Here is a 53,521-nt window from a genome sequence, read left to right as displayed (position 1 = left end):
GTGATCATGTTTTTGATGTAGTCGGCGTGGCCCGGGCAGTCTACGTGGGCGTAGTGCCGGTTGGCGGTTTCGTATTCAACGTGCGCGGTGTTGATGGTGATCCCACGCGCTTTTTCTTCCGGCGCCGCGTCAATCTGGTCGTAGCCTTTGGCTTCCCCACCAAATTTCTTGGACAATACGGTCGCTATCGCCGCCGTCAGGGTGGTCTTGCCATGGTCCACGTGACCAATTGTTCCTACGTTTACGTGCGGCTTCGTCCGCTCATACTTGCTCTTTGCCATTTTCAACTCCTAACCAATGAAGAGAATACCAAGACCACGCCATTTATGCGCTGCACACCCACTTTTCGAAAATCACAATCTCTGGTGCCCTTGACGTGGATTGAACACGTGGCCTCTCCCTTACCAAGGGAGTGCTCTACCACTGAGCTACAAGGGCAACTAAAACTTAAGCAAACCGAAGATGGAGCGGGCGAAGGGAATCGAACCCTCGTCTTAAGCTTGGAAGGCTTCGGCTCTACCATTGAGCTACACCCGCACTCGCTTGACCTTCATTTTGCATAACCTTGGTGGAGAGGGCTGGATTCGAACCAGCGTACTCGTAAGAGGGCAGATTTACAGTCTGCTGCCATTAACCACTCGGCCACCTCTCCGCAGAAACTTCAAATTATGTCAGAAACATCCAGACAAGTCAATGGAAAAATTCCTGACAAACAACATGCATGCCATTGAATTAACCGGTGATTATACGCCAGAAATTCCTGAAAAGTCATTTAACAGAAGCAGTTACCTCAAACAAACGCATCAATAGGCAAAAAAACGACAACTCTTCAATACGCTTTACGGCCACCCTTCCGGCTACACCCTGTCTCCGATTCCTCGTTTATTCTGCATGGAACCGGACTTCAACGATGGCGTCGATAAGGGTGTCTGTTTCCCCGGTACCTTGGTTTATGCCAATAATGCGAGGTATGCCGCACTACTACTGCCTTCGTTGCGTGAGGATAAACAACGACCGGCGCCGAATGCACAACAGCGGTTACCGGAATGGCCGGGTTTGCATAAACCACGACAGGCGGCGGAGCCGCTACCACAGGAACGCCGACATTGACTGACCAATACGTATTTCCGGCGTTAGCCGCCATAGTCACCAGAAACAAGCCTGCCGCCATGAAAACTGGTCCCAACCGTAAAAACCACTTTGTATTCCCCATTTGAATCACCTCTTTCGACAATCGACGATTTTATGAGAAACATTAAAACTGAATGTGTGCGTGCGGCCTAGATTGAAACTGTAAGAGTTGTAACATTTTATTTCGCCAATTCCGGTAACAAGGGGCAAATCGCAAAAAAACAGGAAAGGCTACCGTTAAATGACCGGAACAGGGATAATAGCAGGTTGTACGTTCGGCTTTTTCCTACCAAACTGAAAACTATGGCGCAAGAACAAAAACCCAAAAAAACCGGCTGGATGACCACCTTTTTAAGAGGACTGGCGATCTTTTTTCTCCTCATGGCCGTCTATTACTTTACCAAAGCCTGGCTTTTCTGAAGATGCCGGCGCATGTCAGCCATTCTCATAAGCCCAGCTTAACAACCGGTTCAATACTTGCCGTCCCGCCTTGGCATTGGGATGATTGATCATGCAAACGATCAGATACCGGCGGCCGCTTTTTGCAAGCACATAGCCCGCTATCGCCCTGACATCGTTTATCGCACCTGTCTTGATGTGGGCTTTTCCGGCAATCGGATCGTCTCTTAACCGTTTCGACATAGTACCGTCACGACCGGCAATCGGGAGCGACGAAACCAGTTCGGGCATCACCGGCGACATGAATGCAGCATTGAGAATTTCAGCCATCGTCAAGGGACTTATTCTTTCTTCACGCGAAAGTCCCGAACCGTTTTCCACAACCAGTCCATTTGCGCTGATTCCTTTTTGGGTCAGCCAGTTCCCGATCACTGCAATACCTTGTTCGATTGTGGCGCCTGTTCCATAAAATTTCTCCCCCAGCGTCAGCAATAACTGGCGTGCCATAACGTTGTTACTGTATTTGTTCACCGCGGAAACAACCAGACCGAGCTCTTGAGACGTCCACTCGGCTTTCAGAACGGCATCAGCCGGAAGCAATCCTTCTTCAACTTGCCCCTTAAACACTCCTCCCGACTCACGCCACAATTTCACAAAAACACTTTCGAAATAACGTCTGTCACTCATCTGGTAAGGATGTATTGCCCAGGTTCTTATCCCGCACGCCAAAGGATATTCCCCTTCAAAATAAGCGATTTTGTCATCAAAATGGACAGTTATTCCATTTTTCCAGTCACCACAAGCCGAACTGGCCGCAACAGGCGGAACAATCGTGATTCCCTCCATGCGTGGCTCCAGTACTACTTCAACTTCATCCTTGTCTCCATGTGGCGCAAAATACACATCAATTCTTTTTTCATTCAGAAGCAGTCCGTCCGGCCCCGCGTTATAAGGTTTTAAAGGCGCGTCGTCAAAAACGGAGGCATCGAAATTTATTCTCCCGAATACACTTCTGTCGAGCACGACCTTTCCGCGAATTTCCCGGATACCGGAATCCTGAATTTTCCGGATGAAAAGCCAGAGATCTTTTTGTGAAAACGAAGGATCGCCGCTTCCCCTGATAATCAAATCGCCATACAGAATGCCATGCCTGACCTCCCCGGTAATGTAAGCACCGGTCTGCCAAGTGAAGGAAGGGCCAAGTAATTCAAGCGCAGCGTAAGTGGTTAGCACTTTCATGGTTGACGCCGGATGAAAAACCGTTCCAGCATTATGCAAAACTTTTGGCTCCGACAAGCCAATCGGCTGTATCACGATCCCGACGGCTTCTTCCGGAATACCTGCCCGCTGAAATTCGCTCGCTATCTCTACAGGCAGTTCCTGGGCACAAACAGCCATTCCGAAAGAAAAAATGCCTAAAATTCCCCAAAAAAATGCCCTTATTTTTTTCAGATTTTGTTCACTTTTCTTTGTCATGAAAATCTCAAACCATGAATTCCAACAATGTTTTCCCCCGACCGTCCCGCCATTCATTTCCCGTTCAACCCATATGCTACGAAGTCCGGAATATTCTCTCATTTTCCAGCAAAAGACGAGCTTACTTGATATAGGTATATAAAACAGAGCGATCTACAGTTGTTTTTTTTGGCAGAAACGTTTATATTGAGAATCATTATCATTCATGAATAATTTTATTTCTCATTCTTATCGGTAAGTTTCGTTTAAATGTCCCAACCACCTTCAACATTTTTGAAAACGGCTGCCATCAGCAATCTGGCACAATTGAGAAAAGGCGATTCGGCCACAGTCATCGGTCTGGCAGATGATGAGGGATCAGCCGCCACTTTCATGAAAAACCGGTTGCAAGAGCTCGGATTCACACCGGGAGAACGCATTCATGTTCATGCCGAAGCCTTTCCTTGCAAAGACCCGATGGCAATCAGAGTAGGAAATTCCATTTTCGCTCTTCGTCGCCGAGAGGCAGCCAGAATATACATCGCTCAAAACGATAATGAATCCGACTGATCGCGAAATCGGCCTCCTAAAAAAATCCGCATCATTTCGTTCAATTGCTCTGGTTGGAAATCCAAACAGTGGCAAAACCGCTCTTTTCAACCGTCTGACAGGATCGCATCAAAAAGTCGCCAACTACGCAGGCGTCACCGTCGAACGCAAAGAAGGCGATATGAAAACGGACAATGGCCAGCGATTCCACATCATTGACTTGCCCGGCATATACAGCCTGACTCCACTGACGCAGGATGAAGAAATCACCCGGAAAGCACTGTTGGAAAAAACGGACGATACACCGATCGACCTGATCGTTTATGTCGCCGATGCCACCAACCTGAAAAGAAGCCTGAAACTGATTCTTGACGTCATTGCATTAGGTTATCCGACGATTCTGGCGTTGAACATGATCGATCTTGCCCGAAAAAGAGGGCAAATCATCGATCTGGAATTATTGCAAGACGAACTCGGCATACCTGTTGTCGAAACCGTTGCCGTTGAACCAGGAGGGATCGAAGCGCTTATCGACCTTTTAGAAAAAGGTGACGTCTTTGTTAACCTAACCCCAGCGCCAGGAACGAAAAAACCTCTGCTTGAAAATCGTTCGTCCTCTTTCGAATCCCGAAGAATTCTGGAAGCCGTCATAAAAAGAAATGCCGACACTTACCCCCTGAATCAAAAAATCGATTCCATCGTTTTGCATCCCGTTTTTGGTTTTCCGATTCTGATCGCCATTTTGTTTTTCATGTTCCAGGCCGTTTTCAGTTGGGCGGAAATGCCGATGGAATGGATCGAAACGGGCATCGATACAGTCGGTTCCCTGTTCACTTTGTGGCTACCGGAAGGCGTTTTGCGCAGCCTGATTGTCGACGGGATTATTGCCGGTGTAGGCAGCATTATTGTCTTTCTTCCGCAAATTCTGATTCTGTTCTTTTTCATTCTCATCCTGGAAGAGTCCGGATATCTGCCGCGCGCCGCTTTTATGCTGGATAAACTGATGAGCAAAATCGGCCTGTCCGGTCACGCTTTCATACCGCTTCTTTCCAGTTTTGCCTGCGCTGTTCCCGGAATTATGGCAACGCGAACCATAAAAAACCGCAAGGACAAAATCATCACTATTCTGATTGCGCCGTTGATGACCTGTTCGGCACGCCTGCCCGTTTATTCACTGATTATTGCCGCATTCATACCCGACAAGACAGTAGGCATTTTCAACTTCCAAGGACTGGTACTGTTCGGGTTGTACATCAGCGGCATCCTTGCCGCTGTTCTAATCGCCTGGATACTTAGCCGTCTGCTGGGAAAAAACGATTACCAGCCTCTTCTGATGGAATTGCCGTCTTATCATTTGCCCCGAATCCGCAACATCGCTATCGGTTTGTGGGAGAGAGCCCGCATTTTTCTTGTACGTGTCAGTACCGTCATATTCGCCACATCCGTTCTGCTATGGGTACTTTCCACTTATCCCACACCTCCTGAAGGAGCTGCCGGTGCCGCCATTGAATACAGTTTCGCAGGACAGCTGGGACACTGGCTGGAATACATCGTCCGGCCTATCGGTTTCAACTGGCAAATAGCAGTTTCCCTGATTCCTGGCATGGCCGCAAGAGAAATCGCCGTCAGTGCATTAGGTACCGTTTATGCCCTTTCAGCAAGCGGCGACGACCTTTCTGTTGCGCTGACTTCGCTCATCTCGTCAAGCTGGAGTCTGCCGACAGCCCTATCTCTTCTGGCCTGGTTTGTTTTCGCGCCACAGTGTTTCGCCACCCTGGGCGTCATCCGGCGTGAAACCAATTCCTGGTGGACAATGTCATTTGCAGCAGCGTATCTTTTTGGACTCGCCTATCTGGCTTCCTTGGCCACTTATCACATCAGCCGTTTTTTATTGGGATGTTGAGATGCAGGAACTCATCGTTCTTTTTATTGTCACACTCTCCTGCTGTATTCTGTACAAATACAGCTTCCCCTGCCTTTGGAAATACCGGATACGTCTCGGCTTGTCCCGATTGAGCGCCTATCTGCATGCCGACACGCTGGCCGGAAAAATCCATCCGGGAGACAAACCGAAAGGATCGGTCTACAGTTGCCACGGCTGCCGCAACTGTCACACACTGCAAAAAACAAGTACCCGACCCATCAGAATTTTCCGAAAAAAAGAATCGGGCGATTAATTTTTTCCTTTCAGAGGTTTTCTGTCCCGATCTGCAGGATTTGTGTTTTCGCACAAAGTAAAAAAAATTCTTTCCTTTATCTTGAAATCTTCAAAGGCCGCCCCTATACTTAGCACTCGTTACAAGAGAGTGCTAATAAACTCACTTGAATTCCGGATTTCGGGAGACAAAGGTTTAAGGTGGCCTGATACAGGTTCAGGCTTTTATCTCACAAACACAATAAATTGATTTATAAGGAATTGTTATGAAACTTCGTCCTTTGCAAGACCGCATTATCGTCAAACGTGTCGATCAGGAAAAAACTACCGCATCCGGTATCGTCATTCCTGACGCAGCAGCGGAAAAACCGGACCAAGGCGAAGTCATCGCCGTTGGCAATGGCAAGGTTCTGGAAGATGGCAAAGTTTTGCCGCTTGACGTAAAAGTCGGCGACATGGTTCTTTTCGGAAAATATTCCGGACAGACCGTCAAAGTCGACGGTGAAGAGCTGCTCGTCATGCACGAATCCGATGTAATGGCGATCATCCAGCAATGATTGCATACACAGTCTTTAAGGACTTGGTAAAGCGTACAAATTTATATTAGGAGAATTTCATGTCATCTAAAGAAGTCGTATTCGGCGATAGCGGCCGCAATAAAATGGTTGAAGGCGTCAACATTCTGGCCGACGCCGTCAAAGTAACACTCGGCCCCAAAGGTAGAAATGTCGTTCTAGAACGTACCTGGGGCGCACCGACCATTACCAAAGACGGCGTTTCTGTCGCCAAGGAAATTGAGCTGAAAGACAAGCTCATGAATATGGGCGCACAAATGGTCAAGGAAGTCGCTTCCAAAACCAGTGACAACGCCGGTGACGGCACCACGACTGCCACTGTCCTGGCGCAAGCTATCGTTCGCGAAGGGATGAAATATGTGGCTGCGGGCATGAACCCGATGGATCTGAAACGCGGTATCGACAAAGCGGTGGAAGCTACCATTGAAGAACTGAAAAAAATCGCGAAACCCTGTACCACCAGCAAGGAAATCGCACAGGTCGGTTCCATTTCCGCCAACAGCGATCACTCCATTGGCGAACGTATTGCCGAAGCTATGGAAAAAGTCGGCAAGGAAGGCGTCATCACGATTGAAGACGGCAAGTCTTTGAACGATGAACTGGATATTGTTGAAGGTATGCAGTTCGACCGTGGTTATCTCTCCCCCTACTTCATCAATAACGCCGACAAACAGGTTGTTGCACTCGACAATCCCTACATTCTGTTGTGTGAAAAGAAAATCTCCAATATCCGCGATCTGCTGCCGGTACTGGAACAGGTTGCCAAAGCGAGCCGTCCGCTTCTGATCATTGCCGAAGATGTGGAAGGCGAAGCGCTGGCTACGCTCGTTGTCAACAATATCCGGGGCATTCTGAAAACCTGTGCTGTCAAGGCTCCGGGCTTTGGCGACCGCCGAAAAGCCATGCTGGAAGACATCGCTATCCTGACAGGCGGCCAGGTCATTGCCGAAGAAGTCGGCCTGACGCTGGAAAACGCTTCCTTAGAACAGCTGGGTCAAGCCAAACGTGTCGAAGTCAACAAGGAAAACACGACCATCATCGACGGTGCTGGCAAAGCTGACGCCATCGAAGCGCGTGTCAAACAGGTTCGGGTCCAGATGGAAGAAGCCACTTCCGACTACGACAAGGAAAAACTGCAGGAACGTATCGCGAAACTGGCAGGCGGTGTAGCCGTTATCAAGGTCGGCGCTGCTACCGAAGTGGAAATGAAAGAAAAGAAAGCACGTGTTGAAGATGCACTGCATGCAACCCGTGCCGCTGTTGAAGAAGGCATCGTTCCCGGCGGTGGCGTTGCTCTGTTGCGTGCCCGCGCCAACGTCAACGTCAAGGGCGATAATGCGGATCAGGAAGCCGGAGTGCATATCGTCATGCGCGCTCTGGAAGAACCTCTGCGCATGATCGTTCACAATGCCGGTGAAGAAGCTTCCGTCGTGGTCAACAAGGTTATCGAAGGTTCGGGAAACTTCGGTTATAACGCAGCCAATGACACCTATGGCGACATGGTCGAAATGGGTGTTGTCGATCCTGCAAAAGTAACCCGTTCCGCCTTGCAAAACGCTGCATCAATCTCCGCACTGATGCTGACGACCGATTGCATGGTCTTTGACATTCCGGAAGAAAAACCGGCTCCTGACATGGGTGGAATGGGCGGTATGGGTGGAATGGGAGGCATGGGCGGAATGATGTAATTCCCTCTTTCCAGAAACCCTTGTTCCATTCAAAAGCCTGCAAGTATCACGCTTGCAGGCTTTTTACATCGTAAACGGCAAAGGCTGCAACGCAAACTCTTCATCCACCTGTGAAATACTTTCGAGCAGAACGTCCAGCGTTTCACCCAGCCGCCTCAAATCTTCAGGCTCCATTTGAGACAGGGCTTCCGGCAACAAACCTCTCGTCAGTTCTGGTGCTTTCAATAACAAAGCCTCCCCCTGTTGCGTCAGGGACAGATTTACAATTCGCTGGTCCGTCGGCCAACGTGTTTTACAGACCATATTTTTTTTCTCCAGTACATCCAGCAAATTACTGGCCGTCGTTTGGTGGATAGCCAGCAACCGGGCAATTTCTCCTACCCGCAATCCCGGCTTTCTATCAATTTCTTTCATAATCCACAATTGCGCGCCTGAAACTCCCAGTATTTTTTCGACTTTTTGGGAATATTTCTGTGCCGAACGAACGATGACTCTGAACTTCTGAAGAATGTCCAGATACTGCGTCCCACCTGCAACAGCGATTGAAGACAACCTGTCTTTCATCGGATTGTTCTCCCGAAGAGTAATAAGAACTTGAAATATATTTGCTCGAATATAATAATGCTAAGAACCTGCGAAATAGAACAAATCATGTTATTTCCTCATTTCGACCCGCCTCATCTGACCAAACGTGTCATCGTACAAAAAACGGCACGATACTGGAGACGTACCTGTGCGTGGATTCTGGCTCCTATTCTGATTGGTCTGGCCGGTGTCGGCATGGCGGAAGCCAGCGATTATGCCTTTGAACTCAATACCTGGATTGTTACGCATGTTCCCTGGGCTTCGATTATCTACATGCCGGTTGGCTTCGCCCTTATCGTCTATATCGCCAGACGCTTTTTTCCGGGTACCCAGGGCAGCGGAATCCCCCAAACCATCGCCGTCATAGATGACCCGGACCACAAGAAAAAAAGCGACCTGCTTTCCCTGAAAATCCTGTTTGGAAAAATCGCCATGCTTTTGGGTGGATTGACGCTCGGTGCCTCAATCGGGCGAGAAGGGCCAACCGTTCAGGTCGGCGCTTCCATCATGCATGCCTTCTATGGCTACGGAACACTCAAGACAGCGGAACAGAGACGAATGCTGGCACTGTCGGGCGGGGCTGCCGGGATCGCTGCCGCTTTCAATACACCGATGGCCGGCATCATGTTCGCCATGGAAGAATTGACCAAAAAATATATCTTCAATGCACACAGCCCTACTCTGCTGACCGTCATCCTGTCCGGACTTATTTCCATAGCCCTTGTCGGAAATTATACTTATTTCGGCTATACCAACGAATCCCTCGCTTTGCTGACAAACATTCCCGCCATTCTCGTTTGCGGAATTGCCGGTGGCGTTATCGGTGGACTGTTCAGCCTGATCGTCCAGAAAATTTCAGTCACACCACCGCAAAGAATCAAAAAAGTCATTCAGGAACATCCTCTTGCTTTCGCCGCAGCCTGCGGTCTGATTGTTGCCATTTTAGGATTGCTGACTGACGGAACAGTTTATGGCACTGGCTATCAACCGACCCGGCTGACCTTGGAGAGCGACACCACTTTTCTGGTCTGGTATTACGGCGCTGCCAAATTCATCGCCACTCTCGTTTCAACCTTAAGCGGCATTCCCGGCGGCCTGTTTGCGCCGACTTTGTCGGTCGGCGCCGGCATCGGCGACAACGTATATGCCCTTTTCCCCGGCCTTGCGCCCCACGGCGCCATCATTATTCTTGTCATGGCCGCCTATCTTTCCGGCGTAACCCGATCACCGTTGACTTCTTTCATTATTACGATGGAGATGACAGGAAGCCACCAGATGCTGCTGTCTCTGATGGCCGTTTCCCTCCTGGCCAGCCTGGTTTCGAAATATGTCAGCCCGGAACCGCTTTACCACGCCCTGGCCAAGAAGTTCGAATATGTTCCTGAAGCAAAAGAAGTACCGGCCAAGGCATCCTGAAACGCCCAGAAATAATAAAAAGCCGTGAAACTCACGGCTTTTTCATGTCCATCCTCCTGCCCTATTTTTGTCGGCATTTAATGCAGCGTCCATAAATCGCCAGAGTATGATCGACAATGTCAAAACCCTTTTCGGCCGCAATGTCATGTTGCCTTTTTTCGATTTCGTCATCGTGAAATTCCTCAACCCTTCCACAATCGACACAAACAATATGGTCGTGGTGGGTACCTTCATTCAGTTCGAAAACCGCCTTGCCGGTTTCGAAATAATTCCGTGATAATATCCCGGCCTGTTCGAACTGCGTCAATACGCGATAAACTGTCGCCAGTCCGATTTCCAGATTGTCGGACAAAAGCAGCCGGTAAACGTCTTCGGCACTTAAATGACGCTCGGCATTCTTTTGAAAAATGTTGAGAATTTTCAATCGGGGAAGTGTGGCTTTAAGACCCGTTGCTTTCAAGTCGGCAGGATTATTACTCATCATTTTGAGAAGTTTATAAATTCAAAATTGGTTCTGTACTATTCTAGTATCTGCTTTATCATATAGTGTTTGTTAAATCTGCTCAATAAATTGCTCTTGGGATTCAACTTCGTGATGCATAAAAAAATGGCCAGCTTGTGGCGATATCTTCGCGCACCGGTACTGCTAACATCGGCAACTGTTCTGGTAATCGGTTGCGCCTCCAAAAATCCTTTGATTGACGAAAGTGATCCTATCGAAAACACCAAGCCTGTCTCTGTCGAGACAGAAAAAAAGCCGGTTGCGAACATCCCCGGCCAACGAAGCCCCTCAGAAAATGAAATATCAGAATCAGTTGTCAGTAAACAACCTGAAAAGGTAACAACTGAAGCTGAAAATGAACTGAATACAAAACCGACAGGCATGAAAAAATGGCTGAGCATGCTGACGCCCTACAAAGTCAATGTCCAGCAGGGAAATTTCATTTCCGCCGAAATGCTGGCCAAAGTGCAGCCAGGCATGACCAAGGAACAGGTCCGTTTTGTGTTGGGAACCCCTCTTTTAACCGATATGTTTCACGCCAATCGCTGGGATTACCTGTTCCGCCTTCAAAAACCCAACGGAGCCATAACGACTAACAGGTTAGTGATTTTCTTTACCGACAATCTCGTTGAACGCATGACAAGCGACCATTTGCCGGATGAAGCGGCCTATCTGTCCCATATCACCTCCGACGATGAACCCTCAGAAAACGACAAAAAGGAAGCCAGGATCGAAAAAAACGGACAGGAAGTAAAAACATCTTCGGAAACGACAGGGTCAAACAGCAATATAGCGCCTGTCAATGTACCGGAATCATCTCCTGTTTCCAAGCCGGTCAGCGCTCCTGAACCCGTCAGCGCTCCTGAACCCGTCAGCGCTCCTGAACCGGTCAGCGCCCCCGAACCGGTCAGCGCCCCCGAACCGGTCAGCGCTCCTGAACCCGTCAGCGCTCCTGAACCCGTCAGCGCCCCCGAACCGGTCAGCGCTCCTGAACCGGTCAGCGCTCCCGAACCGGTCAGCGCTCCCGAACCGGTCAGCGCCCCCGAACCGGTCAGCGCTCCCGAACCCATCAGCGCTCCTGAACCCGTCAGCGCTCCCGAACCCGTCAGCGTTCCTGAACCCGTCAGCGCTTCTGTGACGAATACGGTTTCCGGGCGGCCAAACCGGATAAAACGCCCTGTTAGCAGAAGTTCGACTCAGGAGTCGAGACAAAACGATACGGAAGAAACCGGTAATGACTCCTCGGAAAATATCGGAACTTTCGAACCTATCAGCACGCCGAGCCGGATAGGCAGGATGCTGCCGCCATCGCCGAATGACCAATTGATCGGAAATATCCAATGAATAAAATGAAAATCGCCATTGCAGGGGCAAATGGCCGCATGGGCCACATGTTGATCGAAGCCGTTCTGAAAGCGGAAGATGCCATACTGACCGGTGCGCTCGACGCATCGAATTCTCCTGGCCTCGGCAATGATGCCGGCATGTTTCTGGGCGAGAAAACAGGCGTGCCGATCGTATCCGACATGAATAAAGCATTCAGGGACGCCGAATATGTTATCGATTTCACCCGCCCTGCCGGTACACTCGAACATCTCGCTTATTGTGCTGCCCATCAAATCAAAATGATCATTGGCACAACCGGTTTCGATGAAAACGGGAAAAAAGCCATCGCAGCAGCCTCGACATCAATTCCTGTCGTATTCGCCCCGAACATGAGCGTAGGTGTGAACGTCACCATGAAATTACTGGAAATCGCGGCAAAGAATTTTGCCGAAGGATACGACATTGAAGTGATAGAAGCGCATCACAGGCATAAAGTGGATGCCCCTTCGGGAACCGCACTGAAAATGGGCGAAGTGATTGCCAAAGCTATCGGTCGCGACCTCGGGGAATGCGCCATTTATGCCCGGGAAGGCATTACTGGAGAACGCGATCCATCAACAATCGGTTTTTCGACAATAAGGGGCGGCGATATCGTAGGCGATCACACGGTTCTTTTTGCCGGAACCGGCGAACGTATCGAAATAACCCACAAATCGGCCAGCCGCGCCACTTATGCACAAGGCAGCCTGCGTGCAGCCCGTTTTCTCACTGACAAAACGAGCGGCCTCTTCGATATGCAAGACGTTCTCCACTTGAAATAAACAGAAAAAATGCTGCCGGGCAGAAACAGTTTTGTCCTGCCCGGCAACCTCAAATGCGCAGCACATCCGATCCTCGTATTATCATAATGGTTTCCATCCGGAACCGAACAACCCTTATTTACTGTAGTTCATCATGCAAGACAAATATAGCCATGCAGAAGTAGAAAAAACTGCACAGGATCAATGGGAATCCATAAAAGCCTATAAAACCGTTGAAAACGATCCGCGCTTTCCGAAAGGAAAATTTTACGCCTGCTCCATGTTGCCATACCCTTCCGGAAGGCTGCATATGGGACATGTGCGCAACTATACAATCAACGACGTTATGTATCGTTATTTGCGCATGAACGGTTATAACGTGCTGATGCCAATGGGATGGGACGCCTTCGGCATGCCGGCCGAAAATGCCGCGATGGCACACGGCATACCGCCAGCCGAATGGACATACTCCAACATCGCCCACATGAAAAGCCAGATGGCATCCATGGGACTGGCTATCGACTGGACCCGTGAAATGACGGCCTGCAAACCGGAATATTACAAGTGGAACCAGTGGATGTTCCTCAAAATGCTGGAAAAAGGCATTATTTATCAGAAAACCGGAACAGTGAACTGGGATCCGGTCGATCAGACAGTACTGGCAAATGAACAAGTCATTGATGGACGTGGATGGCGTTCCGGCGCACTGATCGAAAAACGTGAAATACCGATGTATTACGCACGCATCACCGATTACGCGGAAGAGTTGCTGGATTACGTCACCCATAAATTGCCGGGATGGCCTGAACGGGTGCGCACCATGCAGATCAACTGGATTGGCAAATCGGAAGGCGTCCGTTTTGCTTTCTTGCACGACATTCAGGACACAGACGGCAAACTGATCGGCGACGGCAAACTCTGGGTTTTCACAACGCGCGCTGACACCATCAAAGGCGTGACTTTCTGTACCGTCGCTCCCGAACACGATCTCGCCCGTTTTGCAGCAAAAAGCAATCCGGAACTGGCCGAATTTATCGAGGAATGCAAAAGAGGCAGCGTTATCGAAGCCGACATGGCAACGATGGAAAAGAAAGGTATGCCGACAGGCCTTTTCGTCCGCCATCCCCTGACCAATCAGCTGGTTGAAGTCTGGGTCGGCAACTACGTCCTGATGAGCTATGGCGATGGCGCCGTCATGGCGGTTCCGGCCCACGATGAACGGGATTTCGAATTCGCCCACAAATACGGTCTGCCGATCAGACAGGTCATTGATGTCGAAGGCAAAACCTTCATGGAAGAAGTCTGGCACGACTGGTATGCAGACAAGGAACACGGGAAATGCATCAATTCGGGCCGTTTTGACGGACTGAATCATCAGGAAGCGGTCGATGCCATTGCTGCCGTGCTGGCGGAAAAGGGGCTCGGCGAGAAGAAAGTGACCTACCGCTTGCGTGATTGGGGCATTTCCCGCCAACGTTACTGGGGTACGCCTATCCCCATCGTTCACTGTCCGGATTGCGGAGCCGTGCCCGTTCCCGAAGAGGATCTTCCTGTTTTGCTGCCTGAAGACTGTATTCCTGACGGATCGGGCAATCCTCTTGCAAAAGACGAAAAATTCATCAATACAACCTGTCCACATTGCGGGAAACCGGCAAGACGTGAAACGGATACCATGGATACCTTCGTCGATTCCTGCTGGTATTTCATGCGTTACTGCTCCCCGGGTTCGGACAAATCCATGGTTGACGAAAGAAACGATTACTGGATGCCGATGGACCAGTACATCGGCGGCATCGAACATGCCGTCATGCATTTGCTATACGCCCGTTTCTGGACCAAAGTCATGCGCGATCTCGGACTGGTGAAATTCGATGAACCTTTTGTCAGGTTGCTGACGCAGGGTATGGTTCTTAATGAAACCTACTATCGCGAAGACGCTGCCGGTAAAAAAACCTGGTTCAACCCGGAAGAAATCGAACTGCAACTGGATGAAAAAGGACGGCCGGTTTCTGCAAGACTCATATCCGATGGCCAGCCTGTCAGTATTGGGGGCATTGAAAAAATGTCCAAATCGAAAAACAACGGCATTGATCCCCAAACCCAAATCGACCAGTATGGCGCCGACACCGCCCGACTGTTCACCATGTTTGCCTCTCCTCCGGAACAGACTCTCGAATGGTCTGGATCGGGCGTGGAAGGAGCCAGCCGTTTCCTGCGGCGTGTCTGGGCATTCGCTTACCGCAACAGGGATATCGTCGTGACAGCCAATCCATCTCTTCCGGCAAGACTTCCGGATTCGTTGAAAGAATTGAGACGCGATATCCATCAGGTTCTGCAACAGGCCAACCAGGACTATGCCCGTATTCAATACAACACTGTCGTTTCGGCATGCATGAAGATGCTGAATACGCTTGAAGCGGCAAAACCCGACAGCTCGCCTGAATTTGCAAGCGTCTTGCGGGAAACCCTGTCCATCTTCCTGAAAGTACTTTATCCGGTCGTTCCGCATATTACGTATGTCATCTGGAAAGAACTGGGATACGCAGACAAGGAAGGCGATCTTCTTGATACGGATTGGCCACAAGTCGACCCGGCAGCACTGGAACAAGATGAAATTGGAATGGTTGTACAGGTGAACGGCAAATTGCGCGGCAATATCCGGGTGCCCAAGTCGGCAGATAAATCCCTCATTGAAAAGATCGCACTGGAAAATGAAAGCGTTGCAAAATTTGTTACAGGAATTCCGAAACGGATCATTGTCGTGCCGAACAAGCTGGTCAATATCGTTGTCTGATACCGTATCGAAAACTGTTAATGGAAATTAAAATGAAATCGAATCGTTTATATCACTGGGCGGCTGTTTTTATAATAGCTGCCTTACTGGCTTCATGTGGTTTCCATTTACGCGGCAACTATGATTTTACATTTTCTACACTGTACATTGATTTTCCCCAAAACTCGCATACTGCCCGTCTTCTCAAACGATTGATCAGGGGTATGGATCTGACAAAAATCGTCAACAATCCCAAGGAGGCCGAGGTCATTCTGTCTGCCATCTCCGAATCTACCCAGAAAGAGGTCCTTTCCTATAACTCCCAAGGTCGTGCCCGTGAATATTCCCTCTATTACAATCTTGAATTCACGGCCAGAACAGCACAGGGAAAAATCTTGATAGAACCGACAAAAATTTCCCTTCGCAGGACGATGACATACGACGATTCGCAAGCGCTTTCCAAGGAAAACGAAGAAATCATGCTTTACAAAGATATGCAATCTGACATGGCACAGCAAATACTGCGGCGGCTGGCTTTCATAAAATTGACGGAAGAAGACAAACATGCCGCTTCAGCTCCAGCAGCCGAGACAGAACCGGCCATCCCATCCACTCCATAAGACATCTGAATCCGCGCCCCGATTGTATGTTTCTCAAATATGAAACACTGGAATCTCACCTGAACAAAGAGCTTGCCTCTTTATACGTCCTGACGGGTGACGAGCATCTTCTGTTGCTGGAAGCGGCAGACATGATCCGCAAGGCAGCCCGTGACAGGCACTTCGGCGAGCGGGAAATCCTCACTGTCGAACGGGGTTTCAAATGGGGCCAGCTTCATGCTGCCAACAATGCCATGTCCCTTTTCGGAGGCCGAAAACTCATTGAACTGCGCATACCGGGAGGCAAACCCGGAAAAGAAGGCAGCCAGACTTTGCAGGAATACGCAGCCGAACTGAATCCGGACAATGTCACGCTGATCACGCTTCCCAAACTGGATTGGGCATCGCAGAAAACGGCCTGGGTCAGCGCGTTGCAAAAGAACGGCATTTACATTGAAATTCCCTCCATCGAATTGTCCAGGCTGGGTAACTGGATATCGGAACGGCTGAAAAAACAGAACCAGACGGCCAACAAACAAGGCATCGATTTTCTGGTGGAACGCGTCGAAGGCAACCTGCTGGCTGCCCATCAGGAAATTCAGAAACTCGGCTTGCTTTATCCCGAAGGCGAACTCGGTTTCGAACAAATCTGCAACTCCGTCCTGAACGTGGCCCGCTACGACATATTCAAACTTAACGAAGCCATGCTGGGAGGAAACCGCGCCCGTTTTATCCGGATGATGGAGGGACTGAAAGGAGAAGGCGAACCGCTTCCGCTCATTCTCTGGACATTTACCGAAGAAATCCGGACTCTTCTGAAATGCAAGACCGCTCTTGAAAGCGGGCAGACTTTCCCGGCCACGGCAAAAACTCTTCGTTTAAGAGGACAGCGGGAAAAACTCATCCAGATGGCGGTGAACAGGCTTGAAAAAAAAGATTTGCAAATCGCCCTGCAACAAACAGCCCAAATCGATAAAATCATCAAGGGGCTGCGATCCGATTCGTGGATGGATGACGCCTGGGACGCCCTGATGCAGCTTGGCCTGTTCATTGCCCGTACTTGAACGAATATCAATGGAATGGTAACGTTAATTTTTTCCCGCTAACGACTGAGACATGCCGATGGAAATCAAAAGCTACATGGCCCGGATCGGGCAACAGGCGCGCGAAGCTTCCGCCCGGATGGCAAAAGCCGATACCGCTACCAAAAACAGGGCGCTCATGTTCATCGCCGAAGCCATCCGCCGCGACGTCGCCTTGTTGCGTACGGCAAACCGGAAAGATCTCGACATAGCCCAAGACAACGGCCTGGAACCGTCCCTTCTGGACCGCTTGACACTGTCGGACAAGGCCATTGAGACGATGGCAACCGGTCTCGAACAAATCGCTTCTCTCTCCGATCCGATCGGCGAGATTACGAACCTCAGATTACGTCCGTCCGGCATTCAGGTCGGCCAGATGCGTGTCCCGCTTGGTGTTATCGGGATTATTTACGAAGCACGCCCCAACGTAACGGTCGATGCGGCTGGATTGTGTATCAAAAGCGGCAATGCCACCATATTGCGTGGCGGTTCGGAAGCGATCAACTGCAATCAGGTCCTGGCCAGTCTCGTAAAAGAAGGGCTGAAAAAAGCGGGGCTTCCCGAACAGGCGGTACAAGTCGTCGAGACAACAGACCGTGCCGCGGTAGGTGAGCTCATCACCATGTCCGAATATGTCGATGTCATTGTTCCTCGTGGCGGCAAGGGACTGATTGAAAGATTGATGCGCGAATCGACAATCCCGATGATCAAACATCTGGACGGCATATGCCACGTTTACATAGATGATTGCGCCGATCTGGAGAAAGCAGTTGAAATCGCCTTCAATGCAAAATGCCAGCGTTACGGCACCTGCAACACCATGGAAACCCTTCTGGTTTCCAAAAACGTCGCCCTGGAAGCCCTTTCCCTGCTGGCCAGACGTTACCATGACGAAGAAGTCGAACTAAGATGCGATGAAAAAGCGTATCAGATCCTTTTCGAATATCCCTATCTGGCCCGGGCGACCGAAGCAGACTGGGAAACGGAGTACCTTGCGCCGATTCTGGCTGTCCGCGTTGTCAACAATCTGGACGAAGCCATCACTCATATCAATCGCTATTCCTCCAAACATACCGATGCCATCATCACCGAAAATTACAGCCATGCTCTTCGTTTTCTTCGGGAAGTGGATTCATCTTCCGTCATGGTCAATGCGTCAACCCGTTTCGCCGATGGTTTCGAATATGGCCTGGGAGCGGAAATCGGCATTTCAAACGACAAGCTCCATGCAAGGGGTCCTGTGGGACTTGAGGGACTGACTTCTCTGAAATACGTCGTCCTGGGACACGGTGAAATCCGGAAATAAACCAATCAATCACGGTCAAAAATAACTTCCTATGTCAGCAAACCATTCCTATTTTTGCCCATGTCCGCGAGGCATGGAAACCGTTTTGGCCGATGAATTGAGAGAAATCGCAGAAAACAGCCAAACCCTGAAGGTGCATCAATCCGTTCCGGGGGGCGTCCATTGTTCCGGCAAACTGCAGGACGGATGGCTGCTCAACCTTCATTCGCGTATCGCTTCACGGGTATTGCTCAGAATCGCCCAATCCAGCTATCGTCATGAAGAAGACATCTACCGTCTGGCGGTAAAACAGGCTTGGGAAAAATGGTTTGGCGTCGAAAATACCTTGCGTATTGACCTAACGACCATCAAATCGCCCCTGAAAAGCCTGAACTTCACAACGCTTCGTATCAAGGACGGCGTGGTTGACCGTTTCCGCAGCGAAACCGGTTCCCGTCCTTCCATCAACACGCATGCGCCGGATATCCGTATCGCCGGTTTTCTGGATGCCCACAACGTCACGCTATACCTCGACACTTCCGGAGAAGCGCTGTTCAAACGGGGCTGGCGTCATGAAACAGGTGATGCCCCCTTGCGCGAAAATCTGGCGGCTGGCCTGTTGAGAACAAGCGGCTGGAAACCGGGGATGCCACTTCTCGATCCCATGTGCGGATCGGGGACCATCCTGATCGAGGCTGCGCAGATGGTGCAGGGAATTCCGCCCGGTTTCAAACGGACTTTTTCGTTTGAAAAATTCCGCCATTTCGATCAGGCCGAGTGGCAAGCCCTGAAAGACGCCGTCCATATCACTCCGCCACCCGCAGAACCGCTGATTTTCGGCAGCGATATCTCGGGGGACATGCTGAACATGACTCGCCACAATCTTGAAAAAGCCGGCGTAACTTTCAGTATACCGCTTCACCAGATCGAGGCACAGGAAATCAAACCGCCCGTCGATCGGCCCGGCATCATTCTGACCAATCCGCCTTATGGAGAACGGATCGGCGTGCGCGGCAATCGTCACCTCCAGACCGACGAGCTGGCTTCACAATTTTATCAGGCACTGGGCGCCACCCTGAAACGGCGCTTTCCGGAATGGTCTGTTTTCGTGTTCACAGCCGACCTTGCCGTTCCGAAACTGCTTCGCCTGAAAGAATCGCGCAAAACGCCTTTTTATAACGGGCCAATCGAATGCCGGCTTTTCCGGTTCGATATGGTTGCGGGTTCGAACCGCACACGCCAGCCCCGCACCTTCCAGAATCGCCAACAATAATTCCGGCAGGAGAAACGTGAAATTGATTAGAACGTTGCTGATCGATAATTACGATTCTTTCACTTATAATCTCTACCATCTGATCGCAGCCGTTAACGGCTGCGCTCCCGTGGTCATCAAAAACGACGATCCCCGCTGGCAACCGGACATGAGCCGGTATTTCGACAATATTGTTATTTCTCCGGGTCCGGGACGGCCGGACCGGACAGCAGACTTCGGCATCTGCGGCGATATTATCCGGCAAACCGACCTTCCTGTTCTCGGCATTTGTCTGGGCCATCAGGGAATTTGTCATTTCCATGGCGGGAAAATTGGCCCGGCAACGGAAGCGCAACACGGCAGACTGTCATTCATTACCCATAATGGCACAGACCTGTTCGAACACGTTCCGTCTCCTTTTGCCGTCGTCCGGTATCATTCGCTTGCCGCTTACGATATACCGGACTCACTGCTTGTCACTGCAAAAACTGCAGACGGAACAATTATGGGCATCCGCCACCGGACGTTACCCCAATGGGGCGTGCAATTCCATCCGGAATCCATCTGTACCGAATACGGGCGACAAATACTGGAAAATTTCAAAAAGCTGACGCGCCACTGGCAAAACCGGCACAAAAGAATTGCCCGGGAACTTCCGCTCTCTTTTACGCAAGCAAAACCGTTTTCCGGGAAAACAGCCTTTCCCGAACATACCGTTCTCCTCCACAGACAAATGTCGTGTTCTCTCAACAGCGAGCAACTGTTCGATCTATTCTTCCGGAAAAATGAATATGCTATCTGGCTCGACAGCAGCCGGCAGGATTACGGCTCCGGACGCTTTTCCTATCTTTGCAAGGCAGATGGACCGCTCGGGCGGGTCGCCACTGCCGATGTAAGTACCCACTCTATCCGAATCGAAACGAATGACCGGATCCATGTCGTCCATTCGAATTTTTTCGACTGGCTGGAAAACGATCTGGAAAAATACCAAATTCATTCACTGGAAACCCCCTTTGAATTTTCCCTGGGATGGGTTGGTTATATCGGATACGAGATGAAAGCGGATTGTGAATCCCCTCATATTCACCATTCATCATATCCGGATGCCATTCTTCTGTTCTGCGACCGCAGTATCGTCATCGATCATCAGGAAAAACAGGTTTATTTGCTGGCGCTGGCCGGAAAAAATTCAACGGGAGAAGCCGAAAAATGGCTTGAAGAGACGGAAAACCGGATTCAATCTCATGAAAATGACGTTACAGGTTTTCCGGAAAATCTGCCCGATCACCTGGAACTGAAAACCGCTTTCAGCCTCCGGCATGACAAACAGAAATACATCGAACTCATCAGGAAAAGCCAAAACTGTATCAAACAGGGTGAGACCTACGAAGTATGCCTGACCAATACAGCCACAAGCCATACGGATGCCGATCCATGGATCGCATACCGTATGCTGCGTCGTGCAAATCCGGCTCCTTACGCGGCCTACCTCCAGCTGAAAGATATCTGTGTGTTGAGTTGCTCCCCGGAATGCTTCCTGAAAATATCGCGACAGCGTGTCGCTGAATCGAAACCGATAAAAGGCACTCGCAGCCGCTCGGATAATCCAGCAAAAGACAGGGAACTCTATGAAGAGCTGGCCAACAGCGAAAAGGAAAATGCCGAAAATCTGATGATAGTCGATCTGGTCCGTCACGACCTCGGCAGAACCGCCGAACTGAACACGGTCAACGTACCGAAACTGTTTGCCATTGAATCGTACCAGACCGTTCACCAGATGGTCAGCACCATCACCTCCAGGATCAGAGCCGACGCTTCTCCGCTCCGATGTATTCGGGACGCCTTTCCGGGCGGTTCGATGACGGGAGCGCCCAAATTGCGCACCATGCAAATACTTGACGAACTCGAAGAAGGCGCACGCGGCATTTATTCGGGCGTTTTGGGCTATTTTTCCCTGTGCGGAGCAGTCGATCTGAGCATCGTGATCCGCACCCTTGTGATGTCGCACGGAACAGTTACTTTCGGTGTCGGCGGCGCGATCACATCACTTTCCGACCCGGAAGAAGAATTCGACGAAATCCGCACCAAAGCCAAGGCCTTTCTCGATTTGTTCAATACGAATTTTCCCGACAATTCCTCCCGACCTTAACACCGTGCAAAAAACAGAGTCCGTTTTTCAATACCTTACCGGAAAAACGCTTGTTCCTACCGACATGGCGGAAACGAATCTTCTGGTTGCAGATTCATGGCTCGTAAAACAAGGCCGTGTTCGCGCTTTAAAACTTCACCGGAAGCGCTTTCTGTCGAGCTGTAGCCAACTGGCCGGATTCCAGGAAAAGGAAATCGCGCCGTTTTGGGAAGCGGTCCTTGAACGGATTCCTCAAACGGGATGCTGGTTTCCGCGCATTGAAATGGCCGGTTCTCTCAGGCAGCCGGCATTCCAGCTTCGCCTCCGGAAAGCGCCGCCTATCCACGAGACTATCCGTCTGTCCGATTGCAAGATAGCCGATTTTCGAAAGACACCCAGGCATAAGGGGCCGGATCTGACAAAAATGCTGGAAATACGCAAAAAGATAAGAGAAACGGGCGCCGACGAAGGAATACTGACGACTCCAAAGGGCTTTCTGCTTGAAGGCCTGACCACTACCCTCATATGGTGGGAGGGTAAAACACTTTGTACCGTTTCCCCTTCGCACCGCGTTTTGCCGGGCGTCACAGCCCAACTGATTCAGTCACTGGCAGAAAAAGAGCACATCCGGGTGGCCTGCCGACTGCGAAAGCCGCAAGACCTGAACGGCTGTGAAGTATGGGCTGTCAATGCACTTCACGGCATCCGGCAAGCGATCAACTGGAAACACGCGCCATTTAAAACCTCTTTCCATACCGACATCGGACACTGGCGAAAAGCACTCGACTGTTTTCTGGAAAAAATCTGAAGCCGTCAAAACAGCAGTTCGCCTTGTCAGTTGCCTGATCCCGCGACAGTCATCTGTTCGACAAGGATCGACCCCGATTCTTTGGCTCCGCGAACCAGCGTATCGTTACCGACAGCCACTATATTTCCGAACATGTCTTTCAGATTGCCTGCAATCGTGATTTCCTGTACAGGATACTGGATAATGCCGTTCTCCACCCAGAAACCTGACGCACCGCGTGAATAATCACCGGTCACATAATTGATCCCTTGTCCCATCAGTTCGGTCACCACAAGCCCCTTCCCCATCTTCTGTAACATGGCCGCAAAATCGTCGTTTTCGTCTGTCACGTTCGAATGCAACACCAGATTATGGGAGCCACCCGCATTGCCAGTCGTTTTCATGCCCAGCTTGCGGGCCGAATAAGATGAAAGAAAATAGCCACGAACTATTCCATCCTGAACAATCTCGCGTCGGCTTGTCCTGACGCCTTCATCATCGAAAGGAGCGGATCCCATCGCTCCCCTGAGATGCGGATCCTCGAGCAGACCGATATGTTTGGGAAAAACCTGCTTATCCAGAGAACCGAGCAGGAAACTGGACTTCCGGTAAAGCGCGCCACCTGAAACGGCATAAACAAATGAATTCAATAAACCGATAGCAACTGGGGCCTCAAAAAGAACCGGACATTTCCGGGTTCCAATCTGGCGCGCGTCAAGCCGCGCAAGTGCCCGTCTTGCCGCGTATGTCCCAACCTCTTCGGGCGTTTTAAGCTCAAGCGGATTTCTGGAAGCGGTATACCAGTAATCCCGTTGCATGTTCCCGCCCTTCCCGGCGATCGGCGCCACAGAAAGAGAATGACTGGAATAGGGATATCCCCCCCTGAACCCGTCACTGTTTGCCGAGATAAAATGCGAATGCTGGACATTGACACTCGAACCTTCGCTGTTGGAAATCCGCTTATCTGTTTCAAAAGCCGCCGCTTCACAACATTTTGCCAGTTCCACCGCTTCTTCAGTATTGATTGGCCAGCGGTAATAAAGTGCCAGATCCTCCGGATGCCGTTCAAGCATGTCTGCGTCAGGCAAGCCGGCTGCATCATCTTCCGAAGTGAAAGACGCGATGTTATAGGCGGCATCCACAGTCTGTTTGAGGGACTGTTCGGAAAAATCCGATGTAGTTGCATTGCCCCTTTTCTTCCCGATAAAAACCGTGACGCCGATTCCCTTATCCTGATTTCTCTCAATAGTCTCAATGTCACCTTTGCGCACACTAACGGAAAGGCCGTTTCCTTCGCTGATGCCGACAGCGGCACCGGAAGCGCCTTTCTGCCGTGCATATCGCAAAACATCTTCTGCAATTTGTTGAAACTGATCCTGCGTATAAATGAAATCGGAGTCATCCATGAGATTATCTTTTTGAAGGTATTGTCAAGGCTGTTATGATAGCAGCCAATCATAAACGATTTAATGACCTTACACAGAAGTCTGATTATGCCAAATCCAAACCGGGGTGCCTGCGGTTTCCAGTCGGGTGAATTCGAAGAAGAATATGAACGTCCTTCCAAATCCCAGCGAAAACGGGAAATGATTGCCTTGCAGAAAGTCGGTGAACAATTAGTCAATGAATCCCCCGACAGAATCAAACGCGTATCTATGCCCGAAAACCTTAGAGAGGCCATTTTTGAATGCCAGCGTATCAAAAACCATGAAGGAAGAAGACGGCAGTTGCAATTCATCGGCAAAATCATGCGTTCGCTCGATGAAAAAACACTGTCGATCATCAACCAGACTATCGAAAGCTGGGAAGGACTGTCAAAAGCGGATACCGTTTTAATGCATGCGCTGGAAAACCAGCGTGAAAAACTGTTGGCACAGGAAACGGCACTTACCGAATTCCTGCACAAGTATCCGCAAACCAATGTTCAACAGTTGCGAACCCTCATCCGGAACGCGAAAAAAGAAAGAGCTGAAAACAAGCCGCCAAAAGCATACCGTGAAATTTACAGGCTGCTGAAACAAATCATGAGCCAACCGCTCCCCTCTGAAGAAAAAAACCAGGAAAGTGAGGAAACTGATGAAGAAGAACGCTAGCGATATTTCCATCGGACTTGTCTCCGTTTCCGATCGCGCTTATGAAGGATCGTATCCCGATCTGGGGATTCCGGCACTAAAGGACTGGCTTGCGTCAGCCCTCACCTCGCCATACTGGGTCGAAACCCGGCTGATACCGGACGACCGGGAACAAATCCAAAAAACACTGCACGAACTAGTCGATGAAGACCGTTGTTCCCTAATTCTGACAACGGGCGGAACGGGCCCGGCACGACGCGACCAGACCCCGGACGCCACGCTGGCAGTCGGTACCCGGGAAATGCCCGGCATTGCGGAAAGGATGCGTCAGATCAGTCTGCATTTCGTTCCCACTGCCATACTGTCCCGCCAGGTTGCGGTTATTTGCGAACGTCCCGATCATGCGGCACTGATACTGAACCTGCCCGGACGACCAGCCGCAATCCGGCAAACACTGGAAGGTGTGCGCGATAAAAACGGAACTATCATCGAACCCGGCATTTTTACTGCGATACCCTATTGTATCGACCTGATCGGGGGCCCGTATATTGAAACGAACGAAGCGGTCTGCAAGGCATGGCGACCGCAAAAAGAAACATCCTGAACATATTTTCCCTATCTGTTTCATCAACCGACGAGAAAAAACAATGAATAAATCCTATCTGCAGTATAGTCAGGCCGATACCGGAGCCGATCCGAAAACCACCGTCATCTGGATGCATGGTCTGGGAGACCACGGTTCCAGTTTCGTTCCGCTGGTTCGTGAATTCGATCTTACCGGCTGTCCTCCCATCCGGTTTATTTTTCCGCACGCGCCTGAGCGTCCGATCACCGTCAACGGCGGTTATCCGATGCGGGCATGGTTCGATATCTACGATGGTTTCGACTCCACAGACATGGAAGATTCCGAAGGCGTTCTGGAATCGCAGAAACTCATCACCGGACTGATTGAACAGGAAAAAAAACGGGGCGTCACACCGGATCGAATCCTGTTGGCCGGCTTCTCGCAAGGCTGTGCGATGGCTCTTTATACCGGCTTGTGTTACCCGGAAAAACTGGCCGGCATTATCGGCCTTTCCGGTTACATGCCGCTTATTTATTCTTTTCCCGACGATCGCAATCCGGTCAATCAAAACACGCCGATATTCCTCGCACACGGGACACAGGACGACGTTGTTCCGTTTTCCCGAGGAGAAGATACCATGAGACTATTGCGTTCCCTCGGTTACCACGTTGACTGGAACGCTTACCACATGCCCCATACCATGTCGCTTCCTGAAGTGAACGATTTGAGCGCCTGGCTGCGTCAGTTGCTCGGCTGAATTTTGCGAAAACGCAATTCCTCTGGATCAAAACAGGGGATTGCGTCCTGACAGTGGCAAACGCACACAGTTTTCCAGATCGAGTTCAAATGTTTCCCCATCGTTGATGAGATTCATTTGCCTATCCTGAACAAGGCATTGCCACTGCATGGAACGCTCTGCCCGTTTTGCCAGTGCCTCCGTCAAGGAAACAGGCAAAACCACCAGTTCCAGATTTCGCACCTTTTCCAGATCGTCCCGGTTTTTCTTCCACCACTGTTCCGCACTTCGCCCATAGGCAAACACGGCGATTTTATCCGCCTTCCGTCCACCCGAGACAATTCGTTTAACCGTCGGCATTCCCACCTCGATCCATAATTCGGGATGCCCCGAAAAACTTCTGATCCAGAGATCCGGTTCATCCGTCTCGGACAAGCCCTTTGAAAAAACCAGACGCTCGTCCGCGTATTGCATGAATGCCAGCAGTCGCACCATCATCCGTTCATCGGTTTCGGAAGGATGCCGCGCCACCGTCAGGGAATAAGACCCGTAATGCTGCCTGTCCAGATCGGACACCTGAAGAGCAATTTTGAATATGGAAGCGGAAAGAGCCATAAATGCAAACAAATAAAAGCGTGAAGATTCTCGACTTATATCAGATCGAACGGAATGGAAAAAGTGTCTATTACCTGTATTGAATGAAAACCGGGGCAAAATACACATGAAACATCTGAAAACCATTTATTTCAGCAACTCCTGGGAACATCTTCTGGCGGCCGGAATACTCATCCTTATCGTATTTCTGATCCTGCTGTTCGCCAAACAGTTCCTGACTGCACGCCTTTCAAAAAAGGCCCGGCAAACCCCTACTTACTGGGACAATATTCTTGCCGAAACCGTTGCCTCCACCAGCACGATTTCGCTTATCGTTTTTTCCCTGCTCTGCGGTGTCTATCTCCTCGATCTTCCCGACGAAGTCAATACAGTCAATGCACACCTGGCCGCCGTTGTCTTCCTGTTCCAGTGCGGCCTGTGGTTCAGCAAAGCTGCATCCAGCTGGCTTGCCTACAAGACCACTCCGGACATGGCCAATGGAACCAAACACGGCGTGATGAACATGCATATCATCGGCTTTGTGACCCGAGTCGTTATATGGTCGATCGCCCTGCTCCTCATCCTCGATAACCTGGGCATTAACATCACCGCATTGATCGCCAGCCTCGGTATTGGCGGCGTCGCTGTCGCGCTGGCCGTACAAAACATCCTGGGCGACCTGTTTGCCTCACTGTCGATTGCCATCGACAAACCGTTCGAAGTCGGCGATTCGATTATGATCGACGACCTGAACGGTACTGTCAAATACGTCGGATTGAAAACCACGCGGCTTACCAGTATCTCCGGAGAAGAACTCATCATTTCCAATGCCGATCTGCTGAAAAGCCGGATTCACAACTTCAAGAAAATGCAGGAAAGACGCATGGTTTTTTCCATCGGCGTAACTTTCAATACTCCGCCGGAAAAACTGCGCAAAATCAACCAGATCGTTCAGGAAATTTTCAACGGCATCTCTGCAACCCGGCTGGACCGCGTCCATTTCAACAATATCGGACAATCCAGCCTGGATTTCGAGATTGTGTATTACGTCACGAACTCCGATTACATAATTGCCATGAATGCCCAGCAGGAAGTCAACTTGTCCCTGATCGAACGCTTTGCCAAGGAAAAAATAGAATTTGCCTTTCCTACACAGACTCTGTATGTAACGGAAAACGCGACTGACTCAGCCAATGCCTAAACTGTATTTGTCTTTCGGAACGGCAGCAAGCAAGGTCTGTGTGTAAGGATGACGCGGATTACCATATATCTCGTCTGAACCGACCATTTCGACAACCTGGCCATGCTGCATGACCATCACCTCGTCCGCCATGTATTTTACTACCGACAAATCGTGGGAAATGAAAAGATAGGAAAGACCGAATTCATCCTGCAAATCCTGCAACAAATTGAGAATCTGGGCCTGTACCGACACATCAAGCGCCGAAACCGATTCATCGCACACCAGTACCTCGGGCCGCATAGTCAAACAACGCGCGATGGCAATACGCTGGCGCTGGCCCCCTGAAAATTCGTGAGGATAACGGAAAAACGCTGCCTCGGGCAAACCGACTTTCCTCAGCCATTCAAACGCCATATCCCGCCGTTCGGCGGCAGACGATCCGATACGGTGAATGGAAAGCGGCTCAGTCAGAATCTGTCCCACCGTAAACCGGGGATTTAAAGAAGCGTAGGGATTCTGGAAAACAATCTGGATCCGGCGTTTGCAAGGATAAAATTCCTTTTCCGTCATGGAGAGAATATCACGACCATTAAAAAGGACTTCTCCTCCGCTTGCCTTGTGCAATCGCATCAGCGTCAGCCCCAGAGTCGTTTTCCCCGAGCCCGATTCGCCGACAATACCGAGCGTTTTCTTTCTTGGAAGTACAAATGAAACATCTTTGACTGCCGGGAAAACCCGCTTTCTGAACAAGCCGGTCCTGATTTCGAAGTTTTTGCTCAAGTGGCGTACCTCCAGAACCGGCTCATCGCCAGCGTCATAGCCCCTGATCCGTTCGGACTCCTTACTGACCGGCTTTCCTCCGGCTTGCATAACATCCTCGATAACCGGCAGATGAAACGGTCTTTCATTCATCGGAGGACGGCACAGCAACAAGGCCTTGGTATAAGGATGAGACGGATGGGCAAAGATATCCTGTACTGGCGCCTTTTCACAGATTTCTCCATGTCTCATGACAATGACGTCATCGGCAATTTCCGAGACCAGTTGAAGATCGTGCGTAATAAACAGGACAGACATACGATGCCGGCGCTGCAATGCCTGAATCAGTTCGATGATCTGGCGCTGAATAGTCACGTCCAGAGCCGTTGTCGGTTCGTCAGCAATCAGCAAACGGGGCTCCCCGGCAATCGCCATGGCAATCATCACCCGTTGCTGCTGGCCGCCAGACAATTGATGGGGATAAGCGTCCACCTTCAGCGACGGATCGGGAATACCGACTTCGTCCAGCAATGCAATGGATCGCTCCCGCGCCTCCGTCGAACTCATTCCCTTGTGAAAACGCAGCACTTCACCGATCTGATAACCTACCGTAAAAACCGGATTCAGGGAAGACATGGGTTCCTGAAACACCATGGATAATTTCGAACCGCATAATGCCCTTCTTTCTTTCTCTGTCATTTCAAACAGGCTTTTTCCCTCAAACCGGATAACGGATTCCGGGTCAATAAGCGCACTCCCTTGCGGCAACAATCCCATCAACGCCAGCGCACTGACAGATTTGCCGCTTCCCGACTCGCCGACCAGTGCAACTGTTTTGTTGACAGGGATGTGGAAAGAAACGCCCTTGACCGCTTCGAAAAAAGACTGTTTTCCAGTCCGGAATGAAACGCGCAGATTTTCCACCTGCAACAGAATTTCGGACTCGATTGCGTTCATGAACCCTCCTGCCCCAATTTCGGATCGAGGGCATCGCGCAAACCGTCGGTAAACAGCGACAATGCCGTCACAAGAACAGCCATAGCGACCGTCACGGCCACCAGCTGCCACCATTTTCCGAGAATCAGCTCGTTTTGCGCTTCATTCAACATACTGCCCCATGAAACCACCCCAACTGGCACACCGAATCCGAGAAAACTCAGGATCACTTCAGACTTGATAAAACCGACCGTCAAAATCGACATCTGCACCAGCGAAATATGGCTTACATTCGGAAATATGTGAATGAACATGCTTCTCCAGTTCGTGGCCCCGATTGTACTGGCAGCCAGAACATATTCCCTTTCCTTGTGTTTGATATATTCCGCCCGGACAAGACGAAACACTCCTGTCCATCCCGTCAGACCGAGAATCAGAATGATAGTGAGCACCCCCTTTTTTTGCAGCACTGCCGCAACAGCCAGAATGAGCAAAAGATAAGGAATAGACGTGAATACGTTATAAAACCAGTTCAGAAAATCGTCTATCCACCCTCCGAAATAACCGGCGAACGCGCCCAGTAAAGTACCCAGCGCTGTCGCAACCAGCGCGGCAACCAGACCAACAAGAATCGACGTTTCCGATCCCTTGATTGTCTTTTTGATAATGTCGTGTCCCCATTTGTCGGCACCGAACGGCAGGGTTTTCTGGCGTCCTGTTCCACCGGTAACCTTGACACTTTCCGGCGCCGGCTGGCTGCGTATGGCATCCAGTTCGCTTTTTATGGGATCTTCTATTCCATAATAATCTATGGCGGAATAGCCCGTCTCCATTTCTTTCCTGAGATCGCGCAGAATGTCCTTAAGCGGATCGACGGGATTTTCCGGCGGAACTCCGTCCGCCGGAAAATTTTGTACAGCCACCTCCGCGTCAGCCGTATAACCGGTCTGTTCGCCAACAAAACCGGGCGGTGCGTAGTGAACACCCACTTCTTTCGACCAGTCTGAAGCGACCAGTCCGGCAGCGGATAATATCAGAAGGCCAAGAAAAAAAAGGACTATCGCCAGTGAAAACATGGCAAGCCGGTCCGCTTTCAAACGCTTCCATGTCAACTTCCACAATCCTTCAGACGCCGCCCAACGGTTTTCCATGTCGTTCACCGCAAACGAACCCGCGGATCGATTTTCTGATACAGCAGATCCGCCAGCAGATTGAAAAACATCGTCGCGATCGCGACATAAACGGTAATGGCCTTGATAACCGGGAAATCGCTACGTTCCACAGCCAGGATGATTTCCCGTCCGATTCCAGGTATCGAGAAAAAGCGTTCAACCAAAAAAGCGCCGATCAATAAAGACGGCAAATTGGACATGACATAGGTAATAATCGGAATAGCGGCATTGCGCAAAACGTGAACCCACAAAATTCTCTTTTCCGCCAGTCCCTTCGCACGGGCTGTCCGGACGTAATCCTGTCCCATTTCGTCGAGCATGAATGTCCTGTAGAGCCTCAGGTTGGGCGCAATGCTGACGACAAGCAGAATCAGAATGGGCAGCGACGCGTATTTGAACAAGTTCTGAATCCAGTTGTCCCCCCACCCCTGAACCGGGAACCATCCCAGTTTATAGGCAAGCCAGTACTGAAAGACAATAATATAAACAAGAATGCTGATCGACATGCCGATTGTACAGACAATCATAATCATCCGGTCTGTCAGCGATCCCCGCACATAGGCGACAGCCAGCCCCAACGCAATGGCCAAGCCTGTTTCAAGAATTGTCAGTGGAATCAGCAAGGTTAACGAAGGGCCGAGGCGGGAAAGAATAATGCCGGAAACAGCTTCGCCCGTGCTCCAGCTGTTCCCGAAATCAAAACAGACTGTCTGCTTCAGAAATATCCAGAGCTGCACATATACAGGCTCATCAATACCCAGCTGTCTCCGGATGTTGGCAATCTGTTCAGGATTCGAAATTTTTCCAGCCAGTATGTACGCCGGGTCACCGCCTACCCAGTTGAAAAGAAAAAAAACCAGCAGCAAAACTCCCAATAATGTGGGAATCATTTGCCAGAGACGGCGAATAAAATAAGACCACATATTTCTGGACGATTCCTGTATAGGGCATCAGTACCGTTTCATTTACAGGCCGGACAAAACGGCACAAAACCGGCGTACCTTCCACTATTTCCTGATTTCAAGACCACTGATATCTTCATAAAAAGCGGCACTGTCGGGAGACCGTCCCAGGAAATACCTTACCATTCGGTCGGCTGGCAATTCGCTGCCACGCTCCAGCACCGTCTTCCGGTAAAACTGGCCCACTTGCGGATTCATCAGCTTGCCATCGAAACGCGTCAGCATATCCAGAGCAAGCACTTTGGACCAAAGATAGCCGTAATAGCCAGCTGCATAACCGCTGACGACATGACCGAACTGCCCCGGAAACTGCGTACCCGGATCATATCCCTGCGTCGTTTTTCCTTCCATGTTCACCCATGTATCCATGACATTGCCCGGCTTGTCGCTGTATATCGCCATATCGTACTGCGCATACAGAGCCTGCCGCGCATAGAAGATTCCCTGACCGAACTTGCGGGATTCGTTCAGGCGTTTCAACATATCCTTATCGACTCTGGGGCAACTGTTGCCGCAATAGACGGGCAAAGTGGACAGGGCCTCGTAATCATGTGCCCATTCTTCGAACATCTGCGAAGGCGCTTCGACGAAATCCCGCTCTACACTGGTCCCGGACTGATCGACAAAACGTGTTTTGGACATGACGCCGTGCAAAACATGCCCGAATTCATGCAACATGGTTTCCAGTTCATCGAGATCAAGGCCATACCGGTTGAAATTCGCGACCAGAACCGAAATGGGCAAACGATCTTCCAGTGTGCTGGATCCGCGTACCGGAAAAGCGGCTGCATGACCGTATTTGCCTTCACGGGGATAAATATCGATGTAAATGCCGCCAATCTGCTGATCTGTCGTCTTGTCGAACACATCGTAATAAAGCACGTCAGGATGCCAGACAGGCACATCCGCCTTTTTGAATTCGATCCCGTATAACTGGCTGGCTGTTCCCATTACCCAGTCCATCGAAGCCTGTGTCGGGAAATACTGGCGCAGTACATTCTGGTCAATATCGTAACGCACCTGTTTGACCTTTTGCAGCCAGTAATTGGTATCCCAACGCCTGATTTCCGCTTCCGACAAAGGAATTTTACGAACAGCCGCCTTGAAAGCCCGCAACTCGTCAAGTTCTCTTTTTTCCGCGGGCACGACAATTTTCTGAACGTCTTCCAGAAATTTGTCCACAACAACCGGTTTTTTTGCCATCCTCCTGCGCAACGCAAAATCGGCATAACTGCGATATCCTGACAACACGGCCATCTCGTGACGGAGATTCACCGCTTCCTGTAAAAGCTGAAGATTGGCGGGCGTTCCGCGGTTGATAAAAGCAAAACGGTATTTTTCCCTAGCCTTGTCATTTTCCGCATATTGCATGAACGGAATGTATTCCGGGTAAGAAAAACCCAGCAGATAATTCCCTTTTCCGTCTTTTTGCAGCCTGTCAAGATACTCTTTCGGCAACCCCTGCAATTCATAGGGCGAAAAAACCAGCCTTGTTTTGTTTTCCCGGATATTCCGGCTGTATTCCTGGTCGATTTCCGCCAGTCTGGCAAGAATCTGTTTCACTCGCTTGCGTTTATCGGGCACCAGTGACACGCCAGCGTCCTCGTAGGCGCTTACGGTATCCTGTCTCAGTTTCCGCTCTTCATCATCATTGACACGCACAACACGCATATTCCGGTAAAGTTTTCCATTCTGGAACATATCGGTAATAAAACGCTGGACATCCATGGAACAGGCATCTGCGTTTTTGCGTACATCCGCATCTGGCGAGACCTGGCTCAAAAGCGCCATTGGCCCCTGCAGATTCTCCACCCCGATCTGGAGACGGTTCCAGCCTTTCAGAAAAGCGTCCGCTCCTTCCAGCGTCTCAACTGGAACGTTTTCCAATTCAGTCACTTTCTGATTCAGCTCGGCCAGTCCTGCACGGCATTGCGCTTCAATTTCGCCGGATGGAGGCAGCGGCAAAACGGGACGTTCGGCAGCGGCAAATGCGGAAACGGAAAAAGCCAGTACCACTGACGCTGCGCATATAAAGGACTTCAGGACGGGTGCGTGTTTCTTCATATATTCAAAGACTCTTTTTCGTTGGTTCGAAACAGGAATAATAGACCGCTATGACGGCAAACTCATCTTTTCTCATCGTCGATATCGATATAAACCCACTCATTATGCATGACAGGATGCTTCTTGTAACCGATTACATAAGGTTGCAAAAGCATATTGCGATAACGGGCGTAAGCAATCCTGACCGGCGCATAAACTTCCAGTACACGGGCCATCTTGTGGTACAAAATATCCCTCCGGCTACCCTCCGGCAACGAAACGGACTGTTCATACAAGCGGTCATAAAGCGGTATCCGCGCGCAACCGTTATTGCTTTGTCCAGTATGGGGCCCGTAAAACAGCTGCATAAAATTGCTGCCATCCGGGTAATCAGCGATCCAGTTGCTTGTCCGCATCATCAGACGGCATTGCTTTTCAGCTTTGAGCAAATCGGGAAAAAGCCGTTTGTCACTTTTCATCCGGATACCCAGCGTATCGAACGTCTTTTTCCACATTTCCAGCTGTTGCTGTCCTGTCGAATCGGCTCGTGCCGAAAAGACGATCGCCAATGGTTTCCCGTCCGGTAACTGTCTCCAGCCATCGGCCCCTCTTTTGTAACCGAACCGGTCAAGCAAGGCATTGGCTGTCTCTGGTTCATACCGTATGCTGCTTTCATAAGCAGCATCATATCCCGCAATACCCGGCGGAACAGGAAATTCCAGCGGAATCGCTTCTCCATTCCAGATCACGTCTATTTCTTCCTGAATATTATGAGCCATAGCAATCGCCCGCCGCAAAGCGATTTTTTCTTTCGACAGGCCACCGACGACCGGATCCTGCATATTGAAATAATACTGGGTCAGTTCAGGCTCGACGATTCGTGACAGACGAATTCCCTTTTCCGCCAGTTCGGGTCTTAAAAGGCCATTAACCAAGGCACGTGGAGCAAGAGGACCCTCAAGGCTGAACAGGTCGATTTCACGGTTCTGAAAAGCAAGCCAGCGCGACTGATCCTCCGGAATGACATGGATTTCCACCCGCCCGATCCGGGGCATTCTTTTTCCCTTCATTTCCGCAACAATTCGCCTGTCCTCGGGATCGTCGCCTTCCTTGAAATCCCAGATAAACCCCCGGTAGCCGGGATTGGCCTTCAGAACCATTTTCGAGCCGCGTTGCCATTCTGCCAGTAAATAGGGTCCTGTTCCAACAGGATGCGCCATGATTTGCCCGTTACTGTCCCCATATTTTTCGACCACTTCCTGTGCTACGGCACTCGTTGGATAATGCGCAAGTATATGAGCCAGATTGTGATCGGGTCTGTTCAGATGAATTTTGAAAGTGTAACGGTTCACCCATTCCAGACCGCGAACCGGTTTCCTGTAATCAAACCGCCCCGTCCTAGCGGCCTGTTTGGCCAGCTCATCCAAACCGGCGACTTTGCCTTCAATCAACCATCCCCATGTCGACCTTACCCGGGGATCGACCAATCTTTTGAGTGAATAAATGTAATCCGATGCCGTCAGTTCCCGTTTCCTGTTCCCGAAGGCAGGATCATCCGCAAAATAAATACCTTTTTTCAACGTAATCGTATAAGTCTTTCCGTTATTGCTGATAACGGGCAACGCTTCAGCTGTTGACGGCACGAGTCTGGCTGGCCGTGCAAGATAATCGTAGGCGTACAGGGTTTCATAAACTGATCTGATAACCTGCGAAGAATACAGATCGTGGGCCACAGCGGGGTCGAAACCGGTTTCAGCCGCGGTGAACACATAACGCAAAACCTTGTCCGGATCCGCCGCGTGGGCAACCGAACTTCCCAGCACCATCAAAACGACCAGGAGCGAATGAAAAATTTTGGCAAGAAAATGCATTCGACAACTAAACCTGCGAAGCGGAAATCACTCGTATTTCCCCGGATTCGTTCAAAAACGTTTTCTTAAATAGGGAAAAAGATTATTCTGTCATTAATCTCCGTCGCACGCCATTTTTACTTTGTATAAAAGAAGGGTATAGTAAAAACACGTTGCGGCTTCGAATAAAACTTTTGTAAATTTTTGCAACAAAACGGAATTACCCTGCATTTTCATTTTATATTTTTCGCCGTCATCAATTTGCTAGGAAATTTTATGATCAAAAAGGCTCTGGTTTTAAGCGCCATATCGCTTTCCCTTATCTCCACTACCGTATTCGCAGAGAATCTGGCTGTCGTCAATGGAAAACCGATCCCGGCATCCCATTCTGATGCTCTCGTTAAAGAACTGGTCAGTTACGGCGAAAAAGATACGCCCCAGTTAAGACAAGATATCAAAAACAAGCTTGTTCTGCGGGAAGTCCTGGTTCAGGAAGCAGAAAAACAGAATGTTGCCTCATCGGACGAAGTAAAAAAACAGCTGGAATTCGCCAAGCGCAGTATTATGATCGATGCGCTTCGCACGAATTACCTTAAAAAGAATCCGGTCTCCGATAAAGAAATCAAGGCTGAGTATGATCGTGTCGCTTCCCTCCAGAACGGACAACAATATCATGTCAAACACATTCTGGTAAAAAATGAAGCCGATGCACAAAACATCATCAATCAATTAAATAAAGGGGCGAACTTCGAAAAAATCGCCAAGGAAAAATCGATCGATCAGGGCTCGGCAGCCCGTGGCGGTGATTTGAGCTGGGCGTCCCCCTCCAATTACATCAAGCCTTTCTCCGACGCTATGATTGCGCTTAAAAAAGGCCAGATTACCAAAACGCCTGTGAAAACCCAGTTCGGTTACCACATCATCAAACTGGTTGATGTCCGGAAAGCCACTTTGCCATCGTTGAATCAGGTCAAACCCAAGATCAAAACCTCACTGGAAGAACGAAAATGGCAAGAATATGAAATGAATCTGATGAAACAGGCCAAAATCGAATAAAAACCCGTTCTTTTCAAGAAACCAGCCTTTTCCCGGGCTGGTTTTTTTATGGATGCTTGCCTCTACCGCAGGCGATCAAAGCAATGGATGAAAACGCTCAGGCAATTGCAGAATGGCGTTTTTGTTAGTATAAGAAAAGCATTTTTCCGCCGCTTCCCGATAAGGCAACCAAATGGAATTCAGATGTTCGCGGGGAGCAAGGACGACCGGAAATTTTTCCGGTACCAGCAATCCGAAAACATGTTCCGTATTTTCGGTTACACCAGGTGCGAATCGATGCCGCCAGACGGAAAAAATTTCGAAAACGTTTTCAGTCTTCCAGTCTTCCAGGCAATTGAAGGAAACTTCATGTTGTTCCGGATTTGGAACCGTCTCGACAATCCTTATGCCTGTTTCTTCAAAAACTTCCCGTACCGCTGTTTTTTCCAGCGGCTCGGACAGCGAATCCCGAGAACCTGTTACCGATTGCCAGAAACCGGGACGGTCGGCACGCTCGATCAGCAAAACATCGAGTTCTTTCGTATAAATCACGACAAGAACCGATTGGGGAATTTTATAGGTCACGTTCAAAACGAAACAAGGGAGCGCGTCGCTCCCTTTCCTTTTTTCAAGCCGGTTGAGCCGTTTCTATTTTCCGCAGACGAATGTGCAGTTCCTGCAACTGTTTTTCACTGACAGTCGATGGGGCGTGGGTCAGGAGACATTGGGCCCGTTGTGTTTTCGGAAAAGCGATCACATCACGAATGGAATCCGAGCCCGTCATCAGCGTAACTAGCCTGTCCAGTCCAAAAGCGAGACCGCCATGCGGAGGTGCGCCATATTGCAATGCATCCAGCAGGAAACCGAATTTTTCCCTGGCTTCCCCATCGCCGATTTTCAACGCCCTGAATACCTTGCTCTGGACTTCTTCCTTGTGAATACGGATAGAACCGCCACCCAGTTCCCATCCATTCAGCACCATGTCATAGGCTTTCGCCCGGCAGCGTCCCGGATCACTTTCGAGATAATCTTCATGTCCGTCTTTGGGCGATGTGAACGGATGATGGCAGGCAACCCAGCGATTGTCTCCCTCATCGTATTCAAACATGGGGAAATCGATCACCCATAACGGTTTCCAGGATTCCTCGAACAATCCGTGGGCATGCCCGAAATCGGAATAGCCGATCTTGTTTCTCAACGCTCCCAGCGCGTCATTGACAATCCGGGCCTTGTCAGCGCCAAAGAATATCAGATCGCCATTCTTCGCTCCGGTACGTTCCAGGATTTGCCTGATCGCCTCGTCAGTCAGATTCTTGACGATAGGCGACTGCAAACCGGCTGCGCCCTTGCTGATATCGTTAACGCGAATGTAAGCCAGCCCTTTTGCGCCGTAAATTCCGACAAACTGGGTATAAGCGTCAATTTCGGAACGTGGCATGCCGGAACCTTCAGCTGAGCCCCCGGGAACAAGAAGAGCGGCGACACGACCGCCCGGCATATTGGCGGCATTGCTGAATACCTTGAACGGAACGTTTTTCATGACATCCGTCAGTTCGGTAAATTCCAGCTTGACGCGCAAATCAGGCTTGTCGGAACCATACCTGGCCATAGCCATTTCATGCGTCATGACCGGAAACGGTTTCGGCAATTCCGTATTCATGGTGTTGGCGAAAATCTCACGAATCATGTTTTCGAACAGATCGCGAACTTCCTGTTCTTCAACAAAAGACATTTCGCAGTCGATCTGCGTGAATTCAGGTTGCCGATCCGCCCGCAAATCTTCATCACGGAAACACTTTGTAATCTGGTAATAACGGTCGAAACCGGCAACCATCAGCAATTGCTTGAAAAGCTGTGGAGACTGCGGCAATGCGAAAAACTCCCCCGGATTCACACGCGACGGCACGAGATAGTCGCGTGCCCCCTCCGGCGTCGATTTGGTCAGCATTGGCGTTTCGATATCGATAAAACCGTTCGCATCCAGATATTTGCGCACTTCCATGGCTACCTTGTAACGCAACCGCAAATTATTTTGCATCTGCGGACGCCGCAAATCCAGCACCCTGTGGGTCAAGCGGGTTGTCTCGGAAAGGTGTTCGTCGTCCAGCTGGAACGGAGGAGTCACGGAAGGATTCAACACCTCGAGCGTTTCACAGAACACTTCGATATGGCCTGAGGTCAGATTCTCATTGACCGTACCTTCTGGCCTGGCACGTACTGTACCCGTTACCCGAAGGCAGTATTCGTTACGAATCGATTCGGCAATTTTGAACACATCAGGCCTGTCCGGATCGCAGACGATCTGTACCAGCCCTTCACGATCCCTCATATCGATAAATATGATCCCGCCGTGATCCCGACGCCGGTGTACCCAGCCACACAAGGTTACAGTCTGACCGAGCAACGCCTCGGTAGTAAGGCCACAATAATTCGTTCGCATGGACATAAATATCTACTTTTTCTCAATAAGGTTTTGTAACTTGCCGAACGTTTCCGTTCTTGCAACGACAGCATCCGGATCCGATGAGTGGATATCCCAAAGCAGGCCAAACTGTTCCGGCCTTTTCAAATCAGCCACAGGTACCGCTTTCCGGATTGCTCATCGGGCAACAACTGCATGCCGACGAACCCGCACCCGAATGCCCGTCATGGCCATTTTTGAAATCGGTTTCATACCACCCCGACCCTTTCAATTGAAAAGCCGCTGCAGTCAATTGTTTTTTGAAGTGTTCTTTACCGCAAGAAGGACAAACCGTCAGGGGCTTGTCAGACAATTTCTGCAGGACATCCTTGGAAAAACCGCATTCTTCACAACGATAAGCATAAATTGGCATTTTTAACTCCGAAAACTCCCGTAAACGCTGAATTATAGTTCTTTTCAAAAAGAAATACACCGACCCTTTCAGTTCATACCGTCTTTCCCGGCCTTCTGAACAGTAGAGAACCGGCCACCATACCGATCAGACTCATCACCAGTCCCATCAACTGTGGTGGAAACACGCCATCCGGATAAACGATTTCGAGGAAAATCCAGCTCGCCAATCCCATAATCATCGATGTCAATGCGCCCCGATTATTGGCATATTTCCAGAAAAAGCCGCAAATCAGGGGAACGAATGCTGCAACGAGTGTCACTTTATAGGCATCTTCCACCATTTCGAAAATGCTTGAATCGGTATTCATGGCAAAGATAGTGACAATTCCTGCAAAAACAAGGACGACAATACGCATCATGAACAATGATTGCCTGTCGGAAAGATTCGGGAGAATTTCCTTCATCACGTTTTCAGAAAACGTCACGGATGGCGCCAGCAAAGTGGCGCTCGCACAGCTCTTGATGGCGGAAAGAAGCGCCCCGAAAAACATGACCTGCGCAAAAACCGGCATATAAGTCATAATCATAACCGGCAAAATCATCTGGGAATCCCCGTTTATAAAACGTTCAACCAGTGCCGGGTCAATCAGTATTGCCGAATAGCACAGGAACATCGGGATCAGGGCAAACAAAAGATAAAAAATGCCTCCCACAATCGAGGCATTTCTGGCGACATTTTCATCTTTGGAAGAAGCGACCCGCTGAAAAACATCCTGCTGGGGAATGGAGCCGAACATCAGCGTCACCCAGGCACCGAAAAACCACAAAATGTCCCTCAATTCGGGTTTTGGATAAATCCGCAATTTTCCCGCCTCGGCGGCATGCCGGATCACGACATCGGCGCCTCCCACCATACCGGATACTTCCCAGCCGATATAGACAATACCAATGACAATGATAATCATCTGCAGGAAATCGGTAATCGCGACAGACCACATTCCTCCCATCAGGGTATATACCAATACACTGACCGAACCGATAATCATGCCCATATTCATGGAAATGACGCCACCGGATATGACATTGAAGACCAGTCCCAGCGCCTTGATCTGGGCCGCTACCCAGCCGAGATAGGAAACGACGATACAGAGGGAAACAATGATTTCGACAGCTCTGCCATAACGGTTGCGATAATAATCGCTGATCGTCATGAGATTCATTCTGTAGAGCCGCTTGGCAAAAAGCAGGCCGACCAGAACCAGACACATGGCCGAACCGAACGGATCGGCAATCACACCGGTAAACCCTTCTTTGACGAAGGTGGCCGGAATCCCCAGAACGGCTTCAGAACCGAACCATGTGGCGAAAACGGTTGCCGTTACCACCGACATCGGCAAAGACCGGCCGGCAATGGCAAAATCCTTTGAATTCCTGACATAACGCGCCGCATACATTCCTATACCGACGGAAATGATCCAGTACAGAACAACGAACCAGACAAGTGTATTCATGAAAGCACATGTAAAGAACGACGCGTTGAAAACGGTGCAGATTATACTGGCAGTTGCCGATGGCTATACCAAAAATTTTGTATTAATTTCCCTTGTCTGGGAAAGTAAAAAGGAGAGCTGTTGTTTTATTTAAACAGATTGAAAAATCAGAAAAAATAGCGCCAGTTTAAAAGAATTCTGACCAATAAAATACCGATCAGAACACCGCCTCCAAAATACACCAAACGGTTTAGCCGACGGTTGATTCTGGCCTGTTCAACAACAAGCCGATCCAGCAATTCCGATTTTTTGTCAGGCCTTGCAACATTTTCCAGCGCTCCCTGAACCAGGCGCGGCAGTTGGGGGATAATCCGGCTGTAATTGACTGATTCGGCTTTGAACCGGTCCAGCAATCCCCGGAAACCGATTTGTCTGTCCATCCATTCCTCAAGAAAAGGCTTTGCAGTTTTCCACAAATCGAGGTCTGGATCGAGTTGCCGCCCCAACCCTTCAATGTTCAGCATGGTCTTTTGCAACAGCACCAGTTGCGGCTGAATTTCGATATTGAACCGTCGCGAAGTCTGAAACAGGCGCATCAGGACCATACCGAACGAAAAATCCCGGAGAGGACGATCGAACATGGGTTCGCAACATGTCCGGACAGCAGCTTCGAGTTCCACCACACTGGTGTCGGGAGGCGCCCACCCCGATTCGATATTGGCCTCGGCCACCATCCGGTAATCGCGGCGAAAGAAAGCGACAAAGTTTTTTGAAAGATATTCCTTGTCAAAATCGTCCAGCATGCCGACAATGCCGAGGTCCAGCGCAATATATCTTCCGAAGGTGGCCGGTTCCACGGAAATAAGGATATTTCCCGGATGCATATCGGCATGAAAAAAAGCGTCACGGAATACCTGCGTCAGGAAAATTTCCACTCCGTTACTGGCCAGTTTCTTCAGATCCAGGCCAGCCTCAAGCAGTCTGTCCGTCCGGGAAATGGGAATGCCGACCATTTTTTCCATGACGATAACGTTGGTGGAACAATAATCCCAGAAAATCTCCGGGACCATCAGTTTGTCCGAATCGGCAAAATTCCTGCGTAACTGGCTATAATTGGCCGCTTCGCGCATTAAGTCGAGCTCGTCGTGAAGAGACTTGTCGAACTCATGAACAACCGCTGTCAGACGGAGACGTTTTCCGTCTCGCCAGAACCGTTCTCCCAAAGCGGCAAAAACGTACATCAGTTCGATATCGCGGCCAATCCGCTTTTGCATCTCCGGCCGCAAAACCTTGACGGCAACCTCACGCCCATTATGAAGCCTGGCAAAATGAACCTGGGCTACTGAAGCGGAGGCAACCGGAATCCTGTCGAAAGAAGCGAACAATTCTTCAGGAGGCGCACCGAGATACTTCGTTATCTGTTCGACCGCAAGATTCGAGTCAAAGGGCGGCACACGATCCTGCAATTTCGACAGTTCGTCAGCAATATCGGCCGGCAGCAAATCGCGACGCGTCGAGAGCATCTGGCCGAACTTGATAAAAATCGGCCCCAATTCTTCCAGCGCTTTTCTCAGCCTGGCGCCGGGAAGGACCGACAAATTTCTCCAGAAAAACAGACATCGGTAAAACACGACAATGCGTCCGCTGGGAAAGTACGAAACGGCCAGTTCGTCCAGACCGTACCGGAAAAGGATATAAAAAATAACGATCAGCCTCCAGACCTTTCGCATTAACCATTCTCTCCCATCAGCGTTGCCCAATCACTTCTTCTCTTTTCGAAATACAATATGCCATTTTCCAGGGCCTGACTACAGAAAAACGGCAAAAACAAACCCGACTGTAACAAACACACAAAAATAAAACCGTCCGCTGCAGCAGGCGGACGGTTTTATCAAAACCTGTTTTTTCGACAACATCAGGACAATTGCTGAATGCCGGCCAGAACCCACCCGTCCTTTTTCGAAATCGGTCTGGTCAGATTCCACACTTCCTCAAACGGTTCGGCCGGAGCACTCTCGGCTTCGCGAATTTTGCCGCTGAACTTGACACTGGCCATGTACTCGTCATTCAGCGTTTCGATCCCGAGAAGTTCCGCATCCAGCGACACGACATCCGTTACATTCGGAGAATCCCCACGTTCCTGCAATTGCAGCCGGATCTCGGCAAACATTTCAGGCGTGGTGAACTCGTGAATATCGTTGATATCTCCCTTGTCCCAGGCAGCTTGCATCCGGATGAAATAGGATTTCGCCGCCCTAAGGAAAGCCGGAACATCAAAGTCGGCAGGAATGCCCCAGGTATCGCTCACGGCTCCAGCGCCACTCTGGTTGCCCTGAAACTGATGTGGAAGCCCCGAACCGATTTCCGGCGTTGACGAATGCTGGTAACCCGTATTCCGGTAATTGCTGGCATAAGCGGTCGGATCCTGTTCCATTTGCCGCCTTTTTGAAAAGCGCCGCAAGAGAAAACGAACCACATACACGATAATGACAAGCATCAGAATCGTACTGATCATGCCAGCCATGTCTCCGCCAATACCGAAATGGCTTAACAGGGCGCCCAGCCCCAGACCAAGCAGCGCACCGCCCAGAATACCTCCCCAGCGGCTTGCCGGTCTGGCCGCATTTGCAGCTTGTGACTGATTGGCGGCTCGCTGGGCCTGTTGCGCCTGCTGATTGGGCTGCGCCATGTTTCTTTGCATCGGTGCAATACGTCCGATATTAGACGACTGACGCCCGAACGAACCGCCGCCCAGCCTTCTTGCCTGTACGTCCGTCATAACCATTGACGCCAAACCTGCTACCAAAACAAATGCAAGCAAAAACTTTTTCATAAATCTCCTGTTTTATAACTTCATACCGGTATGAAGAGCGACCACACCTGCAGTCAGATTGAAAAATCTGGCGCATACAAACCCGGCCTCTTCCATCATTTTCTGCAAAGTTGCCTGATCAGGATGAACCCGTATGGACTCCGCCAGATAACGATAACTGTCCGCGCTTTTCGCCACATGTTTTCCCAACCATGGCAAAACGGAAAACGAATACATATCATACAGATTCTGCAACGGTTTCCAAACTTTCGAAAATTCGAGAACCAGCAGCTTTCCTCCAGACTTCAGGACCCTGTTCATTTCAGACAAGGCTTTTTCCTTGTGAGTCATGTTCCGTAGACCGAACGATACGATAACACGATCGAAATAATCGTCCGGAAAAGGCAAATCTTCCGCATCGCATACCATGACGGGAACAACAATTCCCTTGTTCAACAACCTGTCACGTCCCTGTTGCAGCATGGTTTCATTGATATCGGTTAACCAGACTTCCCCTTCCGCACCGACCTGTTTCGAAAAAGAACGCGTCAGATCGCCCGTTCCACCAGCCACATCCAAAACCCGGAAACCTTTCCTGACGCCAGCTTGTGAAACGGCAAACGCTTTCCACAACCTGTGCAAACCGCCAGACATCAGATCGTTCATCAGATCGTAACGGGTAGCGACACGATCGAAAACCTCGGCCACCTTTTCTGTTTTTTCGTGTTCGCCGATTTTCTGGAAACCGAAATGAGTAAGTTTTGACATAGTAATCAAGGCTTTCGCGAAAGTCCGTATTGCCTTTCCAATATGACTGACAAGGTTTTTTTCAGTTCCGAAATCCTGTCTTTCCGGATTAGCCTGTCTTTTTCGTCGGGCTTGCGCTTTGCCGCAGACCAGACGGAATCGGGAAAATTCCTGTCATTGGCATAACGCGGAATGATATGCCAGTGTAAATGCGGAACCATGTTGCCCAGTGAAGCCAGATTGATCTTGTCCGGTTGCATGACCTTGCGGATCGTTTCTTCCACCAGCCACACGACTTGCATCAATTCTGCGCGGTCTGTTGGAGAAAGATCGGTCATTTCACTGACGTGATCACTCCAGACAACCCGGCAAAAACCGGGATAATCGGCATCCTCCACCAGCAGGACACGCCAGTTGTCATGAATATACAGAACCACTTCATCAGTGTGCCTGGAACACAGTACACATTCTTTCATTTTCCACTCATCCGAAAACTACCCCAAAAAGCGCGCCAGCTCACGCCATGAACTGTCGGGAATATGCAAAAGCAACCAGGTCATCAGCACATAACGCGCCAGCTTGCCGATAGCCATATAAGCGACACACGGCCAGAACGGCAATTTCAGCCAACCCGCCAACGTGCAAAGCGGATCGCCGATTCCTGGCATCCATCCCAACAGCATTGTTTTGGCGCCATATTTTTCAAGCCAGCCGAACCATCGGGTTTCCCTTTCCTTGGCAAACGCTTTTTTGGCCCCGAAGCCGATCCAGTAGTTCAGTATACCTCCCAGTGTATTGCCAGCTGCCGCTACCGCCATAACCTGCCAGAAAAGCGACTTGTCCGCAGCCACGACAGCGAAAACAGCCGGCTCGGATCCCAGAGGAAGCAAGGTTGCCGAGATAAAACTGATAAGGAATACGGAAGTCAGCCCCACTTCGGGAATCGCAAGATAACTCAGTAACCAGTGAACAGCCGACTCGATCATTTTAAAGGCAATATAACTTTTCTTCAGGCACTTAAAGCATCCGGCCGTCAGGGAAAAACGGGATAAAACAGGGAAGTGTCACGTAAAAAAGGCAAAGCATACCAGACGGGGATTATAATGTTGCGAAAAATTACAGGCGTTGTCCAGCATCATTATGACTGATTACTTGAAAAAAACTCTTACTGCGCGCGTATACGATGTCGCTATCGAATCGCCGCTTGAAACAGCACCGAACCTTTCCCGGCGAACGGGAAACCGCATTCTTCTGAAACGGGAAGACATGCAAAGCGTATTCAGCTTCAAACTCCGCGGAGCCTATAACAAAATGGCCTATCTTTCCGCCGATCAGTTGGATAAAGGGGTAATATGCGCTTCTGCCGGCAATCATGCACAGGGCGTTGCGCTGGCAGCGAAACGTCTGGGCTGCAAAGCTGTCATCGCCATGCCCACGACAACGCCTCCCGTCAAGATCGAGGCCGTCAGGGCACACGGCGGGGAAAACGTGGAAGTGGTTTTGTCCGGCGATTCCTTTTCGGACACTTGCGAACATGCCCGGATGCTTGAACAAAAACATCACCTGACCTTTATTCATCCTTTTGATGATCCTGACGTCATTGCTGGTCAAGGCACAATCGGCATGGAAATACTCCGCCAGCATTCCAAACCCATTCATGCCATTTTCGTTCCGGTCGGTGGCGGGGGACTCATTGCCGGCATTGCAGCGTATGTCAAGCAGATCCGCCCTGAAATCCGGATCGTTGGGGTCGAAACCGTTGATTCCTGCGCCATGAAACAAAGTCTTGAAGCAGGCAAACGGATCAACTTGTCCGATGTCGGTCTTTTTTCGGACGGCACGGCTGTCAAGCTGGTCGGAGAAGAAACGTTCCGCCTGTCCAAAAAGTACGTTGACGAGATCGTCCTTGTCGATACCGACGACGTCTGCGCTGCCATCAAAGATGTTTTTCTCGATACCCGCAGCATTCTGGAACCGGCAGGCGCTCTCGCTGTAGCAGGCATAAAAACTTATATCGAACAACATGAAGAAGCTGGCGAGCCTCTGGAAAACCTGACAATGGTCGCCGTCACTTCCGGCGCCAACATGAATTTCGATCGTTTGCGTTTCGTGGCCGAACGCGCGGATGTCGGTGAGAACCGTGAAGCCGTTCTGGCCGTCACCATCCCGGAAGAACGTGGCAGTTTCCGCCGTTTCTGCGAACTGATCGGCCCCAGACATGTCACCGAATTCAACTATCGCATCAGTGACGACAAGGCCGCACATGTTTTCGTCGGCATTGAAGTCAAGAACCGCAAGGAAACCAGGGATATTATCGGCAGCTTCGAAAATCATGGTTACCGCACCATTGATCTGAGCGACGATGAACTTGGCAAATTGCATATCCGTTACATGGTCGGCGGCAAAAGTCCGTTTGCAAAAAACGAATTGTTGTACCGTTTCGAGTTTCCCGAACGGCCCGGCGCACTGATGCGTTTCCTGTCATCAATGGCGCCCGACTGGAATATCAGTCTTTTCCATTATCGCAACCACGGCGCCGATTATGGACGGGTGCTGGTCGGATTGCAGGTTCCGCAGCAAGATATGCAGGCTTTCGACCGCTTCCTTTCAACAATCGGTTATCCTCACTGGAACGAAAGCGGTAATCCGGTTTACAAGCTGTTTCTTTAACTCCAGTGACTTTTGGGACAATCCGTTATGACATCATCTGACGACATGAAAGAATCTCCTCTGGGTAGATCGACAGATTATCCTACCCGGTATGATCCCTCCCTGTTGTATCCGATCGAGCGAAAACCCATGAGAGAAAAGCTGGGCATTACCGGCTCGCTGCCTTTTTTCGGTCTCGACTTCTGGAATGCCTATGAACTTTCCTGGCTCAACCTGCGAGGAAAACCTCAGGTAGCCATCATGAATTTCACTGTTTCCGCCGATTCGCCCAACATCGTCGAGTCGAAATCGTTAAAGCTTTACCTCAACTCCTTTACGCAGACGCGGATGGATGAAACCGGCGACCTAATCAATATTCTGCGCAACGATTTGAGTGACGCATTTGGATCGCCGGTTCAGGTTTCCCTGAAACAGCCGGGCGATTTTCCAGCTATCAAATTACAGGAACTGGAAGGGTTGTTACTGGATCGTCTCGATATCGCTGCCGACGAGTACACTCCCGATCCTTCTTTTTTAAAAAGCAATCAGGAAGAATATCCTGTTGAGGAAACACTCGTTTCCCATTTACTGAAAACGAATTGCCCCGTAACCGGCCAGCCAGACTGGGCCAGTCTGCAAATACATTATGCCGGCCCCCAAATCGATCAGGCCGGTTTGCTCAAATACATTATCAGCCTGCGATCGTCACAGGAATTTCATGAACAATGCGTCGAACGGATTTTTCTCGATATACTGAAAATGTGCAAACCACAAAGCCTCACGGTATACGCCCGTTATACAAGACGTGGCGGCATCGACATCAATCCATGGCGCAGCAACTTTTCATCCGGCAATCGCCCCCAATTGATGCGCACGGCCCGTCAGTAAAAGTACACCGCAATCGGCCGGCATGGCCGGCCGATTGCGAAGCGTTTTATAATGCACCCATTTCAACACCTGACAAACAAAAATGTCCACCACTCTTTCCCACATCCTGTTACCCGAAAATATCGTTTTGGATCTTGAAGTATCAAGCAAAAAGCGCGTATTCGAACAGGCTGGTCTTATTTTCGAAAACAATTGCGGCATTTCGCGCTCACTTGTTACGGACAATCTTTTTGCGCGTGAAAGTCTGGGATCGACCGGACTCGGTTATGGAGTGGCGGTTCCCCATGGGCGGATCGAAGGCTTGAAAACACCTCATGCGGCATTTGTCCGGCTGGCGACGCCGGTTCCCTTCGAATCGCCGGACAAAAAACCGGTGAATCTTCTTTTTTTCCTGCTGATGCCGCAAAACGTGACTCAACAGCATCTTGAAATCCTCTCGGAAATTGCCGCCATGTTTTCCGATAGCCAGTGCCGCAATGCATTGACAAATGAAACCGACAAGGAGCGCATTTACAACATCGTCACCTGCTGGAAACCTGGCCAGCCACTTCCCTCCTGACTACTTCCTTATCAGCTGAAACCATGTCGAACACCAAAACACTCACCATACAACGTTTATATGCCAGCAACAGAGAGGTCCTGAAACTAACGTGGTTCGCCGGTCTGGATGGTGGACATCGACAGGTATCGAGCGGAAGCGGCTCAGCGGCCGATCAGGTAGGACATTTGAACCTGATCCATCCCATGCGTATTCAGGTGTTCGGTCGCCAGGAAATCGACTATTACGCAAGGCTGTCTCCCGAATCGCGCGCCTACCTCGTACACGAGATCGCCGACTGCAATCCGCCGGCATTGATTATTGCCAGAGGACTGGATGCTCCACCTGACATTCATGCCATTTGCAACGAGAATAACATTCCCTTGTTCACCACTCCGCTAACCGCAGCGGAAGTCATTGATTATTTGCGCGTTTATCTGTCCAAGCAGCTTGCCGTCCGGATTATCATGCATGGCGTTTTCATGGATGTTCTGGGCGTCGGTGTATTGATTACCGGCGATTCGGGTCTCGGTAAAAGCGAACTTGGATTGGAACTGATCACGCGCAATCATGGTCTGGTTGCCGACGATGCCGTCGAATTTTCCAGAATTGCGCCGAACGTGATAGAGGGACGCGCTCCCAAACTTCTGCAAAATCTGCTGGAAGTCAGGGGATTGGGACTGCTGGACATTCGTGCCATTTTCGGGGAAACAGCCGTACGGAGAAAAATGCAGCTCAAATTGATTGTGCATCTGACCCGAAGCCGTACGGGAGAAGAAATCATTGAGCGACTGCCCATTCATTCTCCGACACAGGAAATACTGGGATTACCCATCCGGAAAACCGTCATTCCTGTCGCTGCCGGCAGAAACATAGCCGTTCTGCTGGAAGCGGCTGTCAGAAATACTATCATGCAATTGCGCGGTTTCAATACCATGGAAGAATTCATGGAACGGCAACGCAAAGCCATGACAAATGACGAATAACATGCGTTTGTTCAACCCTGTTAAAACAGAGAGTGACAAAGTCATACAACCGTCACGAGTGCTGTGGTAATCTACTGTAAACCCGTGTTTCATTGACACATACTTATTCGTGCAAATCATACTCATCACTGGTATTTCCGGATCAGGCAAATCAATCGCTTTGAATGCGCTTGAAGATGCAGGGTATTTTTGTGTCGATAATCTGCCTCCCGTTTTGCTTCCCAGCCTTGTGGCCACCCGCCTGGAAGAAAATTCGGACAAACTCGCTGTAGCTGTCGATTCAAGGAGTGCCGGTTCTCTTGACGACTTGCCCAGAAGCATTCAGTCTCTTAAAGACACCGGCCATGAAGTTCACGTTCTTTTCCTGACCGCGGATACGCACTCGCTGATAACCCGCTTTTCCGAAACGCGACGCAGTCACCCCTTGTCCCATCGGCACCACAAAAACGTTTCACCCGATGAAAACCGTACCCTGATTGAAGCGATCCGGGAAGAACGGGAATTGATGGCTGACATACAGATGATCGGTCGGGTCATCGATACCTCCAATTCCAGCGCAAATGAACTGCGTAACCGTGTCAAGGAACTGGTTGAAATCGATCAGTCTCCACTAACCTTGCATTTCGAATCTTTCGGCTTCAAATTCGGTGTGCCCCTGGATGCCGATATCCTTTTCGATGTGCGCTGTCTGCCCAATCCGTATTACGACGTAAAATTGCGTCCCTTAACGGGAAAAGACGAAGCCGTCAGGGAATTCATGCAAGCCCAGCCGGAAGTTGCAGAATTGTTCGGGGATATTTGCCGGTTTATTGAAAAATGGCTGCCCTCTTTCCGCAAAGACAACCGAAGCTACCTGACCGTTGCACTGGGATGTACCGGCGGCCAGCATCGTTCTGTTTATCTGGTCGAAAAGCTGGCTGAACATTTTCGCGAAACAGAACAGGTTGTTACGCGACACCGCGAATTGAAATCCTGATTTGACTCAACCATCCAGTTTCAGGCTTTTCTGGCGGAAAGAGTCATTCAGCAATTTACGAACAGGCGCGGGCAATGGAGCTTCATTCACGGACATGATGTCATACCAGACGTAAGCATCTGGGGCAATCGCCCTATTCCGTCGAGACAAGGTAACGACACAGGGCGTGACCTGAAGGCGGAAATGCGAGAACACATGAACGAATGGTTCGAGAAAGGTCACGGAAACAGCTTCGCCGAATGAAGAAACGTGTGTTTTCAAACTTGCCATTTCATCCTTGTGCTTCCTCAAATTCACGTCCGTTTCCCATTCGGGGAGTGAATACAGGCCGCCCCATATTCCGGATTCGGGTCTTTTTTCAAGCAGTATCTGTCCCCGGGATTCCAAAACCAGCATGATGATTTTTTTCAACGGGCTTGCTTTTTTGATCTTCCGAACCGGCAATTCGCTTATCCTGTTTTCCGACAAGGCCACACAACAATGTGAAAAAGGACACTTCACGCAATCAGGCTTGCTCCGGACACAAATAGTCGCGCCAAGATCCATCAGACCCTGAGTATAGGCTTCAATATCGGTCTCGGGGAGCAATTCGTAAGCCAGCTCCCAAAACCTGTTTTTGCCTGCCTTTTCAGTAATCGAATCCCTTATCCCGAAAACACGTGAAAAAACTCTCACGACATTGCCATCAAGTATGGCCGCTTTCGCACCTGCTGAAAAAGCGGCAATCGCAGCGGCTGTCGATTTTCCGATTCCCGGCAATTTCTCGAGACTTTCCGGATCGGAAGGAAAAATTCCCCCGTATTCATTCACGACGATACGGGCACATTTATGCAGATTCCGTGCTCTGGAATAATATCCAAGCCCGCTCCAGTATTTCATGACTTCATCATTAGACGCCGCGGCGAGGCTATAGACATCCGGGAAAAATTCCAGAAAACGCAGATAATAGGGAATCACCGTTGAAACCTGTGTCTGCTGCAACATGATTTCCGAAAGCCATATCCGGTAAGCATCCCGTGTGTTTTGCCAGGGAAGGGAATGGCGTCCATATTTTTTTTGCCATGCCACCAGTATGGACGCAAAAGAGGCATCAGGACGAGGCAATATATTGTTGGATAGTAATTTCATTTTACATCACCTTACCCGGAAAAATCGCTCTGCTCCTTTGCAAGAGCAATTCCCTGGAATCCGGCTTGCTTACATTTTTTCAACAATCAGGACAATCCATTAGTATAGAATGTCCCGGAACAGTTATTCGCGATCTCAAAAATCTGCCGGCAGAACTCTTGAACTGCCTTCGGGAACAAAAATGAAAAACCACTTTTTCCGATCATCCAAAATCGGCATTGTCGCCATTTTTCTTTCCTCCATTACGCTTGCAGGCTGTTCAAACTTTCAGGCTATGGAGAAATTGAATTTCTTTTCAAAAGACACCCCCAGAAGCTGCGCTGAAAAAGTAGGCGTAAAAGGCCGCTTTTCAATCCGTTACAAGGTGGAGGGCCGTGATGAATCCTTGCACGGTGGCTTCGACTGGAAACAGTCACCGGATTATACCGTCATTACCCTTCTCTCGCCGCTTGGTCAGTCCATGGCCAGAATCGACGTTACTCCCCGGTTGACTACGTTTATCGCTCCGGGCAACGCGCCCCGAAGCGCGGCCAACTCGGAAGAACTGATCAAATCCGAACTGGGATGGACCCTGCCTGTGACAGGGCTGAAAGACTGGCTTCAGGGATGTGCTGTTGATATGCAGGGACAAGCTTTCATCGCCACACCGGAATCCAGACAGGTCATTACGAAAGATGGCTGGCAAATAAACTACGCGACCTGGATTGACGGCCCTTCCATGCCCCTTCCCAAACGTATCGATATGATAAAAGGCAGCCCGGATTCCCAAAACGTCGACATCAACCTCAAACTGGTTATAGATGAATGGCATTTTTAAGGAACGTAATGATCCCGGAATGCCTGCGCAATTGCCCGGCGCCAGCCAAACTGAATCTCTTTCTCCATGTCATCGGACGACGGCAGGACGGCTATCATCTTCTTGAAACCGTTTTTCAACTGATCGATTTCTGCGACTATCTGCATTTCACTTGCCGAAACGATCACCTGATCAAACGCGTCACTTCAAGCGAACAGATCCCCGAAGAAGACGATCTGGCAATCCGTGCCGCCAAACTCCTCCAAAAAGAGATTTTCCGGCAAAAAGGAATCCCGGTTCGGGGAGTGGATATTGAAATTGAAAAGAACATCCCGCTGGGGGGAGGTCTAGGAGGCGGTTCTTCCGATGCCGCCACGACCTTAATGGCGCTGAATCACCTCTGGAACGGTGGATTTGAAACGAAAGACCTGATTTCAATGGGCGTACAGCTCGGTGCCGACGTTCCTTTCTTTCTTGTCGGACAAAACGCTTTTGGAACAGGAATCGGAGATAAACTGACGCCAGTGAACACACCCGATGGCTGGTTTGTTGTCATTAAACCACCTGTAGCCGTTCCCACCGCGCTCATATTTCGTTCAAATGAATTGACAAGAAATACAGAACCCATCAAAATGGCAAACTTTCCCGACTTTTGCAAAAAAATAAATCATTTTGGAAGAAATGATTTGCAGGTTGTTGCAATGAAACTTTTTCCGGAAATCAGGAAAGCCGTAAACGAATTGAGTCAATTTGGAAACGCTCGAATGACCGGATCGGGAGCATGCGTATTCTGCCGTTTTGCAAGCGAAACGGAAGCGAGGAAAGTAGCAACTCGACTTTCCAGCAGATGGAATACACAAGTTGTTAAAGGATTGCAAAATCATCCGCTCAAATATCTGCTTGATAACATGGGTGAATGATAGGGTTTTTTTCGAGGCTCGGTTATAATACCGGCACGAAATCAGCAGGGGAATCGCCAAGCTGGTTAAGGCACAGGATTTTGATTCCTGCATGCGAAGGTTCGAATCCTTCTTCCCCTGCCATCCACTTCGCAGCGCCCGCCGCCAGGCGTGCTTACAATGAAATATTGTCGGCAAGTGACACAACGGGATTCGTTAGACGTTATGTGACTTTTAACCCAGTAACGAGATCGTCGCAGGAAATTCATGTCCGACAGCAATTTAATGATTTTCACTGGCAATGCCAACCCGGCATTGGCCGCCAAGGTAGCCAGCAAACTCGGCATCCCTCTCGGCAAGGCTTTCGTTTCCAAATTCTCCGACGGGGAAACCACTGTCGAAA

At 50.0% G+C, this 53,521-nt stretch carries 51 protein-coding genes and 4 tRNA genes; 29 read left to right on the top strand and 26 right to left on the bottom strand.

Annotation, left to right across the window (positions count from 1 at the left end; genetic code table 11):
- The 6 genes from OFAG_RS12710 to dacB all read right to left on the bottom strand — a co-directional run.
- A partial coding sequence (locus tag OFAG_RS12710; protein ID WP_020994761.1) for a GTP-binding protein occupies positions 1-281 on the bottom strand: 281 nt, incomplete at its 3' end.
- Positions 282-363: 82 nt separating this feature from the next.
- Positions 364-438, bottom strand: a tRNA-Thr gene (locus tag OFAG_RS02415).
- 25 nt (positions 439-463) lie between these two features.
- A tRNA-Gly gene (locus OFAG_RS02410) sits at positions 464-537 on the bottom strand.
- Positions 538-566: 29 nt separating this feature from the next.
- A tRNA-Tyr gene (locus OFAG_RS02405) sits at positions 567-652 on the bottom strand.
- 252 nt (positions 653-904) lie between these two features.
- Positions 905-1,171 carry a hypothetical protein gene (locus OFAG_RS13640; RefSeq protein WP_147617728.1) on the bottom strand — a complete coding sequence of 89 codons (267 nt, stop codon included), beginning with the start codon at positions 1,169-1,171 and terminating at the stop codon, positions 905-907.
- A gap of 395 nt (positions 1,172-1,566) precedes the next feature.
- The gene (gene dacB / locus OFAG_RS02400; protein WP_147617781.1) at positions 1,567-2,928 is read right to left on the bottom strand and encodes a D-alanyl-D-alanine carboxypeptidase/D-alanyl-D-alanine endopeptidase; all 1,362 of its coding nucleotides are present in this window, start codon (positions 2,926-2,928) and stop codon (positions 1,567-1,569) included.
- A 327-nt stretch (positions 2,929-3,255) separates the two neighbouring features.
- Between dacB and OFAG_RS02395 the strand changes: the two genes are divergently transcribed.
- The 5 genes from OFAG_RS02395 (at position 3,256) to groL (ending at position 7,952) form a co-directional block, all read left to right on the top strand.
- Positions 3,256-3,555, top strand: coding sequence for a FeoA family protein (locus OFAG_RS02395; protein ID WP_020994758.1), 300 nt, complete (start codon positions 3,256-3,258; stop codon positions 3,553-3,555).
- Positions 3,542-5,437: a ferrous iron transporter B gene (feoB, locus tag OFAG_RS02390; RefSeq protein ID WP_005878771.1), complete on the top strand. Its 1,896-nt coding sequence runs from the start codon at positions 3,542-3,544 to the stop codon at positions 5,435-5,437. The genes OFAG_RS02395 and feoB overlap by 14 nt, the downstream gene beginning before the upstream one ends.
- A gap of 1 nt (position 5,438) precedes the next feature.
- A complete protein-coding gene (locus tag OFAG_RS02385; RefSeq protein WP_020994757.1) occupies positions 5,439-5,711 on the top strand; it encodes a hypothetical protein in 273 nt (90 codons plus the stop codon).
- 244 nt (positions 5,712-5,955) lie between these two features.
- Positions 5,956-6,246, top strand: a complete 291-nt coding sequence (gene groES, locus OFAG_RS02380) for a co-chaperone GroES (protein ID WP_005878770.1) — start codon at positions 5,956-5,958, stop codon at positions 6,244-6,246.
- Positions 6,247-6,305: 59 nt separating this feature from the next.
- A complete protein-coding gene (gene groL / locus OFAG_RS02375) occupies positions 6,306-7,952 on the top strand; it encodes a chaperonin GroEL (RefSeq protein WP_005878769.1) in 1,647 nt (548 codons plus the stop codon).
- A gap of 63 nt (positions 7,953-8,015) precedes the next feature.
- Here the strand turns inward: groL and OFAG_RS02370 are convergent, their stop codons facing one another.
- On the bottom strand, positions 8,016-8,516 hold the full coding sequence (locus OFAG_RS02370) for a MarR family winged helix-turn-helix transcriptional regulator (RefSeq protein ID WP_005878768.1): 501 nt from the start codon (positions 8,514-8,516) through the stop codon (positions 8,016-8,018).
- 87 nt (positions 8,517-8,603) lie between these two features.
- Here OFAG_RS02370 and OFAG_RS02365 point away from each other — a divergent pair, with 87 nt between their 5' ends.
- On the top strand, positions 8,604-9,953 hold the full coding sequence (locus OFAG_RS02365) for a chloride channel protein (RefSeq protein WP_147617727.1): 1,350 nt from the start codon (positions 8,604-8,606) through the stop codon (positions 9,951-9,953).
- 61 nt (positions 9,954-10,014) lie between these two features.
- Here OFAG_RS02365 and fur read toward each other — a convergent pair whose 3' ends face one another.
- Positions 10,015-10,434 carry a ferric iron uptake transcriptional regulator gene (gene fur / locus OFAG_RS02360; protein ID WP_040719445.1) on the bottom strand — a complete coding sequence of 140 codons (420 nt, stop codon included), beginning with the start codon at positions 10,432-10,434 and terminating at the stop codon, positions 10,015-10,017.
- A 402-nt stretch (positions 10,435-10,836) separates the two neighbouring features.
- Between fur and OFAG_RS14270 the strand changes: the two genes are divergently transcribed.
- The 9 genes from OFAG_RS14270 (at position 10,837) to OFAG_RS02310 (ending at position 22,508) form a co-directional block, all read left to right on the top strand.
- Positions 10,837-11,799 (top strand): outer membrane protein assembly factor BamE, encoded by a 963-nt coding sequence (locus tag OFAG_RS14270; protein ID WP_231371651.1) that lies wholly within the window; start codon positions 10,837-10,839, stop codon positions 11,797-11,799.
- Positions 11,796-12,602, top strand: a complete 807-nt coding sequence (dapB, locus tag OFAG_RS02345; protein ID WP_005878764.1) for a 4-hydroxy-tetrahydrodipicolinate reductase — start codon at positions 11,796-11,798, stop codon at positions 12,600-12,602. The genes OFAG_RS14270 and dapB overlap by 4 nt, the downstream gene beginning before the upstream one ends.
- 133 nt (positions 12,603-12,735) lie before the next feature.
- Positions 12,736-15,375, top strand: a complete 2,640-nt coding sequence (gene leuS, locus OFAG_RS02340) for a leucine--tRNA ligase (protein ID WP_005878763.1) — start codon at positions 12,736-12,738, stop codon at positions 15,373-15,375.
- 32 nt (positions 15,376-15,407) lie between these two features.
- Positions 15,408-15,974, top strand: a complete 567-nt coding sequence (locus tag OFAG_RS02335; protein ID WP_005878762.1) for an LPS-assembly lipoprotein LptE — start codon at positions 15,408-15,410, stop codon at positions 15,972-15,974.
- A 26-nt stretch (positions 15,975-16,000) separates the two neighbouring features.
- The gene (gene holA / locus OFAG_RS02330) at positions 16,001-17,017 is read left to right on the top strand and encodes a DNA polymerase III subunit delta (RefSeq protein ID WP_005878761.1); all 1,017 of its coding nucleotides are present in this window, start codon (positions 16,001-16,003) and stop codon (positions 17,015-17,017) included.
- A 58-nt stretch (positions 17,018-17,075) separates the two neighbouring features.
- Positions 17,076-18,341 carry a glutamate-5-semialdehyde dehydrogenase gene (locus OFAG_RS02325; RefSeq protein WP_005878760.1) on the top strand — a complete coding sequence of 422 codons (1,266 nt, stop codon included), beginning with the start codon at positions 17,076-17,078 and terminating at the stop codon, positions 18,339-18,341.
- Positions 18,342-18,372: 31 nt separating this feature from the next.
- Positions 18,373-19,593, top strand: coding sequence for a THUMP domain-containing class I SAM-dependent RNA methyltransferase (locus OFAG_RS02320; RefSeq protein ID WP_005878759.1), 1,221 nt, complete (start codon positions 18,373-18,375; stop codon positions 19,591-19,593).
- 16 nt (positions 19,594-19,609) lie between these two features.
- Positions 19,610-21,721 (top strand): aminodeoxychorismate synthase, encoded by a 2,112-nt coding sequence (pabB, locus tag OFAG_RS02315; RefSeq protein ID WP_231371650.1) that lies wholly within the window; start codon positions 19,610-19,612, stop codon positions 21,719-21,721.
- Between the two features lie 4 nt (positions 21,722-21,725).
- Positions 21,726-22,508 (top strand): aminotransferase class IV, encoded by a 783-nt coding sequence (locus OFAG_RS02310; protein WP_005878757.1) that lies wholly within the window; start codon positions 21,726-21,728, stop codon positions 22,506-22,508.
- A gap of 26 nt (positions 22,509-22,534) precedes the next feature.
- Here the strand turns inward: OFAG_RS02310 and pmbA are convergent, their stop codons facing one another.
- Positions 22,535-23,893 carry a metalloprotease PmbA gene (gene pmbA / locus OFAG_RS02305; RefSeq protein ID WP_005878755.1) on the bottom strand — a complete coding sequence of 453 codons (1,359 nt, stop codon included), beginning with the start codon at positions 23,891-23,893 and terminating at the stop codon, positions 22,535-22,537.
- An 87-nt stretch (positions 23,894-23,980) separates the two neighbouring features.
- Here pmbA and yjgA point away from each other — a divergent pair, with 87 nt between their 5' ends.
- The 3 genes from yjgA to OFAG_RS02290 are packed head-to-tail and all read left to right on the top strand — an operon-like array spanning position 23,981 to position 25,881.
- On the top strand, positions 23,981-24,580 hold the full coding sequence (gene yjgA / locus OFAG_RS02300) for a ribosome biogenesis factor YjgA (protein WP_005878753.1): 600 nt from the start codon (positions 23,981-23,983) through the stop codon (positions 24,578-24,580).
- Positions 24,564-25,163, top strand: a complete 600-nt coding sequence (gene mog / locus OFAG_RS02295) for a molybdopterin adenylyltransferase (RefSeq protein WP_020994752.1) — start codon at positions 24,564-24,566, stop codon at positions 25,161-25,163. The genes yjgA and mog overlap by 17 nt, the downstream gene beginning before the upstream one ends.
- Before the next feature lie 43 nt (positions 25,164-25,206).
- Entirely contained in the window at positions 25,207-25,881 is a 675-nt protein-coding gene (locus OFAG_RS02290; protein WP_005878750.1) for an alpha/beta hydrolase, read from the top strand.
- Positions 25,882-25,908: 27 nt separating this feature from the next.
- On the opposite strand, the gene OFAG_RS02285 is transcribed toward OFAG_RS02290, so the two are convergent.
- Positions 25,909-26,475 (bottom strand): YaeQ family protein, encoded by a 567-nt coding sequence (locus OFAG_RS02285; RefSeq protein ID WP_005878748.1) that lies wholly within the window; start codon positions 26,473-26,475, stop codon positions 25,909-25,911.
- 106 nt (positions 26,476-26,581) lie between these two features.
- On the opposite strand from OFAG_RS02285, the gene OFAG_RS02280 reads away from it, so the two are divergent.
- The gene (locus OFAG_RS02280; protein ID WP_005878747.1) at positions 26,582-27,655 is read left to right on the top strand and encodes a mechanosensitive ion channel family protein; all 1,074 of its coding nucleotides are present in this window, start codon (positions 26,582-26,584) and stop codon (positions 27,653-27,655) included.
- On the opposite strand, the gene OFAG_RS02275 is transcribed toward OFAG_RS02280, so the two are convergent.
- The 5 genes from OFAG_RS02275 to OFAG_RS02255 form a co-directional block, all read right to left on the bottom strand.
- On the bottom strand, positions 27,641-29,353 hold the full coding sequence (locus OFAG_RS02275) for an ABC transporter ATP-binding protein (RefSeq protein ID WP_005878746.1): 1,713 nt from the start codon (positions 29,351-29,353) through the stop codon (positions 27,641-27,643). The genes OFAG_RS02280 and OFAG_RS02275 overlap by 15 nt on opposite strands.
- Positions 29,350-30,483, bottom strand: a complete 1,134-nt coding sequence (locus OFAG_RS02270; protein WP_005878745.1) for an ABC transporter permease — start codon at positions 30,481-30,483, stop codon at positions 29,350-29,352. Before OFAG_RS02270 ends, OFAG_RS02275 begins: the two co-directional genes overlap by 4 nt.
- A gap of 5 nt (positions 30,484-30,488) precedes the next feature.
- A complete protein-coding gene (locus tag OFAG_RS02265) occupies positions 30,489-31,427 on the bottom strand; it encodes an ABC transporter permease (RefSeq protein WP_005878744.1) in 939 nt (312 codons plus the stop codon).
- Between the two features lie 84 nt (positions 31,428-31,511).
- Positions 31,512-33,530, bottom strand: coding sequence for a M3 family metallopeptidase (locus tag OFAG_RS02260; RefSeq protein WP_005878743.1), 2,019 nt, complete (start codon positions 33,528-33,530; stop codon positions 31,512-31,514).
- A 62-nt stretch (positions 33,531-33,592) separates the two neighbouring features.
- On the bottom strand, positions 33,593-35,380 hold the full coding sequence (locus OFAG_RS02255) for an ABC transporter substrate-binding protein (RefSeq protein ID WP_005878742.1): 1,788 nt from the start codon (positions 35,378-35,380) through the stop codon (positions 33,593-33,595).
- 255 nt (positions 35,381-35,635) lie between these two features.
- Between OFAG_RS02255 and OFAG_RS02250 the strand changes: the two genes are divergently transcribed.
- Positions 35,636-36,415, top strand: coding sequence for a peptidylprolyl isomerase (locus OFAG_RS02250; protein ID WP_005878741.1), 780 nt, complete (start codon positions 35,636-35,638; stop codon positions 36,413-36,415).
- Positions 36,416-36,490: 75 nt separating this feature from the next.
- On the opposite strand, the gene nudB is transcribed toward OFAG_RS02250, so the two are convergent.
- The 9 genes from nudB to OFAG_RS02205 all read right to left on the bottom strand — a co-directional run bounded on the left by nudB (position 36,491) and on the right by OFAG_RS02205 (position 45,244).
- Entirely contained in the window at positions 36,491-36,985 is a 495-nt protein-coding gene (nudB, locus tag OFAG_RS02245; protein ID WP_005878740.1) for a dihydroneopterin triphosphate diphosphatase, read from the bottom strand.
- A 37-nt stretch (positions 36,986-37,022) separates the two neighbouring features.
- Positions 37,023-38,840, bottom strand: a complete 1,818-nt coding sequence (gene aspS, locus OFAG_RS02240) for an aspartate--tRNA ligase (protein ID WP_005878739.1) — start codon at positions 38,838-38,840, stop codon at positions 37,023-37,025.
- Between the two features lie 124 nt (positions 38,841-38,964).
- On the bottom strand, positions 38,965-39,228 hold the full coding sequence (locus tag OFAG_RS02235) for an FmdB family zinc ribbon protein (protein WP_020994749.1): 264 nt from the start codon (positions 39,226-39,228) through the stop codon (positions 38,965-38,967).
- Positions 39,229-39,301: 73 nt separating this feature from the next.
- Positions 39,302-40,720, bottom strand: coding sequence for a high affinity choline transporter 1 (locus OFAG_RS02230; RefSeq protein WP_005878736.1), 1,419 nt, complete (start codon positions 40,718-40,720; stop codon positions 39,302-39,304).
- A gap of 146 nt (positions 40,721-40,866) precedes the next feature.
- Positions 40,867-42,429: a ubiquinone biosynthesis regulatory protein kinase UbiB gene (gene ubiB / locus OFAG_RS02225; protein ID WP_005878734.1), complete on the bottom strand. Its 1,563-nt coding sequence runs from the start codon at positions 42,427-42,429 to the stop codon at positions 40,867-40,869.
- A gap of 185 nt (positions 42,430-42,614) precedes the next feature.
- Complete coding sequence (locus OFAG_RS02220) at positions 42,615-43,532, bottom strand: Tim44 domain-containing protein (RefSeq protein ID WP_005878733.1); 918 nt, start codon at positions 43,530-43,532, stop codon at positions 42,615-42,617.
- 12 nt (positions 43,533-43,544) lie between these two features.
- Complete coding sequence (gene ubiE, locus OFAG_RS02215; protein WP_005878732.1) at positions 43,545-44,279, bottom strand: bifunctional demethylmenaquinone methyltransferase/2-methoxy-6-polyprenyl-1,4-benzoquinol methylase UbiE; 735 nt, start codon at positions 44,277-44,279, stop codon at positions 43,545-43,547.
- A gap of 5 nt (positions 44,280-44,284) precedes the next feature.
- Positions 44,285-44,734: an HIT family protein gene (locus OFAG_RS02210; protein WP_005878731.1), complete on the bottom strand. Its 450-nt coding sequence runs from the start codon at positions 44,732-44,734 to the stop codon at positions 44,285-44,287.
- Between the two features lie 18 nt (positions 44,735-44,752).
- Entirely contained in the window at positions 44,753-45,244 is a 492-nt protein-coding gene (locus OFAG_RS02205) for a YqaA family protein (protein ID WP_005878730.1), read from the bottom strand.
- A 151-nt stretch (positions 45,245-45,395) separates the two neighbouring features.
- On the opposite strand from OFAG_RS02205, the gene ilvA reads away from it, so the two are divergent.
- The 5 genes from ilvA (at position 45,396) to rapZ (ending at position 50,295) form a co-directional block, all read left to right on the top strand.
- Positions 45,396-46,928: a threonine ammonia-lyase, biosynthetic gene (gene ilvA / locus OFAG_RS02200; RefSeq protein WP_147617780.1), complete on the top strand. Its 1,533-nt coding sequence runs from the start codon at positions 45,396-45,398 to the stop codon at positions 46,926-46,928.
- 27 nt (positions 46,929-46,955) lie between these two features.
- Complete coding sequence (queF, locus tag OFAG_RS02195) at positions 46,956-47,795, top strand: NADPH-dependent 7-cyano-7-deazaguanine reductase QueF (RefSeq protein WP_005878728.1); 840 nt, start codon at positions 46,956-46,958, stop codon at positions 47,793-47,795.
- Positions 47,796-47,877: 82 nt separating this feature from the next.
- A complete protein-coding gene (locus OFAG_RS02190) occupies positions 47,878-48,354 on the top strand; it encodes a PTS sugar transporter subunit IIA (protein WP_005878727.1) in 477 nt (158 codons plus the stop codon).
- A gap of 23 nt (positions 48,355-48,377) precedes the next feature.
- Positions 48,378-49,319: an HPr(Ser) kinase/phosphatase gene (gene hprK / locus OFAG_RS02185; protein WP_005878726.1), complete on the top strand. Its 942-nt coding sequence runs from the start codon at positions 48,378-48,380 to the stop codon at positions 49,317-49,319.
- Between the two features lie 109 nt (positions 49,320-49,428).
- Complete coding sequence (gene rapZ / locus OFAG_RS02180) at positions 49,429-50,295, top strand: RNase adapter RapZ (RefSeq protein WP_005878725.1); 867 nt, start codon at positions 49,429-49,431, stop codon at positions 50,293-50,295.
- 6 nt (positions 50,296-50,301) lie between these two features.
- Here rapZ and mutY read toward each other — a convergent pair whose 3' ends face one another.
- Positions 50,302-51,423 (bottom strand): A/G-specific adenine glycosylase, encoded by a 1,122-nt coding sequence (gene mutY, locus OFAG_RS02175; protein ID WP_005878722.1) that lies wholly within the window; start codon positions 51,421-51,423, stop codon positions 50,302-50,304.
- Between the two features lie 181 nt (positions 51,424-51,604).
- Between mutY and lolB the strand changes: the two genes are divergently transcribed.
- The gene (lolB, locus tag OFAG_RS02170) at positions 51,605-52,240 is read left to right on the top strand and encodes a lipoprotein insertase outer membrane protein LolB (RefSeq protein WP_005878721.1); all 636 of its coding nucleotides are present in this window, start codon (positions 51,605-51,607) and stop codon (positions 52,238-52,240) included.
- Here lolB and OFAG_RS14265 read toward each other — a convergent pair.
- A complete protein-coding gene (locus OFAG_RS14265) occupies positions 52,237-52,386 on the bottom strand; it encodes a hypothetical protein (RefSeq protein WP_231371660.1) in 150 nt (49 codons plus the stop codon). The two genes, lolB and OFAG_RS14265, sit on opposite strands and share 4 nt — an antisense overlap.
- Here OFAG_RS14265 and ispE point away from each other — a divergent pair.
- The 3 genes from ispE to OFAG_RS14260 form a co-directional block, all read left to right on the top strand.
- Positions 52,312-53,139: a 4-(cytidine 5'-diphospho)-2-C-methyl-D-erythritol kinase gene (gene ispE / locus OFAG_RS02165; RefSeq protein ID WP_231371657.1), complete on the top strand. Its 828-nt coding sequence runs from the start codon at positions 52,312-52,314 to the stop codon at positions 53,137-53,139. The genes OFAG_RS14265 and ispE overlap by 75 nt on opposite strands.
- A 46-nt stretch (positions 53,140-53,185) precedes the next feature.
- Positions 53,186-53,262 (top strand) — tRNA-Gln (locus OFAG_RS02160).
- 123 nt (positions 53,263-53,385) lie between these two features.
- Positions 53,386-53,521 (top strand): ribose-phosphate pyrophosphokinase-like domain-containing protein (locus OFAG_RS14260; RefSeq protein WP_020994746.1); only part of this gene is annotated, 136 nt, incomplete at its 3' end.

The sequence above is a fragment of the Oxalobacter paraformigenes genome, assembly GCF_000158475.2.
GTDB lineage: Bacteria > Pseudomonadota > Gammaproteobacteria > Burkholderiales > Burkholderiaceae_D > Oxalobacter > Oxalobacter paraformigenes.
Note: the sequence above shows the minus strand (reverse complement) of the source record. Positions and strands in the feature narration are given on the sequence as shown.

Excerpts from the sequence above, each read along its gene's own strand:
- aspS (WP_005878739.1), bottom strand. The coding sequence starts at position 38,840 with ATGTCCATGCGAACGAATTATTGTGGCCTTACTACCGAGGCGTTGCTC.
- pmbA (WP_005878755.1), bottom strand. The coding sequence starts at position 23,893 with ATGGATGACTCCGATTTCATTTATACGCAGGATCAGTTTCAACAAATT.
- OFAG_RS02280 (WP_005878747.1), top strand. The coding sequence starts at position 26,582 with ATGAAACATCTGAAAACCATTTATTTCAGCAACTCCTGGGAACATCTT.
- OFAG_RS14270 (WP_231371651.1), top strand. The coding sequence starts at position 10,837 with ATGAAAAAATGGCTGAGCATGCTGACGCCCTACAAAGTCAATGTCCAG.
- OFAG_RS02395 (WP_020994758.1), top strand. The coding sequence starts at position 3,256 with ATGTCCCAACCACCTTCAACATTTTTGAAAACGGCTGCCATCAGCAAT.
- OFAG_RS13640 (WP_147617728.1), bottom strand. The coding sequence starts at position 1,171 with ATGGCGGCAGGCTTGTTTCTGGTGACTATGGCGGCTAACGCCGGAAAT.
- OFAG_RS02290 (WP_005878750.1), top strand. The coding sequence starts at position 25,207 with ATGAATAAATCCTATCTGCAGTATAGTCAGGCCGATACCGGAGCCGAT.
- OFAG_RS02365 (WP_147617727.1), top strand. The coding sequence starts at position 8,604 with ATGTTATTTCCTCATTTCGACCCGCCTCATCTGACCAAACGTGTCATC.
- OFAG_RS02370 (WP_005878768.1), bottom strand. The coding sequence starts at position 8,516 with ATGAAAGACAGGTTGTCTTCAATCGCTGTTGCAGGTGGGACGCAGTAT.
- holA (WP_005878761.1), top strand. The coding sequence starts at position 16,001 with ATGTTTCTCAAATATGAAACACTGGAATCTCACCTGAACAAAGAGCTT.
- OFAG_RS02325 (WP_005878760.1), top strand. The coding sequence starts at position 17,076 with ATGGAAATCAAAAGCTACATGGCCCGGATCGGGCAACAGGCGCGCGAA.
- OFAG_RS02210 (WP_005878731.1), bottom strand. The coding sequence starts at position 44,734 with ATGAAAGAATGTGTACTGTGTTCCAGGCACACTGATGAAGTGGTTCTG.
- OFAG_RS02250 (WP_005878741.1), top strand. The coding sequence starts at position 35,636 with ATGATCAAAAAGGCTCTGGTTTTAAGCGCCATATCGCTTTCCCTTATC.
- groES (WP_005878770.1), top strand. The coding sequence starts at position 5,956 with ATGAAACTTCGTCCTTTGCAAGACCGCATTATCGTCAAACGTGTCGAT.
- OFAG_RS02190 (WP_005878727.1), top strand. The coding sequence starts at position 47,878 with ATGTCCACCACTCTTTCCCACATCCTGTTACCCGAAAATATCGTTTTG.
- OFAG_RS02220 (WP_005878733.1), bottom strand. The coding sequence starts at position 43,532 with ATGAAAAAGTTTTTGCTTGCATTTGTTTTGGTAGCAGGTTTGGCGTCA.
- ubiE (WP_005878732.1), bottom strand. The coding sequence starts at position 44,279 with ATGTCAAAACTTACTCATTTCGGTTTCCAGAAAATCGGCGAACACGAA.
- OFAG_RS02335 (WP_005878762.1), top strand. The coding sequence starts at position 15,408 with ATGAAATCGAATCGTTTATATCACTGGGCGGCTGTTTTTATAATAGCT.
- dapB (WP_005878764.1), top strand. The coding sequence starts at position 11,796 with ATGAATAAAATGAAAATCGCCATTGCAGGGGCAAATGGCCGCATGGGC.
- lolB (WP_005878721.1), top strand. The coding sequence starts at position 51,605 with ATGAAAAACCACTTTTTCCGATCATCCAAAATCGGCATTGTCGCCATT.
- OFAG_RS02230 (WP_005878736.1), bottom strand. The coding sequence starts at position 40,720 with ATGAATACACTTGTCTGGTTCGTTGTTCTGTACTGGATCATTTCCGTC.
- queF (WP_005878728.1), top strand. The coding sequence starts at position 46,956 with ATGACATCATCTGACGACATGAAAGAATCTCCTCTGGGTAGATCGACA.
- OFAG_RS02255 (WP_005878742.1), bottom strand. The coding sequence starts at position 35,380 with ATGCATTTTCTTGCCAAAATTTTTCATTCGCTCCTGGTCGTTTTGATG.
- OFAG_RS02285 (WP_005878748.1), bottom strand. The coding sequence starts at position 26,475 with ATGGCTCTTTCCGCTTCCATATTCAAAATTGCTCTTCAGGTGTCCGAT.
- OFAG_RS02205 (WP_005878730.1), bottom strand. The coding sequence starts at position 45,244 with ATGATCGAGTCGGCTGTTCACTGGTTACTGAGTTATCTTGCGATTCCC.
- feoB (WP_005878771.1), top strand. The coding sequence starts at position 3,542 with ATGAATCCGACTGATCGCGAAATCGGCCTCCTAAAAAAATCCGCATCA.
- mutY (WP_005878722.1), bottom strand. The coding sequence starts at position 51,423 with ATGAAATTACTATCCAACAATATATTGCCTCGTCCTGATGCCTCTTTT.
- groL (WP_005878769.1), top strand. The coding sequence starts at position 6,306 with ATGTCATCTAAAGAAGTCGTATTCGGCGATAGCGGCCGCAATAAAATG.
- OFAG_RS02320 (WP_005878759.1), top strand. The coding sequence starts at position 18,373 with ATGTCAGCAAACCATTCCTATTTTTGCCCATGTCCGCGAGGCATGGAA.
- ubiB (WP_005878734.1), bottom strand. The coding sequence starts at position 42,429 with ATGCGAAAGGTCTGGAGGCTGATCGTTATTTTTTATATCCTTTTCCGG.
- OFAG_RS02270 (WP_005878745.1), bottom strand. The coding sequence starts at position 30,483 with ATGGAAAACCGTTGGGCGGCGTCTGAAGGATTGTGGAAGTTGACATGG.
- fur (WP_040719445.1), bottom strand. The coding sequence starts at position 10,434 with ATGAGTAATAATCCTGCCGACTTGAAAGCAACGGGTCTTAAAGCCACA.
- leuS (WP_005878763.1), top strand. The coding sequence starts at position 12,736 with ATGCAAGACAAATATAGCCATGCAGAAGTAGAAAAAACTGCACAGGAT.
- OFAG_RS02265 (WP_005878744.1), bottom strand. The coding sequence starts at position 31,427 with ATGTGGTCTTATTTTATTCGCCGTCTCTGGCAAATGATTCCCACATTA.
- OFAG_RS02275 (WP_005878746.1), bottom strand. The coding sequence starts at position 29,353 with ATGAACGCAATCGAGTCCGAAATTCTGTTGCAGGTGGAAAATCTGCGC.
- OFAG_RS02385 (WP_020994757.1), top strand. The coding sequence starts at position 5,439 with ATGCAGGAACTCATCGTTCTTTTTATTGTCACACTCTCCTGCTGTATT.
- OFAG_RS02235 (WP_020994749.1), bottom strand. The coding sequence starts at position 39,228 with ATGCCAATTTATGCTTATCGTTGTGAAGAATGCGGTTTTTCCAAGGAT.
- hprK (WP_005878726.1), top strand. The coding sequence starts at position 48,378 with ATGTCGAACACCAAAACACTCACCATACAACGTTTATATGCCAGCAAC.
- OFAG_RS02260 (WP_005878743.1), bottom strand. The coding sequence starts at position 33,530 with ATGAAGAAACACGCACCCGTCCTGAAGTCCTTTATATGCGCAGCGTCA.
- dacB (WP_147617781.1), bottom strand. The coding sequence starts at position 2,928 with ATGGCTGTTTGTGCCCAGGAACTGCCTGTAGAGATAGCGAGCGAATTT.
- OFAG_RS14265 (WP_231371660.1), bottom strand. The coding sequence starts at position 52,386 with ATGCAGATAGTCGCAGAAATCGATCAGTTGAAAAACGGTTTCAAGAAG.
- yjgA (WP_005878753.1), top strand. The coding sequence starts at position 23,981 with ATGCCAAATCCAAACCGGGGTGCCTGCGGTTTCCAGTCGGGTGAATTC.
- mog (WP_020994752.1), top strand. The coding sequence starts at position 24,564 with ATGAAGAAGAACGCTAGCGATATTTCCATCGGACTTGTCTCCGTTTCC.